The organism is Staphylococcus sp. MSU001 (assembly GCF_052976705.1).
Genome location: NZ_JBRIKK010000013.1, coordinates 1 through 57,671, shown reverse-complemented (window position 1 = coordinate 57,671; position 57,671 = coordinate 1). Strand labels below are relative to the sequence as shown.

Annotated in this window: 54 protein-coding genes, 1 tRNA gene and 1 pseudogene (1 of these 56 running past the window's edge); 44 read left to right on the top strand and 12 right to left on the bottom strand. The window is 33.1% G+C overall.

What is annotated here, in order from left to right; genetic code table 11:
• The 12 genes from pdhA to ACVBFA_RS07500 all read left to right on the top strand — a co-directional run.
• Positions 1–208 carry the 3' end of a pyruvate dehydrogenase (acetyl-transferring) E1 component subunit alpha gene (gene pdhA / locus ACVBFA_RS07555; protein ID WP_001831653.1) on the top strand. Its footprint begins 905 nt before the window's first position, so the window shows 208 of its 1,113 coding nt (coding positions 906–1,113); its start codon lies beyond the left edge, outside the window; it ends in the stop codon at positions 206–208.
• Positions 209–211: 3 nt separating this feature from the next.
• Positions 212–1,189 (top strand): alpha-ketoacid dehydrogenase subunit beta, encoded by a 978-nt coding sequence (locus tag ACVBFA_RS07550; RefSeq protein ID WP_447158802.1) that lies wholly within the window; start codon positions 212–214, stop codon positions 1,187–1,189.
• A 131-nt stretch (positions 1,190–1,320) separates the two neighbouring features.
• Entirely contained in the window at positions 1,321–2,622 is a 1,302-nt protein-coding gene (locus ACVBFA_RS07545) for a dihydrolipoamide acetyltransferase family protein (RefSeq protein ID WP_002446172.1), read from the top strand.
• A gap of 4 nt (positions 2,623–2,626) precedes the next feature.
• Complete coding sequence (lpdA, locus tag ACVBFA_RS07540; RefSeq protein ID WP_126122528.1) at positions 2,627–4,033, top strand: dihydrolipoyl dehydrogenase; 1,407 nt, start codon at positions 2,627–2,629, stop codon at positions 4,031–4,033.
• A gap of 311 nt (positions 4,034–4,344) precedes the next feature.
• Positions 4,345–4,623, top strand: coding sequence for a UPF0223 family protein (locus ACVBFA_RS07535; RefSeq protein ID WP_002475680.1), 279 nt, complete (start codon positions 4,345–4,347; stop codon positions 4,621–4,623).
• A gap of 138 nt (positions 4,624–4,761) precedes the next feature.
• On the top strand, positions 4,762–5,301 hold the full coding sequence (locus ACVBFA_RS07530) for a helix-turn-helix domain-containing protein (RefSeq protein ID WP_002446174.1): 540 nt from the start codon (positions 4,762–4,764) through the stop codon (positions 5,299–5,301).
• 11 nt (positions 5,302–5,312) lie between these two features.
• Complete coding sequence (locus tag ACVBFA_RS07525; RefSeq protein ID WP_002446175.1) at positions 5,313–6,407, top strand: ABC transporter ATP-binding protein; 1,095 nt, start codon at positions 5,313–5,315, stop codon at positions 6,405–6,407.
• Positions 6,400–7,203 (top strand): ABC transporter permease, encoded by an 804-nt coding sequence (locus tag ACVBFA_RS07520; protein ID WP_002446176.1) that lies wholly within the window; start codon positions 6,400–6,402, stop codon positions 7,201–7,203. The genes ACVBFA_RS07525 and ACVBFA_RS07520 overlap by 8 nt, the downstream gene beginning before the upstream one ends.
• A gap of 5 nt (positions 7,204–7,208) precedes the next feature.
• Entirely contained in the window at positions 7,209–8,021 is an 813-nt protein-coding gene (locus ACVBFA_RS07515; RefSeq protein WP_002457443.1) for an ABC transporter permease, read from the top strand.
• Positions 8,018–9,091, top strand: coding sequence for an ABC transporter substrate-binding protein (locus ACVBFA_RS07510; RefSeq protein ID WP_002457442.1), 1,074 nt, complete (start codon positions 8,018–8,020; stop codon positions 9,089–9,091). The genes ACVBFA_RS07515 and ACVBFA_RS07510 overlap by 4 nt, the downstream gene beginning before the upstream one ends.
• Positions 9,092–9,159: 68 nt before the next feature.
• Positions 9,160–10,311 (top strand): lipoteichoic acid stability factor AuxB, encoded by a 1,152-nt coding sequence (gene auxB, locus ACVBFA_RS07505; protein ID WP_447158801.1) that lies wholly within the window; start codon positions 9,160–9,162, stop codon positions 10,309–10,311.
• 306 nt (positions 10,312–10,617) lie between these two features.
• Positions 10,618–11,154, top strand: coding sequence for a DUF4064 domain-containing protein (locus tag ACVBFA_RS07500; RefSeq protein ID WP_002446180.1), 537 nt, complete (start codon positions 10,618–10,620; stop codon positions 11,152–11,154).
• Positions 11,155–11,437: 283 nt separating this feature from the next.
• Here the strand turns inward: ACVBFA_RS07500 and ACVBFA_RS07495 are convergent, their stop codons facing one another.
• Both ACVBFA_RS07495 and ACVBFA_RS07490 read right to left on the bottom strand, forming a co-directional pair.
• On the bottom strand, positions 11,438–12,784 hold the full coding sequence (locus ACVBFA_RS07495) for an Nramp family divalent metal transporter (protein WP_002457441.1): 1,347 nt from the start codon (positions 12,782–12,784) through the stop codon (positions 11,438–11,440).
• A gap of 129 nt (positions 12,785–12,913) precedes the next feature.
• The gene (locus ACVBFA_RS07490) at positions 12,914–13,525 is read right to left on the bottom strand and encodes a YktB family protein (protein WP_002457440.1); all 612 of its coding nucleotides are present in this window, start codon (positions 13,523–13,525) and stop codon (positions 12,914–12,916) included.
• A gap of 176 nt (positions 13,526–13,701) precedes the next feature.
• Here ACVBFA_RS07490 and ACVBFA_RS07485 point away from each other — a divergent pair, with 176 nt between their 5' ends.
• On the top strand, positions 13,702–14,523 hold the full coding sequence (locus ACVBFA_RS07485; protein ID WP_002457439.1) for an inositol monophosphatase family protein: 822 nt from the start codon (positions 13,702–13,704) through the stop codon (positions 14,521–14,523).
• A gap of 574 nt (positions 14,524–15,097) precedes the next feature.
• On the opposite strand, the gene ACVBFA_RS07480 is transcribed toward ACVBFA_RS07485, so the two are convergent.
• A complete protein-coding gene (locus tag ACVBFA_RS07480; RefSeq protein ID WP_002446184.1) occupies positions 15,098–15,289 on the bottom strand; it encodes a DUF5325 family protein in 192 nt (63 codons plus the stop codon).
• Positions 15,290–15,387: 98 nt separating this feature from the next.
• Between ACVBFA_RS07480 and typA the strand changes: the two genes are divergently transcribed.
• The gene (gene typA, locus ACVBFA_RS07475) at positions 15,388–17,235 is read left to right on the top strand and encodes a translational GTPase TypA (RefSeq protein WP_126122527.1); all 1,848 of its coding nucleotides are present in this window, start codon (positions 15,388–15,390) and stop codon (positions 17,233–17,235) included.
• Between the two features lie 102 nt (positions 17,236–17,337).
• Here the strand turns inward: typA and ACVBFA_RS07470 are convergent, their stop codons facing one another.
• On the bottom strand, positions 17,338–17,493 hold the full coding sequence (locus ACVBFA_RS07470) for a DUF2197 domain-containing protein (RefSeq protein ID WP_002446186.1): 156 nt from the start codon (positions 17,491–17,493) through the stop codon (positions 17,338–17,340).
• Position 17,494: 1 nt separating this feature from the next.
• On the bottom strand, positions 17,495–17,977 hold the full coding sequence (locus ACVBFA_RS07465) for a hypothetical protein (RefSeq protein WP_002457438.1): 483 nt from the start codon (positions 17,975–17,977) through the stop codon (positions 17,495–17,497).
• 144 nt (positions 17,978–18,121) lie between these two features.
• On the opposite strand from ACVBFA_RS07465, the gene ACVBFA_RS07460 reads away from it, so the two are divergent.
• The 3 genes from ACVBFA_RS07460 (at position 18,122) to ACVBFA_RS07450 (ending at position 23,871) form a co-directional block, all read left to right on the top strand.
• On the top strand, positions 18,122–18,397 hold the full coding sequence (locus tag ACVBFA_RS07460; protein ID WP_001830079.1) for a YlaN family protein: 276 nt from the start codon (positions 18,122–18,124) through the stop codon (positions 18,395–18,397).
• A 402-nt stretch (positions 18,398–18,799) separates the two neighbouring features.
• The gene (gene ftsW / locus ACVBFA_RS07455; RefSeq protein ID WP_002475923.1) at positions 18,800–20,023 is read left to right on the top strand and encodes a cell division peptidoglycan polymerase FtsW; all 1,224 of its coding nucleotides are present in this window, start codon (positions 18,800–18,802) and stop codon (positions 20,021–20,023) included.
• 398 nt (positions 20,024–20,421) lie between these two features.
• Positions 20,422–23,871, top strand: coding sequence for a pyruvate carboxylase (locus tag ACVBFA_RS07450; protein ID WP_164539692.1), 3,450 nt, complete (start codon positions 20,422–20,424; stop codon positions 23,869–23,871).
• Positions 23,872–24,012: 141 nt separating this feature from the next.
• On the opposite strand, the gene ACVBFA_RS07445 is transcribed toward ACVBFA_RS07450, so the two are convergent.
• Positions 24,013–24,921: a COX15/CtaA family protein gene (locus ACVBFA_RS07445; protein WP_002457435.1), complete on the bottom strand. Its 909-nt coding sequence runs from the start codon at positions 24,919–24,921 to the stop codon at positions 24,013–24,015.
• 303 nt (positions 24,922–25,224) lie between these two features.
• Between ACVBFA_RS07445 and cyoE the strand changes: the two genes are divergently transcribed.
• The 4 genes from cyoE to ACVBFA_RS07425 all read left to right on the top strand — a co-directional run bounded on the left by cyoE (position 25,225) and on the right by ACVBFA_RS07425 (position 28,570).
• Positions 25,225–26,136 carry a heme o synthase gene (gene cyoE / locus ACVBFA_RS07440; RefSeq protein WP_002457434.1) on the top strand — a complete coding sequence of 304 codons (912 nt, stop codon included), beginning with the start codon at positions 25,225–25,227 and terminating at the stop codon, positions 26,134–26,136.
• 25 nt (positions 26,137–26,161) lie between these two features.
• Positions 26,162–26,623 (top strand): DUF420 domain-containing protein, encoded by a 462-nt coding sequence (locus ACVBFA_RS07435; protein ID WP_002457433.1) that lies wholly within the window; start codon positions 26,162–26,164, stop codon positions 26,621–26,623.
• A gap of 439 nt (positions 26,624–27,062) precedes the next feature.
• Positions 27,063–28,115, top strand: coding sequence for a CAP-associated domain-containing protein (locus ACVBFA_RS07430; RefSeq protein WP_002500777.1), 1,053 nt, complete (start codon positions 27,063–27,065; stop codon positions 28,113–28,115).
• A gap of 20 nt (positions 28,116–28,135) precedes the next feature.
• A complete protein-coding gene (locus ACVBFA_RS07425; RefSeq protein ID WP_002475938.1) occupies positions 28,136–28,570 on the top strand; it encodes a YlbF family regulator in 435 nt (144 codons plus the stop codon).
• Between the two features lie 522 nt (positions 28,571–29,092).
• Here the strand turns inward: ACVBFA_RS07425 and ACVBFA_RS07420 are convergent.
• A complete protein-coding gene (locus ACVBFA_RS07420) occupies positions 29,093–30,019 on the bottom strand; it encodes a glycerophosphodiester phosphodiesterase (RefSeq protein ID WP_126122525.1) in 927 nt (308 codons plus the stop codon).
• Between the two features lie 221 nt (positions 30,020–30,240).
• Between ACVBFA_RS07420 and ACVBFA_RS07415 the strand changes: the two genes are divergently transcribed.
• The gene (locus ACVBFA_RS07415) at positions 30,241–30,492 is read left to right on the top strand and encodes a DUF2129 domain-containing protein (RefSeq protein ID WP_002439362.1); all 252 of its coding nucleotides are present in this window, start codon (positions 30,241–30,243) and stop codon (positions 30,490–30,492) included.
• 9 nt (positions 30,493–30,501) lie between these two features.
• Here the strand turns inward: ACVBFA_RS07415 and ACVBFA_RS07410 are convergent, their stop codons facing one another.
• Positions 30,502–30,891, bottom strand: coding sequence for a DUF7147 family protein (locus ACVBFA_RS07410; protein WP_447158800.1), 390 nt, complete (start codon positions 30,889–30,891; stop codon positions 30,502–30,504).
• Between the two features lie 66 nt (positions 30,892–30,957).
• On the opposite strand from ACVBFA_RS07410, the gene rsmD reads away from it, so the two are divergent.
• Together rsmD and coaD are read left to right on the top strand one after the other, a co-directional pair.
• A complete protein-coding gene (gene rsmD / locus ACVBFA_RS07405) occupies positions 30,958–31,500 on the top strand; it encodes a 16S rRNA (guanine(966)-N(2))-methyltransferase RsmD (protein WP_001830140.1) in 543 nt (180 codons plus the stop codon).
• 1 nt (position 31,501) lies between these two features.
• Positions 31,502–31,987 (top strand): pantetheine-phosphate adenylyltransferase, encoded by a 486-nt coding sequence (gene coaD / locus ACVBFA_RS07400; protein ID WP_126122524.1) that lies wholly within the window; start codon positions 31,502–31,504, stop codon positions 31,985–31,987.
• A gap of 404 nt (positions 31,988–32,391) precedes the next feature.
• On the opposite strand, the gene ACVBFA_RS07395 is transcribed toward coaD, so the two are convergent.
• Positions 32,392–33,525 carry a nucleotidyltransferase gene (locus tag ACVBFA_RS07395; protein WP_002475920.1) on the bottom strand — a complete coding sequence of 378 codons (1,134 nt, stop codon included), beginning with the start codon at positions 33,523–33,525 and terminating at the stop codon, positions 32,392–32,394.
• Between the two features lie 126 nt (positions 33,526–33,651).
• Here ACVBFA_RS07395 and ACVBFA_RS07390 point away from each other — a divergent pair, with 126 nt between their 5' ends.
• Together ACVBFA_RS07390 and rpmF are read left to right on the top strand one after the other, a co-directional pair.
• Entirely contained in the window at positions 33,652–34,206 is a 555-nt protein-coding gene (locus tag ACVBFA_RS07390) for a YceD family protein (RefSeq protein ID WP_001830128.1), read from the top strand.
• Positions 34,207–34,283: 77 nt separating this feature from the next.
• Positions 34,284–34,457, top strand: coding sequence for a 50S ribosomal protein L32 (rpmF, locus tag ACVBFA_RS07385; protein WP_001830121.1), 174 nt, complete (start codon positions 34,284–34,286; stop codon positions 34,455–34,457).
• A 482-nt stretch (positions 34,458–34,939) separates the two neighbouring features.
• Here rpmF and ACVBFA_RS07380 read toward each other — a convergent pair whose 3' ends face one another.
• Positions 34,940–37,330 (bottom strand): YSIRK-type signal peptide-containing protein, encoded by a 2,391-nt coding sequence (locus tag ACVBFA_RS07380; protein ID WP_126122790.1) that lies wholly within the window; start codon positions 37,328–37,330, stop codon positions 34,940–34,942.
• 335 nt (positions 37,331–37,665) lie between these two features.
• Between ACVBFA_RS07380 and ACVBFA_RS07375 the strand changes: the two genes are divergently transcribed.
• From ACVBFA_RS07375 to pheT, 3 genes are all read left to right on the top strand, one after another.
• Positions 37,666–38,406, top strand: coding sequence for a TrmH family RNA methyltransferase (locus ACVBFA_RS07375; RefSeq protein WP_002446203.1), 741 nt, complete (start codon positions 37,666–37,668; stop codon positions 38,404–38,406).
• Positions 38,407–38,773: 367 nt separating this feature from the next.
• A complete protein-coding gene (gene pheS / locus ACVBFA_RS07370) occupies positions 38,774–39,832 on the top strand; it encodes a phenylalanine--tRNA ligase subunit alpha (protein WP_002446204.1) in 1,059 nt (352 codons plus the stop codon).
• A complete protein-coding gene (gene pheT / locus ACVBFA_RS07365) occupies positions 39,832–42,234 on the top strand; it encodes a phenylalanine--tRNA ligase subunit beta (protein ID WP_126122403.1) in 2,403 nt (800 codons plus the stop codon). Before pheS ends, pheT begins: the two co-directional genes overlap by 1 nt.
• A gap of 51 nt (positions 42,235–42,285) precedes the next feature.
• Here pheT and rnhC read toward each other — a convergent pair whose 3' ends face one another.
• Positions 42,286–43,212, bottom strand: a complete 927-nt coding sequence (gene rnhC / locus ACVBFA_RS07360; RefSeq protein WP_126122402.1) for a ribonuclease HIII — start codon at positions 43,210–43,212, stop codon at positions 42,286–42,288.
• 258 nt (positions 43,213–43,470) lie between these two features.
• Here rnhC and zapA point away from each other — a divergent pair, with 258 nt between their 5' ends.
• The 13 genes and pseudogenes from zapA to ACVBFA_RS07295 all read left to right on the top strand — a co-directional run bounded on the left by zapA (position 43,471) and on the right by ACVBFA_RS07295 (position 56,667).
• Positions 43,471–43,737, top strand: a complete 267-nt coding sequence (zapA, locus tag ACVBFA_RS07355; RefSeq protein WP_001830081.1) for a cell division protein ZapA — start codon at positions 43,471–43,473, stop codon at positions 43,735–43,737.
• On the top strand, positions 43,738–44,259 hold the full coding sequence (locus ACVBFA_RS07350) for a CvpA family protein (protein ID WP_002446207.1): 522 nt from the start codon (positions 43,738–43,740) through the stop codon (positions 44,257–44,259).
• 74 nt (positions 44,260–44,333) lie between these two features.
• Entirely contained in the window at positions 44,334–46,043 is a 1,710-nt protein-coding gene (polX, locus tag ACVBFA_RS07345) for a DNA polymerase/3'-5' exonuclease PolX (RefSeq protein ID WP_002486626.1), read from the top strand.
• 9 nt (positions 46,044–46,052) lie between these two features.
• On the top strand, positions 46,053–48,401 hold the full coding sequence (locus tag ACVBFA_RS07340; RefSeq protein WP_126122401.1) for an endonuclease MutS2: 2,349 nt from the start codon (positions 46,053–46,055) through the stop codon (positions 48,399–48,401).
• 258 nt (positions 48,402–48,659) lie between these two features.
• Positions 48,660–48,974: a thioredoxin gene (gene trxA / locus ACVBFA_RS07335; RefSeq protein WP_001830148.1), complete on the top strand. Its 315-nt coding sequence runs from the start codon at positions 48,660–48,662 to the stop codon at positions 48,972–48,974.
• Between the two features lie 97 nt (positions 48,975–49,071).
• Positions 49,072–50,856, top strand: a complete 1,785-nt coding sequence (uvrC, locus tag ACVBFA_RS07330; protein WP_002457416.1) for an excinuclease ABC subunit UvrC — start codon at positions 49,072–49,074, stop codon at positions 50,854–50,856.
• A 31-nt stretch (positions 50,857–50,887) separates the two neighbouring features.
• A pseudogene (locus tag ACVBFA_RS07325) lies at positions 50,888–51,081 on the top strand (hypothetical protein).
• Between the two features lie 140 nt (positions 51,082–51,221).
• Positions 51,222–51,836, top strand: coding sequence for a succinate dehydrogenase cytochrome b558 subunit (locus tag ACVBFA_RS07320; protein WP_002457415.1), 615 nt, complete (start codon positions 51,222–51,224; stop codon positions 51,834–51,836).
• A gap of 152 nt (positions 51,837–51,988) precedes the next feature.
• Positions 51,989–53,755: a succinate dehydrogenase flavoprotein subunit gene (gene sdhA, locus ACVBFA_RS07315; protein WP_002475940.1), complete on the top strand. Its 1,767-nt coding sequence runs from the start codon at positions 51,989–51,991 to the stop codon at positions 53,753–53,755.
• Entirely contained in the window at positions 53,755–54,597 is an 843-nt protein-coding gene (sdhB, locus tag ACVBFA_RS07310; protein WP_002446214.1) for a succinate dehydrogenase iron-sulfur subunit, read from the top strand. Before sdhA ends, sdhB begins: the two co-directional genes overlap by 1 nt.
• 162 nt (positions 54,598–54,759) lie before the next feature.
• A complete protein-coding gene (gene racE / locus ACVBFA_RS07305; RefSeq protein ID WP_002446215.1) occupies positions 54,760–55,563 on the top strand; it encodes a glutamate racemase in 804 nt (267 codons plus the stop codon).
• A gap of 14 nt (positions 55,564–55,577) precedes the next feature.
• On the top strand, positions 55,578–56,165 hold the full coding sequence (locus tag ACVBFA_RS07300; protein ID WP_002446216.1) for an XTP/dITP diphosphatase: 588 nt from the start codon (positions 55,578–55,580) through the stop codon (positions 56,163–56,165).
• Positions 56,158–56,667: a YfcE family phosphodiesterase gene (locus ACVBFA_RS07295; protein ID WP_002446217.1), complete on the top strand. Its 510-nt coding sequence runs from the start codon at positions 56,158–56,160 to the stop codon at positions 56,665–56,667. The genes ACVBFA_RS07300 and ACVBFA_RS07295 overlap by 8 nt, the downstream gene beginning before the upstream one ends.
• A gap of 238 nt (positions 56,668–56,905) precedes the next feature.
• Here the strand turns inward: ACVBFA_RS07295 and ACVBFA_RS07290 are convergent.
• Positions 56,906–56,979: transfer RNA gene (locus tag ACVBFA_RS07290), tRNA-Arg, on the bottom strand.
• A gap of 351 nt (positions 56,980–57,330) precedes the next feature.
• Here ACVBFA_RS07290 and ACVBFA_RS07285 point away from each other — a divergent pair.
• Together ACVBFA_RS07285 and ACVBFA_RS07280 are read left to right on the top strand one after the other, a co-directional pair.
• Entirely contained in the window at positions 57,331–57,462 is a 132-nt protein-coding gene (locus ACVBFA_RS07285; RefSeq protein WP_002486614.1) for a beta-class phenol-soluble modulin, read from the top strand.
• A 55-nt stretch (positions 57,463–57,517) separates the two neighbouring features.
• Complete coding sequence (locus tag ACVBFA_RS07280; RefSeq protein WP_002446218.1) at positions 57,518–57,652, top strand: beta-class phenol-soluble modulin; 135 nt, start codon at positions 57,518–57,520, stop codon at positions 57,650–57,652.
• Positions 57,653–57,671 lie beyond the last annotated feature (19 nt).

Sequence of the window (57,671 nt, the reverse complement as noted above, 5' to 3'; positions counted from 1 at the left end):
AAAATATTTAGAAGCTAAAGGTCTTTGGAATGAAGACAAAGAGAATGAAGTGGTTGAACGTGCAAAATCTGAAATAAAAGCAGCTATTAAAGAGGCTGACAATACAGAAAAACAAACTGTTACTTCTCTAATGGATATCATGTATGAAGAAATGCCTCAAAATTTAGCAGAACAATATGAAATTTACAAAGAGAAGGAGTCGAAGTAAGCCATGGCACAAATGACAATGGTTCAAGCGATTAACGATGCGCTTAAAAGTGAACTCAAAAGAGACGAAGACGTTTTAGTTTTCGGTGAAGACGTTGGTGTTAACGGTGGTGTATTCCGTGTTACTGAAGGTTTACAAAAAGAATTTGGCGAAGATCGAGTGTTTGATACACCATTAGCAGAGTCTGGAATTGGTGGGCTTGCACTAGGCTTAGCAGTGACTGGCTTCCGTCCAGTTATGGAAATTCAATTCTTAGGATTCGTTTATGAGGTGTTTGACGAAGTAGCTGGTCAAATTGCTCGTACTCGTTTCCGTTCAGGTGGAACTAAACCAGCGCCAGTTACAATTCGTGCACCTTTTGGTGGTGGCGTTCACACTCCAGAGTTGCATGCTGATAATTTAGAAGGTATCTTAGCTCAATCACCTGGTTTGAAAGTAGTTATTCCATCAGGACCATATGATGCTAAAGGATTATTAATTTCTTCTATTCAAAGTAATGATCCAGTTGTGTATCTAGAACATATGAAATTATATCGTTCTTTCCGTGAAGAGGTTCCTGAAGAAGAATACACACTTGACATCGGAAAAGCCAATGTTAAAAAAGAAGGTAATGATATTACTTTAATATCTTACGGGGCAATGGTACAAGAATCACTAAAAGCTGCTGAAGAGTTAGAAAAAGATGGTTATTCAGTTGAAGTTATTGACTTACGTACTGTACAACCAATTGATATCGATACTCTAGTAGCGTCTGTTGAGAAAACTGGTCGTGCTGTAGTTGTACAAGAAGCTCAACGCCAAGCTGGTGTAGGTGCACAAGTGGCAGCAGAATTAGCAGAGCGAGCAATTCTTTCATTAGAAGCTCCAATAGCTCGAGTAGCCGCATCAGATACTATTTATCCATTTACTCAAGCTGAAAACGTTTGGTTACCAAATAAAAAAGATATTATAGAGCAGGCTAAGGCAACTTTAGAATTTTAATTATTAAAACAAGCAAACGTAAAAATATCAATCAAATAAAGTTTACATTTAGTTGTAAGGTCTTCCTTACCTTACAACTTTTGTATAAATTTTCAATAATTTAAATACGTAAATCTTAGGAGGACAAGAACGTGGCATTTGAATTTAGATTACCCGATATCGGGGAAGGTATCCACGAAGGTGAAATTGTTAAATGGTTTATTAAAGCCGGCGACACAATTGAAGAAGATGATGTATTAGCAGAAGTTCAAAATGATAAGTCTGTAGTAGAAATTCCTTCTCCAGTAAGTGGTACTGTTGAAGAAGTGTTAGTAGATGAAGGAACAGTGGCAGTTGTAGGAGATGTCATCGTTAAAATTGATGCACCTGATGCAGAAGAAATGCAATTTAAAGGTCATGGCGATGATGAGGATTCTAAGAAAGAAGAAAAAGAACAAGAATCAACTGTGCAAGAAGAAGCTTCATCAACTCAATCACAAGAAAAGACAGAAGTAGATGAAAATAAAACTGTTAAAGCGATGCCGTCAGTGCGTAAGTATGCACGTGAGAATGGTGTCAATATTAAAGCTGTAAATGGTTCTGGTAAAAATGGACGAATTACAAAAGAAGACATTGATGCATACTTAAATGGTGGTAGTTCCGAAGAAGGTTCAAACACTAGCGCAGCATCTGAATCAACTTCTAGTGATGTCGATAATGCTTCAGCAACACAAGCTTTACCAGAAGGTGACTTCCCTGAAACTACAGAAAAAATACCTGCAATGCGCAAAGCAATTGCTAAAGCAATGGTTAATTCTAAACACACTGCACCTCATGTTACATTAATGGATGAAATTGATGTGCAAGAACTATGGGATCACCGTAAGAAATTTAAAGAAATTGCTGCTGAACAAGGTACAAAACTTACTTTCTTACCATATGTTGTTAAAGCACTAGTTTCTGCACTTAAAAAATATCCAGCACTTAATACTTCTTTCAATGAAGAAGCTGGAGAGGTTGTGCACAAACATTACTGGAATATTGGTATTGCTGCAGATACGGATAAAGGATTATTAGTACCAGTAGTTAAACATGCTGATCGTAAATCAATATTCGAAATTTCTGATGAAATTAATGAACTAGCTGTAAAAGCACGTGATGGTAAATTAACTTCAGAAGAAATGAAAGGTGCAACATGCACAATTAGTAATATCGGTTCCGCTGGTGGTCAATGGTTCACACCAGTTATCAATCACCCAGAAGTAGCTATCTTAGGAATTGGCCGTATCGCTCAAAAACCTATCGTTAAAGATGGAGAAATTGTAGCTGCACCAGTATTAGCTTTATCATTAAGCTTTGACCATAGACAAATCGATGGTGCTACTGGACAAAATGCTATGAATCACATTAAACGCTTATTAAATAATCCAGAATTATTATTAATGGAGGGGTAAAAACATGGTAGTTGGAGATTTCCCAATTGAAACAGATACTATTGTAATAGGAGCAGGTCCAGGTGGATATGTCGCAGCCATTCGTGCGGCTCAATTAGGACAAAAGGTAACAATCGTTGAGAAAGGTAATTTAGGTGGTGTGTGCTTAAACGTAGGTTGTATACCTTCAAAAGCATTACTTCATGCTTCTCATCGCTTTGTTGAAGCGCAAAATTCAGAAAACTTAGGGGTAATTGCTGAAAGCGTTTCTTTAAACTATCAAAAAGTTCAAGAATTCAAGACTTCTGTAGTTAATAAATTAACTGGCGGTGTTGAAGGACTTTTAAAAGGTAACAAAGTAGAGATTGTTAGAGGTGAAGCTTATTTCGTTGATAACAATAGTTTACGTGTCATGGACGAAAAGAGTGCTCAAACTTACAATTTCAAACATGCGATTATAGCTACAGGTTCAAGACCGATTGAAATTCCAAATTTTGAATTCGGTAAACGTGTTATCGATTCAACAGGAGCTTTAAATCTACAAGAAGTACCTAACAAAATAGTTGTAGTTGGTGGCGGATATATCGGTTCTGAATTAGGTACTGCTTTTGCAAACTTTGGCTCTGAAGTTACAATCCTTGAAGGTGCAAAAGATATTCTAGGCGGATTTGAAAAGCAAATGACGCAACCTGTTAAAAAAGGTATGAAGGAAAAAGGTATCGAAATCGTTACTGAAGCAATGGCAAAATCTGCTGAAGAAACTGAAAATGGTGTCAAAGTAACTTATGAGGCAAAAGGTGAGGAACAAACTATCGAAGCTGATTATGTTTTAGTTACAGTTGGCCGTCGCCCTAATACTGATGAATTAGGATTAGAAGAACTTGGTCTAAAATTTGCTGATCGTGGATTACTAGAAGTGGACAAACAAAGTCGTACTTCTATTGAAAATATCTTTGCGATTGGAGATATTGTACCTGGATTACCATTAGCTCACAAAGCTAGTTACGAAGGTAAAGTTGCTGCTGAAGCGATAGATGGTCAAGCCGCAGAGGTAGATTATATTGGTATGCCAGCAGTTTGCTTTACAGAACCAGAATTAGCACAAGTTGGTTATACTGAAGCTCAAGCAAAAGAAGAAGGTTTATCAATTAAAGCTTCTAAATTCCCTTATGCAGCTAATGGACGAGCTTTATCTTTAGATGATACAAATGGTTTTGTTAAGTTAATCACGCTTAAAGAAGATGATACGCTTATTGGAGCACAAGTTGTAGGTACTGGTGCATCTGATATTATCTCTGAATTAGGTTTAGCTATCGAGTCAGGTATGAATGCTGAAGATATCGCATTAACTGTACATGCACACCCAACTTTAGGTGAAATGACAATGGAAGCTGCTGAAAAAGCAATTGGTTATCCAATTCATACTATGTAATTACAAGTTAATAATGATAAATGTATTCAAATTAATATGATTTATTTATGATTTGTACGTATATTACTTTTTCGTATGTATAGTCACAGACTGGCATAGTCATACGTATCATAAATCATTTCAAAATATTACCCTCAGCATTTAGCTATTCTAAATCATAGCGATCTGTTGGGGGTATTTATTCATGGTGGGATAGAATTCAAAAATGGATTTTATCCCATCTTTTTATGCCAATAAAGGTATACTGTGTTATTTTTAATATATCTAAATTTGAAAAATAAAAGTATAAAGTATATAAAGGAGAGGATACTATGGAATATCAATATCCATTAGATTTAGATTGGACTAATGATGAAATGATGAAAGTGATTCATTTCTTTAATAAAATCGAAAATTATTATGAGTCATCTGTAAAGGGTGACGAAGTTTTAAATGCTTATAAAAATTTTAAACATATTGTGCCCGGAAAAGCTGATGAAAAACAGATTTTTAAAGAATTTGAAAATAAAAGTGGTTATAATAGTTACAAAGTAATTCAAGAAATTAAAAAAAATCCAAATCAAACTATTTTTAATAAAGATATCGACTAACTTTTTCTATTAAATCCGCAATAATAAGTTAATATAAAACTATTGATTACGTAGCTATATTTTGTTATTTTTATTAAGCATTAAACAAAATGTTTGATATAAGTAAACATGATATAGCTTTTTTAGGTGGTCAGAAAGATGGATATTGGATATAAATTACGTAATTTAAGAAGAATAAAAAATTTGACACAAGAGGAATTAGCAGAGCGAACTGATCTATCAAAAGGATATATATCGCAAATTGAAAGTAATCATGCTTCACCTAGTATGGAAACATTTTTAAATTTAATAGAAGTACTTGGTACTTCTGCAAGCGACTTTTTTAAAGAATCGTCAGATGAGAAGGTACTTTATAAGAAGAACGAACAGACTATTTATGATGAGTATGATAAAGGTTATATCTTGAACTGGCTTGTAACGAATTCTAATGAGTTTGACATGGAACCATTGATTCTAACTTTACGACCAAATGCCTCATATAAAAACTTTAAACCATCTGAATCAGATACTTTTATCTATTGTTTAAATGGTGAAGTATCACTTCAACTAGGAAATCAAGTATATAAAGCTTGTAAAGAAGATGTACTTTATTTTAAAGCGAAAGATAAACATCGCTTATATAACGAAACAAATAAAGAAGTTAAGGTTTTAATCGTTGCCACAGCTTCATATTTATAGGAGGAAACTTTATGAATCCATTGCTTTCTTTTAAAGATGTCAGTAAGGGCTTTGAAGATGTACAAATACTAAACGAAATTAATATTGATATTGAACCAGGCTATTTTTATACACTTTTAGGTCCTTCGGGTTGTGGAAAAACAACAATTTTAAAACTCATAGCAGGATTTGAATATCCCGATAGTGGAGATATTATATATAAAGATAAACCTATTGGTAAAATGCCGCCGAATAAGCGTAAGGTAAATACTGTATTCCAAGATTATGCATTATTTCCACATTTAAATGTATTCGACAATATAGCATATGGTTTAAAATTAAAAAAATTAAGTAAGTCAGAAATTAAGCGTAAAGTTACTGAGGCACTTCAGTTGGTGAAATTAAGTGGGTATGAACATAGGCAAATACAAGGTATGAGTGGTGGACAAAAACAACGTGTAGCCATAGCACGAGCAATTGTTAATGAGCCTGAAATATTATTATTAGATGAGTCTTTATCCGCCTTAGATTTAAAATTACGAACAGAAATGCAATATTTATTGAGAGAACTTCAATCCCGTTTAGGTATAACCTTTATATTTGTAACTCATGATCAAGAAGAGGCCTTAGCATTAAGTGATTATATTTTTGTTATGAAAGATGGCAAAATTCAACAATTCGGGACACCAATAGATATATACGATGAACCAGTTAACCGATTTGTTGCTGATTTTATAGGAGAGTCCAATATAGTTGAAGGTACAATGGTTGAAGATTTTGTCGTCAATATTTATGGTCAAAATTTTGATTGTGTAGATATGGGAATAACAGAAAATAAAAAAGTTGAAGTTGTAATTAGACCCGAAGACATTTCACTTGTTTCAAAAAATGATGGGCTATTTAAAGCCAAAGTTGATTCTATGCTATTTAGAGGTGTACATTATGAAATTTGTTGCAAAGACAGAAAAGGGTATGAATGGGTAATACAATCAACAAAAAAAGCTAATGTAGGTAGTGAAGTAGGGCTGTATTTTGAACCAGAAGCAATACACATCATGGTACCAGGTGAAACAGAAGAAGAATTTGATAAGCGAATTGAAAGTTATGAGGACTATCATCATGCGTAATGTCAATAAATGGTTACTGGTTCCTTACTTATTATGGATGGTTATATTTATTATCATTCCAGTCATTTTACTTGTTTACTTTTCTTTTATAGATATTCATGGTCACTTTAGTTTTACAAATTATGAGCAGGTATTTTCAACTAGATATTTAAAAATGTTTATTGATTCAATTTGGTATGCCGCTTTAATTACAATGATTACCTTAGTAATAAGTTACCCAGCTGCGTACTTTATTTCTTATTCAAGATTTCAAAATATACTGCTCATGTTGTTAATTATCCCTACTTGGATTAACTTACTTCTTAAGACCTATGCATTTATTGGTTTGTTAGGGCATGATGGATTTATTAACCAAGCTCTACATGTATTTCAAATACCTAAATTAAACTTGTTGTTTACAAGTGGTGCATTTTTATTGGTGGCGAGTTATATATATATCCCATTTATGATTTTGCCTATATTTAACAGCATGAAAGCAATTCCTAACAATATTTTGCAAGCCTCTAATGATTTAGGTGCTAGTACATTTACTACGTTTCGTAAAGTCATCGTTCCGTTAACAAGAGAAGGTATTAAAACTGGTGTGCAAGTAACATTTATACCAGCTCTTTCACTGTTTATGATTACCAGGTTGATTGCTGGGAACAAAGTAATCAATGTAGGTACAGCAATTGAAGAACAGTTCTTAACTATACAAAATTATGGATTAGGTTCCACTATAGCACTTTTTCTTATTATTTTTATGGCCTTTTTACTCATTATTACAAAATCAAAATCATCTAATGGGAAGGGGTGATTAGTGTGAAATGGTATGGAAAATTATATATAGCTCTATTAATAAGTGTGCTTTATATTCCTATTTTCTTTTTAATGATTTATTCTTTTAATTCTGCGGGGAATATGAGTCACTTCGAACATTTTACTTTAGAACATTACCACTCCCTTTTTCATAATGATCGGTTGATGTCGGTGATTTTTAATACTGTTGCAGTGGCACTTTTATCTGCATCGATTGCTACAGTTATAGGTACATTTGGTGCAATCGCTTTATATTATTTACGCAACAAACGGTTTAAGATTACGCTATTAACGATGAATAATGTATTAATGGTATCTTCAGACGTAGTCATTGGTGCTTCTTTTTTAATTATGTTCACTGCAATAGGACATTTCACAGGTTTAGGTTTAGGGTTTTCAACAGTGCTAGCATCTCATATAGCGTTCTGTATTCCAATTGTTGTTATCATCGTCTTACCCCAATTATATGAAATGAATGATAACATGTTAAATGCAGCAAGAGATTTAGGTGCTAATGAATCACAATTATTAAGTAGCATTATTATACCTAATATTATGCCCTCGATTATAGGAGGATTCTTTATGGCATTAACATATTCTTTAGATGATTTTACAGTAAGCTTCTTTGTTACCGGAAACGGATTTAGTGTATTGTCTGTAGAAGTTTATGCTATGGCTCGCAAAGGTATAAGTATGGAGATTAATGCCATTTCTACAATAATATTTATTGCTATTATGTTTGGAGTATTTGGATATTACTTTATTCAACATATCGTTAATCGTCAGAAAAAGATGAAACGAGGTGTCAATGAATGAAGCGATTTTTTCAACTTATCATTTCTGCTATGGTTATTGGTATTTTATGTTTAATGATTAGTCATTGGTTTAAATCAAAAGATAATACCCACGCAAATGAGAAGTTATATGTTTACAATTGGGGAGAATATATTGATCCTAGCTTAATTAAGAAGTTTGAAAAAGAAACAGGTATACAAGTCGTATATGAAACCTTTGATTCAAATGAAGCAATGGAAGCGAAAATTCGAAATGGAGGCACACACTATGATGTAGCTTTTCCAAGTGAATATACTGTTCAAAAACTAAAAAAAGCTAAATTGCTTGAGACTTTAAATCATGACAAAATTCCAAATATCAGAAATTTAGACAATGATTATATGAACTTGTCATATGACCCAAACAATCGATATTCAATTCCATATTTCTTTGGAACCGTAGGCATTTTATATGATAAAGAGAAATATCCTAATGAAACGTTTGATAGTTGGGGCGATTTGTATCATTCTCAACTCAAAAATGATATTTTATTAGTAGACGGTGCACGTGAAATAATTGGAATGGGATTAAATAAATTAGGGTATAGCCTTAATGACAAAAATCCGACCCATATTCATCAAGCAGAAAAAGATTTGCATAATTTAGCACCACAAGTTAGAGGTATAGTAGGCGACGAAATTACCATGATGCTTCAACAAAACGAAGGACATGTTGCAGTAGTTTGGAGTGGCGTTGCTGCACCACTTGTACAGGAAAATACTCGTTATAATTACGTGATACCTAAAGAAGGCTCCAATCTTTGGTTTGATAATATGGTGATACCTAAAACTGCACAAAATAAAGAAGGTGCGTATAAGTTTATGAATTTCTTACTAGACGCGCAAAATAGTGCCCAGAATACAGAATGGGTAGGATATGCAACACCTAATAAAGCAGCTCGAAGTAAGTTGCCTAAAGAGGTAAGAAACGATCATAGATTCTACCCATCAAAGCAAGAACAGCAACGGTTAGAAGTCTATAAAGATTTAGGTCAATCGTCTCTCAGTGATTATAATGAAAGCTTTTTAAATTTTAAAATGTCTTTAAAATAGCAAATGGTAGTTATTTTTAGAATTTTTTAATATAATAATGTGATAAGTAAGTTAAGGAGTTGTAACGAATGTTAGGAGAGCAATATACACAAATTAAGCGTCCAGCAAATCGGCTAACTGAAAAAATATTAGGTTGGTTTAGTTGGGTATTCTTACTCATATTAACTATTGTTTCAATGTTTATTGCGCTCGTATCTTTTAGTAATGATACGTCAATTGCCAATTTAGAAAACACACTTAATAATAATGAACTCGTACAACAAATTTTAGCCAATAATGATTTAAGTACAACTCAATTTGTGATTTGGTTACAAAATGGAGTTTGGGCAATTATTGTTTATTTTATTGTTTGTTTGCTCATCTCGTTTTTAGCGTTAATTTCTATGAATATAAGAATTTTGTCTGGTTTTCTTTTTTTAATAGCTGCTATAGTCACAATTCCACTTGTATTGTTGATTGTAACTCTAATCATTCCTATCCTATTCTTTATCATTGCAATGATGATGTTTGCAAGAAGAGATAGAATAGAAACAGTGCCATCTTATTATAATGATTATGATCAAACATACTATGATGAGAGAGGTTTTTATGAACCAGAGTCAAGAAATGAACATGGATATAATGATGATGTGTATGAACCTATGCACACTAAAAAGGAAGATAGAAATACAAGACGTCAATTCAATAGAAATGCTCAGCAACAAGATTCCTATAATGGTATAACTGATAATCAACCTGATGAAGATATATCTTCCAATCAACTTTATTCAGACGAATATGTAGACAATGAAGATAAATATTCTCAATTTCCAAAAAGAGCAGTTGAAAGTGAATATGCGTCTCAACAAACTGAAGATGAACCAACAGTCATGTCAAGACAAGCTAAGTACAATAAAAAATTTAAAAATACGGATTTTGAAGATGTACAACAGGAACATATGGAAGGTAATCAACTCGATGACGTAGGAGTTGTTGAACCACAAATTGATCCTAAAGAACTAAAAGCGCAAAGAAAAAGAGAAAAAGCAGAAATACGTGCTAAGAAAAAAGAAAAGAGAAAAGCATATAATAAACGTATGAAAGAACGAAGAAAAAACCAGCCAAGTGCTGTTAACCAACGACGTATGAATTATGAAGAACGTCGACAAATGATTAATAATGAACATGAAGATGCAGATAATAACTTAAACCAAGAGGAAGATTCAAAAAAAGAAAATTAATATTTATGCCTAGGACATTTATTGCTGTCCTAGGCATTTTAAAAAAATTCATCCTCTGTAACTAGATTTTATATAGGATGAATTCAATATTTTTAATTTTAGATTAACCGTATTACTTAATAAAAGTGGGGATACCTATATCGCTATTTCAAAGAAAGTGAGTTGGACTCTGGATAAATCAACTTGACACCTTAGCAACTTATTTACTTCTTAATCAATATGGGAAATGAACTTATTCGCGATAAAGATAAATTTTTAGTATGATTAAATTAACCATAGTTTTAAGAGTTAGGAGGCACATATTAATTGAATAGAAAAGTAGAAAAAAGATTAGCGTGGATTGCTAATATCTTAAGCCTATTATTTTTAATTTTTGGTATTCTATCGATATTTGTTATTAATAATGCATCAAATCAACAACAATATAATGAATTAATGAAGCAGTTTTCAGGTAATAATCAAGATATGTCATCTGAAATGTTTTTAGTTTCTCTTATTGCATCATTAGTCATTTTAGGTTTTTCAACGCTATTAGGTTTTGTTGGTGCAATGGTAATTGAAGGAAGAAAAAACCTTGCTGCCAGTTTACTCATAGCAGCGGCTATCGTAGGTTTATTTACGACTAATTTAATCGCGATGGTTTTATGGATGATTGCTGCGATTAGACTTTTTGCAAAAAAAGATAAAACATATGTAAATGAAAATGATACAGATCAACTTCGTCAAAACCATTCAAAGGACCAAAGTGATCTGAATCATCAACAAAATCAACAACAGAAAGATGTTTGGGATCCTGAACAAGAAATCAACAAACAAAAAAAGGACGATCCATATATATATTAATAGGTTTAGAATTGATATTTGACTAATAAATGTTGAATACAGTCCATAAAAATACGCCCTATCAGTAAAAATAATTGATAGGGCGTATTTTTTAATAAAGTAAGAAAGGGACTATACAACTTGAAGTTAAGTATGTGCATAAATGGCGAAAAATAATGACTTTTTTAATAAAATATAACGTCACTATCTAAATTGAATTTTATTATGTACTTTTTCAACAGTAGCTATATTTCTAATTCATCATTTCAAAATAGAGGATACTTATTCTTTGTTATTCATTTAATCATAATTCTTGAAATGTTTGAATGATAAGATATACGTTAAGTCCACTTAAGATAATTATGAGTAACCAGGAAATGATGTTAATCCATGTTTTATTCTTAAAAGTTCCCATAAGATTTTGATTACTTGTAGCTAATTGAAGCGGTATTAACGAAAATGGCAAAGCAATACTCAAAAACACTTGAGAAAAGACAAGTAATTGTTCAATTTTTTCAGTATTTCCTTTAAATACTATAAGACAAATGATAACAGGTATCACTGCTAAAGACCGAGTGATAAGACGACGTAACCAGTTTGGAATGGATAATTTAAGAAATCCTTCCATCACAATTTGGCCTGCTAACGTTCCCGTTATAGTTGAATTTTGACCAGAAGCTAAAAGGGCAACAGCAAATAAAGTACTCATAATACCGCCAAGCGATGCACCTAAAGCAGGTTCTGTTTTTAGAGCCGAATAAAGATCATAAAAACCACCCAAATCTTCAGTTTTTGTTCCAAAGAATAGCGCAGCGCCAAGTGTAAGTAATAAGCAATTGACTACAAAAGCGATGGATAGCTGTATATTAGAGTCGATGGTAGCATACTTAATCGCTTGTGCTTTTTCATGAATACTGTGTCTATCATATTTTCGCGATTGTACAATAGAAGAATGTAAATATAAGTTATGTGGCATAATAGTAGCACCTATGATACCTAGTGCAATATAAAGTATCCCTTGGTTTGTAACAATTTCTTTATGGGGCACAAAACCATTAAGCATATCCATTACTTGTGGAGAAGAAATATAAACTTCAAATACAAAAATAGCCAATACGGTAAAGATTAACGTTCCCACGATAGCTTCAATCTTTCTGAAGCCAAATTTCATGATGAATAATAATAAGAATACATCAAATACAGTGATTAATGCACCTACAATTAATGGTATACCAAAGATTAAATCTAATGCGATAGCACTTCCTATAACTTCTGCAATATCAGTAGCGATAATTGCTAATTCTGCAATAATCCAGAACATAATTGCTACAGGCTTATTTAAAAAATGACGTGTCATTTGTGCTAAATCCATACCAGTTGCTATTCCTAATCTCACAGTCATACTTTGTAACAACATAGCAGACAAGCTAGAGATTAAGATTACGAATAACAAGGTATAGCCATATTGTGCTCCTCCTTGCATGGATGTAATCCAATTTCCGGGATCCATGTAACCAACAGCGACAAGCAATCCTGGTCCTAAAAAAGCCAGAAATTTTTGACTTGCACTATCATTATGATTGAAGTTGATGGTGTTATTGATTTCATCTAAACTTCGTTGTTGTTCCTGATTGTTACTATTGATATTCAATAAAATCACCCCTATTAATATATGAGAATATATTAACCTAAAGAAAATATTAGGTCAACCTAAAAATATTGGGGCGATAAAAATGCTTGAATGACTTTTCATAATTTAAATCACTCAAGCATTTTAAATTTATTGATAAAATTTTAAAAATTCATCAAAAGTTTCCTCAACAAATTTTAGGAAAGACTTATCAGATTGTAATCTTTTATCGGTAGGTGATAATGTTCTGGCAACAAAAAATTCACCTTTTTTAACATTTTTGACTCTATCGATAGCAGCATGCAACTCTTCATTACTCATATCGTTGATATAGTGCTTTTCAGATTTCATATGATCTAGAGAAACACTATAATCACTAGGTAATGATGTCAGTTTATCAAAATGTTTATCAAATATTTTCACTTTTTCTTCTTTATTTCTACCTTCGTGCATGATACCGAACATAATGAAAAGCTGATTTCTAAACAATCCGATTTGAAAGTGTGGTAACATTTTATAACCACGTTTATTAGGAGCAAAAGCTACCCATGTATCGATAGGTGGATTGACACTTCTACGTGCGTGTTTAGCTACGTGAGCATAAAATGTTTCACCTGTTTGTGTAGTAAAATATTCTTCAAAATAAGATCCTAATTGATGAAGTTGAGGTCTGACATAGTCATTAAGTGCTTCCATTCTTTGATCTAATCCTTCGACTTCAAAAGCTTTAAAATCTTTAGGTGAAAAAGTATATTGAGTCATCATATGCCTCCTTTTAATATGATTAGGAATATTGTAGCATAAACTTTTAAAGTTTATCTAAAATAAGGATGGTCATTCTCTTGATTTACGAAGTCTTTTTAAAGGTAAAATAGTGTGTATTCATATAAATTTACATAGTTATTCATGTATAATATGTAGTAATAGGAGATGATACGATGGCTTTATATGATTTTGCAAAAGGATTGATACTAGAAGCAGGAAATAAGGTAAGATTGATGATGCAAGAAGAATTAGACATTAAGACTAAATCAAATCCTAATGATTTAGTTACAAATGTGGATAAGGCGACAGAGAATTATCTATATGAAACGATTCTTCATAATTATCCAGATCATCAGGTTATTGGCGAAGAGGGGCATGGTCATAATCTCGAGTATTTAAATGGGGTTATTTGGGTTATTGATCCGATTGATGGAACGCTTAATTTTGTTCACCAAAAAGAAAATTTTGCCATCTCTATTGGTATTTATCATGATGGGAAGCCTTATGCAGGTTTTGTTTATGATGTCATGAAAGATGTTTTATATCATGCAAAGGTTGGACAGGGTGCATTTGAAAACACACATAAACTTGAAATGATTCAAAACACCGAACTTAAAAGAAGTATTATAGGTATTAATCCTAATTGGCTTACGAAACCAATACTTAGTGATATTTTTAGTTCAATAGTGAATGAGGCAAGAAGTGCACGAGCATATGGTAGTGCAGCATTAGAAATTATTAGTGTAGCGAAAGGTCAATTGGCGGCTTACGTTACACCTAGATTACAACCGTGGGATTTTGCAGGTGGATTGTTGATTTTGAACGAAGTAGGCGGGATAGGAACCAACTTATTAGGCGATAAATTAGACTTCAATCAACCGAATTCAATATTAATAGCAAATCCTAGCCTTCATCGTGAAATATTAAACCATCATTTAAATCAGCAAAGAGATACGCTTATTACACTCCATGAAAAAAGATTTGGAAAGAGATAGAAAGACGGAATCAATAGAGTTAAAGAATTATCTATTTTCTTTAAATATGAAAATTTCAAATTTCTTTGTTCTTCAAACCTTAATTTGAAGAATGTCTTATAAGGAGTTTAGAACCACTAAAAGTTTGATATAAGTATTGTTGAGTTATCTCTTTATAAAAAATATAAAAGCCTAGGGCATAGTTGTTGGCCTAGGCTTTCATAATGTGTAGACGGTCAATGACTGAATTGAAAATGTACTGATATGAGGGTTATTTCATAATGAATTGTAGGTCACATCAGAGAGAATTTCACTCAGTTCATTCTACGAATCATCTAGGTGAAGAATCTTTACCCGAGTGAAACGACGAATTCAAGTTAAATTCCGTCTACTCTACCTCGATTGATTATGTTCATCATAAATAACTCACTGTTATGAAAAGTGTTAGATTTAAAATTTAGTAAATCAAAAATTGATAGTGTCCAAGACTTATAATATTTGATTTAAAGATGCAAGTTCATATCAGTATTATAATTACGTTCAATAACTGTCTTTGCGTGCTTTTAATGAAATCAATATAATGATAAATAAATTTTTAAAGCCAATTGTTTTTGCGATATTTCTTTTTCACACTGAACCCAACACCAAATGTTGCAATGAGAAGTATAAATGTTAAAATCATCATTGGAACATTAGCAGCACCTAATGCGAAACTAAATAATGTTAAAAAAACGACAGCCAATATTGAGAAGATCCAGAAAATGCCTTTAGATTTTTTTTGTTGCATCCCATACCCCACCTTTTACTTATCTTTTCAATAATATATGATATAATAAAACAGTTGCAATTAAAAGTGGGAGTATACAAAAGAAAGGAATTTATAAAATGACTAATTTAAGAGAAGATGTTCGTAATATAGCGATTATTGCGCATGTCGACCATGGTAAAACAACATTAGTAGACCAGTTGCTTAAACAATCAGGTATATTTCGTGAAAACGAACATGTCGACGAGCGTGCAATGGACTCTAATGATTTAGAAAGAGAACGTGGTATTACGATTCTTGCTAAAAATACAGCGATAGATTATAAAGGTACGCGTATCAATATATTAGACACACCTGGACACGCCGATTTTGGTGGTGAAGTTGAACGTATCATGAAAATGGTTGACGGTGTAGTACTAGTGGTTGACGCATATGAAGGTACAATGCCTCAAACTCGTTTTGTTCTTAAAAAAGCTTTAGAACAAAACCTAAAACCGGTTGTAGTTGTGAATAAAATTGATAAACCAGCAGCTAGACCTGAGGGAGTTGTAGATGAAGTATTAGACTTATTCATTGAATTGGAAGCGAATGATGAGCAATTAGACTTCCCAGTTGTTTATGCTTCAGCTGTGAATGGAACAGCAAGTCTAGACTCTGAAAACCAGGACGAAAATATGCAATCCCTATATGAGACGATTATTGACTATGTACCGGCACCAGTAGATAATTCAGATGAACCATTACAATTCCAAATTGCTTTACTAGATTATAATGATTATGTAGGTCGTATAGGCGTTGGACGTGTGTTCAGAGGTAAAATGCGTGTAGGTGATAATGTATCACTAATTAAATTAGATGGTACAGTTAAGAACTTTCGTGTGACGAAGATATTTGGTTACTTTGGTCTTAAACGTGAAGAAATTGAAGAAGCACAAGCAGGAGACTTAATAGCTGTTTCAGGTATGGAAGATATTAACGTTGGTGAAACAGTTACACCACATGATCATCGTGACCCATTACCTGTGTTACGTATTGATGAACCAACCCTAGAAATGACTTTTAAAGTAAATAACTCTCCATTTGCTGGACGTGAAGGTGATTATGTAACAGCTCGACAAATTCAAGAAAGATTAGATCAACAACTTGAAACAGATGTTTCTTTAAAAGTTACACCGACTGATCAACCAGATTCATGGGTTGTTGCTGGTCGTGGTGAACTACACTTGTCTATTCTTATTGAAAACATGAGACGAGAAGGCTTTGAATTACAGGTTTCTAAACCTCAAGTTATTTTAAGAGAAATCGATGGTGTGTTAAGTGAACCATTTGAGCGTGTACAATGTGAAGTGCCTTCTGAAAATGCCGGGGCAGTGATTGAATCATTAGGTGCACGAAAAGGTGAAATGTTAGATATGATGACAACCGACAATGGTTTGACGCGTTTAATCTTTATGGTACCTGCACGCGGTATGATTGGTTATACTACTGAATTTATGTCTATGACACGTGGTTATGGAATTATTAACCATACATTTGAAGAATTTAGACCACGAGTTAAAGCTCAAATCGGTGGTAGACGTAATGGTGCGTTGATTTCTATGGACCAAGGTCAAGCAACTTCCTATGCGGTTATTAACTTAGAAGATCGTGGTGTTAACTTTATGGAACCAGGTACTGAAGTATATGAAGGTATGATTGTTGGTGAACATAACCGTGAGAACGATTTAACAGTAAATATTACTAAAGCAAAGCATCAAACAAACGTACGTTCAGCTACTAAAGATCAAACACAAACGATGAATCGTCCTAGAATTTTAACATTAGAAGAAGCGTTACAATTTATTAATGATGATGAATTGGTGGAAGTAACTCCTGAAAGTATTCGCTTAAGAAAGAAAATACTTAATAAATCTGCCCGTGAAAAAGAAGCGAAAAGAGTTAAACAATTAATGCAGGACGAACAATAATTTAGTTATATAACAAATGGTGCAACCACAGTAATAATTTTCATTATTAAGGTTGCACCATTTATTTATGTTAGATACTTTGAAATTTTCAAATATATCATTTTAATCTCGTTTGCTTTGTTTAGGTGTATCGAGTCTACTTTTACAATCATCACACATGAAAGTGCGTATAGGATTATTTCTTAAGCGTTTAGCCTCGACTGTATGTTCATCAATAAAAACCTTAGTATCGCAAATAATACATTGAACCTTTCTCATATTAAAGCACCTCTATATGTGTGACATACTTAAATTGATGAGAGTATCCTTCCTCAGGTATATATATAAAACTATCAACGGCATTATCACTATATAAACGTTTGCCATTCCTAGAAAATTGAAAGAACAAATAAGGTAATAAGTCCATGGGTACATTGATAGAGTAATCTTTATTAGAAAGTTTTATTGTGCTAGCATTCTCCATGGGTTCGGCATTTTTGAAAAATGGTGTCATATTTATCACAAATGTCTCATCTAAAACCGAACGTTTTTTATATTTAATTTCAGAATCAAGCGTTGGTGGATTTGTTTGTCCTTCTAAAATAGCACGGTTCCATTCCTTGTTATCATCAAAGTTGATGGGTCTACTACCATCAAATACCCCACGTTCTAAATCATCAATAGTAACTTTTCTATCGTCAAATATCCAAGTCGTACTATCCAATGAAATAGGGAAATTGACTGCTCCTTTTATTTGAATCATAAATGCCCACTCCCTAAATTTTTATCTTTTATTATTTTAACACAAAATCGCTTTCACTTAATTTAAATTCGCTTGCTTTTTAACTTTCAGTAGGATAAACTTCTATTGTGAAGATATTAATTGAAACGATAGGGGGAATATGTCATGTCTAACCAATCGAAGTTAAATAGTGCGGCATATGACCAATTGAATAAAGATGCAGACAGAATATTACATCTAATTAAAGTTCAAATGGATAACTTAACTTTACCTTCTTGTCCACTTTATGAAGAGGTTTTAGATACTCAAATGTTTGGATTACAAAAGGAAGTTGATTTCGCAGTTCAACTTGGATTAGTTGATAAAGAAGATGGTAAGCAATTAATGCTAAGACTTGAAAAAGAACTTTCTAAATTGCACGAAGCATTTACGAATGTTTAAACTTTTTATTTGTAATTAATTGTAAAAATAATGTATTCGCTAAATTGAGAGTATGCATAATGTCTTATGTTTAAAGAAAATATTGATAGATGATTAATTGTGCGAGTCAATCATCGCATAAATGACTGAGTTGATATTAATTCTGATATCTTTCTCGGTCTTTTTTGTTGTAAGCTTTAAAAGTGAAATTGATTTGAAAGCAGACTAAAAAAAGCTCATTTCTCTCAAATATTGTTAAAGTAAATTTAAATCATGGATTTTAATGGTAGATGTATTTGTTTATATTTGTTTAATAGATACGTTGAAGTATATAATAGATAAGAACGCTTTTTAGTAGCGATGTGTTTTACTAAGTCAACAAAGAGATAAATTTTAATCATTTAGTATTGGAAGATCTAGTATATGAAAAATTTTAAAAATATAATGCGATATATTGGAAAGACTTCTAAATTTATCGATTATCCATTGTTAATAACTTATGTTGTCCTCTGTTTGATTGGATTAGTAATGGTTTATAGTGCAAGCATGGTTGCAGCTACAAAAGGTACTTTAACCGGGGGAGTACCAGTTTCAGGTACATACTTTTACAATCGACAACTTTTATACGTTATCATGAGCTTTATTATCGTATTTTTTATGGCTTTTATTATGAATGTTAAAATATTAAAAAAGCCTAATGTTCAAAAAGGTATGATGATTGGAATTTTTATACTTTTACTACTAACTTTAGTAATAGGAAAAAATATCAATGGTTCTAAAAGTTGGATTAACTTAGGATTCATGAACTTACAAGCTTCGGAGTTATTGAAGATTGCAATAATTCTATACATACCATTTATGATTGAAAAGAAGATGCCTGCGGTGAGACATAATATTAAATTAATATTAGGACCAATTTTGTTTGTTGTAACATGTTTGATACTTGTTCTTTTTCAAAAAGATGTTGGTCAAACAATGCTAATTGTGATCATATTCTTCTCAATTATTTTTTACTCAGGTATCGGTGTGCAGAATATGCTAAAATGGGGTACTTTGGTAGCTATTGGTTTTATCATCGTAGCTACATTTATGTTCATGTTAGACATGGTTCCAAGTTATTTGCAGGCACGTTTTAGTACGTTAACCAATCCCTTTAGTCAAGAATCAGGTACAGGATATCATATTTCTAATTCTCTTTTGGCAATTGGCAATGGTGGGTTGTTCGGACGTGGTCTAGGAAATAGTATTATGAAGCTTGGTTATTTGCCAGAGCCACATACAGACTTCATATTTGCTATTATTTGTGAAGAGATGGGATTAATCGGTGGCTTAATCGTTTTAATTTTAGAGTACTTTATTGTATATCGTGCTTTCCAACTTGCTAATAAAACGCAATCGTATTTTTATAAATTAGTTTGCGTTGGGATAGCTAGTTATATCGGAAGCCAAACATTTGTAAATATCGGTGGTATTTCTGCCACAATTCCACTTACTGGTGTACCGTTACCATTTATCAGTTTTGGTGGTTCATCGATGATTAGTTTAAGTATAGCCATGGGATTACTGCTTATTACAGCAAAACAGATAAAACAAGATGATAAACGACTGAAACAACGTAAGGTAGATATTAAACGTCGATATAATTAAATAGTATATAAAATTTATAATATCAAGTTAAGACTATAGCCCAAGATGAATGTAAATTATTCCTCTTGGGTTTTTCATATCATAATATTTGGTATAGTTAGTCACTACTCATGATCATAATTTAAGATTCTGTAAATCTGCATACTTTAACTAGCGTCATTCTTATATAGATGATAATATTAAGTTATTAACATTTATAAGTTTTCTAGTAATTGACTGACAACTTAACTTACACATAGTGCAGTCAGTTTGAACTAATTTATTTAATTAAATGTTACAAATTGATAAATGATATGATTCTTTCATGAATTACTATAGAATTATTCAATCATTTGAGATAAAATTTTATTATCTAATTATTTAGAAAATTCGTAACATTCTAAGGGGTGTCTTGGCTTTTGAAACAAATAAAGAAATTACTTGTTGCTAACCGTGGTGAAATCGCTATTAGAATTTTTAGAGCGGCAGCAGAATTAAATATTAGTACAGTAGCAATTTATTCTAATGAAGATAAAAGTTCGTTACATAGATATAAAGCAGATGAATCCTATTTAGTGGGAAGTGACTTAGGACCTGCTGAAAGTTATTTGAATATCGAACGTATCATCGAAGTAGCTCTTCGCGCGGGTGTCGATGCAATTCATCCTGGGTATGGTTTTTTAAGTGAAAATGAGCAATTTGCACGCCGATGTGCTGACGAAGGCATTAAATTTATAGGTCCGCATCTAGAACATCTAGACATGTTCGGAGATAAGGTTAAGGCAAGAACAACTGCTATTAACGCTAACTTACCTGTAATCCCAGGTACAGATGGTCCTATTGAAAGTTTTGAAGCTGCAGAACAGTTTGCTAATGAAGCAGGTTACCCACTTATGATTAAGGCCACTAGCGGTGGCGGCGGTAAAGGTATGCGAATCGTTCGTGAATCAAGCGAGTTAGAAGACGCTTTCCATCGTGCGAAATCAGAAGCCGAAAAGTCATTTGGTAATAGTGAAGTTTATATTGAAAGATATATTGATAATCCAAAACATATAGAAGTTCAAGTTATTGGTGACGAATTCGGGAATATCATTCATTTGTATGAAAGAGATTGCTCCGTGCAAAGACGTCATCAAAAGGTCGTTGAAGTTGCACCTTCAGTAGGTCTTTCTAACAAATTAAGAGAGCGAATTTGTGATGCCGCAATTCAACTGATGAAAAATATTAAATATGTCAACGCTGGAACAGTGGAATTTTTAGTTTCTGGAGATGAATTTTTCTTCATTGAGGTTAATCCACGTGTTCAAGTTGAGCATACAATTACTGAAATGATTACTGGTATAGACATTGTAAAAACGCAAATTTTAGTTGCTGATGGAGAATCGTTATTTGGAGATAAAATCTCTATGCCACACCAAAATGAAATACAAACTTTAGGGTATGCGATACAATGTCGTATAACAACTGAAGATCCTACTAATGATTTTATGCCAGATTCTGGCACAATTATTGCATATCGATCAAGTGGCGGTTTTGGAGTGAGACTTGATGCAGGTGATGGATTCCAAGGTGCAGAAATTTCACCTTACTATGATTCACTATTAGTTAAGCTTTCTACACATGCTGTTTCATTTAAACAAGCTGAAGAGAAAATGGAACGTTCATTACGCGAAATGCGAATTCGTGGTGTAAAAACGAATATTCCATTTCTCATCAATGTTATGCGTAATGATAAATTTAGAAGTGGTGATTATACTACTAAATTTATTGAAGAAACACCTGAACTTTTCGATATTGCACCGACATTGGATAGAGGTACCAAGACTTTAGAGTATATTGGTAATGTGACGATAAACGGATTTCCTAATGTAGAAAAGCGTCCAAAACCAGAATATGAATCTACCAAAATCCCAAAAATTTCTCAAAAGAAAATCAATCAGTTATCTGGAACAAAACAAATCCTTGAGCAACATGGACCAACAGGTGTTGCAAATTGGGTGAGAGAACAAGAAGATGTTTTAATTACCGATACTACATTTAGAGATGCACACCAATCTTTACTTGCAACACGAGTAAGAACAAAAGATATGATGAACATTGCATCTAAAACTGCTGAAGTGTTTAAAGATAGTTTTTCATTAGAAATGTGGGGTGGTGCAACATTTGATGTCGCTTATAATTTTTTGAAAGAGAATCCATGGGAACGTTTAGAAAGATTGCGCAAAGCCATTCCGAATGTGTTATTCCAAATGTTATTACGCGCTTCGAACGCAGTAGGTTATAAAAACTATCCTGATAACGTAATTAAGAAATTCGTTCATGAAAGTGCAAAAGCTGGTGTAGATGTTTTCCGTATTTTCGACTCATTGAACTGGGTTGATCAAATGAAAGTAGCAAATGAAGCTGTTCAAGAAGCGGGAATGGTATCTGAGGGTACAATTTGCTATACAGGTGATATTTTAAATGCTGAACGTTCTAATATTTATACTTTAGATTATTACGTTAAAATGGCTAAAGAGCTGGAAAGAGAAGGATTCCATATTTTAGCAATTAAAGATATGGCTGGTTTGTTGAAACCGAAGGCAGCTTACGAATTAATTGGTGAATTACGTGAGGCAACACATCTTCCAATTCATTTACATACACATGATACAAGTGGAAATGGGTTGTTGATATATAAACAAGCCATTGATGCTGGCGTAGATATTATTGATACTGCTGTTGCATCTATGAGTGGTTTAACGAGTCAACCAAGTGCAAACTCATTATATTATGCACTAAATGGATTCCCACGTAATTTAAGAACTGATATTGATGGTTTAGAAGAATTAAGTCATTACTGGTCTGTAGTCAGACCTTACTATGCAGACTTTGAGAGTGATATCAAATCACCAAATACAGAAATTTATCAACATGAAATGCCGGGTGGCCAATATTCAAACTTAAGTCAACAAGCTAAAAGTTTAGGATTGGGTGAACGTTTTGATGAAGTCAAAGAGATGTATCGTCGTGTCAACTTCCTGTTTGGAGATCTTGTAAAAGTAACACCATCTTCAAAGGTAGTTGGAGATATGGCACTATATATGGTGCAAAATGATCTTGATGAAGATACTGTCATCAATGATGGTTATAAATTAGATTTCCCAGAATCTGTTGTGTCTTTCTTTAAAGGTGATATTGGACAACCTGTCAATGGATTCAACAAGAAATTGCAAGATGTTATTTTAAAAGGACAGCAACCAATTACTGAAAGACCAGGGGAATACTTGGAGCCAGTCGATTTTGAAGCAATCCGTCAAGAATTAAGCGACATACAACAAGACGAGGTAACAGAACAAGATATAATTAGTTATGTACTTTATCCGAAGGTATATAAACAATATATTCAAACTAAAGAGCAATTTGGTAATGTATCTTTACTGGATACACCGACATTCTTATTCGGCATGCGTAATGGTGAAACAGTTGAAATCGAAATTGATACTGGTAAACGTCTAATTATTAAATTAGAAACAATCAGTGAACCAGATGAGAATGGTAAACGTACAATTTATTACGCTATGAATGGTCAAGCAAGACGTATTTATATTCAAGATGAAAATGTAAAAACGAATGCTAATGTTAAACCTAAGGCGGATAAATCGAATCCAAATCATATTGGTGCTCAAATGCCTGGTTCTGTAACTGAAGTTAAAGTGTCAGTAGGTGATGAAGTTCAAGCTAATCAACCATTATTAATCACTGAAGCAATGAAGATGGAAACGACGATTCAGGCGCCATTTGATGGAATTATTAAGCAAATAAATGTTGCTAATGGAGATGCCATTGCCACAGGAGATTTATTAGTGGAAATTGAAAAACAATCATAGTTAATATGACCATCTAGATTAGTAAGATATTTAGATGGTCTATTTTTACTTAAATATATTAAAACACGCCACTTATCTTACCGTTATGGTATTTTGAGTGGCGTGTCTTTTTAATTGTTATAAATTTATGAAAAAAATAAATTATTTTAGACTTCTCGTCGTTCTTAACATTAGTAAAATAAAGTAAGCAATCATTCCGAATAAGTATGTGATAAACAAAGCATGGAATAACGCAATAATTAAATTGACATTAGTTATGACTGATAAAGCACCTGTAATAACTTGAAGGATAACAAGTATAAATGATGCAGTATAACCATAGCGTACAGTTCGATTATCTGAATAATTCTTAATAGCGTGTATAAATGTAATCATAATCCAGATAAAAGTGATGAGCGCCATACCTCTGTGCGAGAATTGTACCCAATCATGCGCATTATGAGGAACGATATCATCAAATGGAATAGGCCAAGCACCATAAGCAAGACTTGATTTAGTATGCCTAACTAAAGCACCAGTATAAATAGTTAAGTATACTATGATAGCCATCAACCAAGTTAAGATACGTAAAGGTTTGTGAATAAATAAAATGTCAGCTTCATATTTTTTGTCAATTGAGAAAATAATTAATGTCATTAAGAAAACAGAAGAGAAACTGATAAGTGATATACCAAAATGTAGTGCTAATACATAAGGATTTTGTTGCCATATCACAGCAGCAGCACCTACAAGTGCTTGAACTAATAAAAAACCAACACTAATAATAGAGAGTGGTTTGATTTCTTTAATATATCCAATATTTTTCCAAGCTGTAATTACAAGCCATAATACAACTATAAGTGAAATGGCTGATACTGCGCGATGACTCAGTTCTATAATTGTTTGTATTGGTAAATTTTCTGGAAGTAGAGCGCCGTTACATAAAGGCCAAGACGAGCCACAACCATCTTCTGATCCTGTTTTAGTTACGAGGGCGCCACCTAATTGTACAAAGGTCATAATAATCGTAGCTAAAACACCTAACCATTTAAGGTTTTGCTTTCTAAACAATGATAAACACCCCATCATTAATTTAAAGTATTAAATTGTAATATTACATAATAGAATAAAGTCATTGAAAGACTCGTTAATTGATACTTCATTTAAGTACGACACTTGAAGAAAAATGACTTTAAATTAATGTACATATTTTTACTTTTAACTTATTATATCAAGAATAACATTTTTAAGTGTGTCACAAAATTGACGATTTATAATGTCGTAAAAGTGTCACAATTTAATTTTATAAAACCTAGTCTTTTTATGTGATTTACTATATCATTATACTATATGAGAAATTTAAGGAGGGGAATTATGAACAAAGATCAAACTTTGTCACATACTACGGGCCGTGTATCCTTCAAAGAATTACAACAAATTATTAAAATGGGCCTTGTTCAAGGTAATTTAATACCTGCTTTTGCAGGCGCATGGCTTGCAATAGTAATGACAAACCATTCCTTCCTATCTTCCATTCCACAAATACTATTGATGCTAGTTGGCTCTACGCTTATTATGGGGGGCGCTTGTGCTTTAAATAATTATTATGATCAAGATATTGATCGCATTATGCCAAGTAAGCAAAGTAGACCAACAGTAAATGATAGAATATCTGATAGAAACTTATTAATGTTAAGTTTTGGGATGATGTTAATAGGTGAAGCATGTTTATTCTTATTAAATATACCTTCTGGTGTTTTAGGATTAATTGGTATTGTTGGATATGTATCTTACTATTCAATTTGGTCTAAGCGTCACACAACTTGGAATACTGTTGTTGGAAGTTTTCCTGGAGCTGTACCGCCATTAATTGGTTGGGTAGCTATCGATGGATCATTAAGTTTACCAGCAGTAGCACTCTTCTTAGTTGTCTTTTGTTGGCAACCCATCCATTTCTACGCTCTTGCAATTAAACGTAGTGATGAGTATGCGCTTGCAAATATTCCTATGTTACCATCAGTGAAAGGTTTCAAACGGACAAGAGTAAGCATGTTTATTTGGTTAGTGTTATTATTACCATTACCATTCTTATTATCTAATTTAGGTGTAACTTTTGTTGTTATTGCTACACTACTTAATTTAGGATGGTTAGCTTTAGGTTTTACAACGTTCAGAAAAGAATCTAATCAAACTAAATGGGCAACGCAAATGTTCATTTATTCATTGAACTACTTAGTAGTATTCTTTGCGCTCGTTGTAGTTGTTTCATTAATCAAGATGATATAAATTAACTTAAGTAAGGATGAAACTTATGAACGTACCCATTTTACCAACGATAAGTACATCGTGTATTGTTATTAGTGCGATTTTAGTCGCTATTGGTTGGACATTGATTTGGAAACGTCAAGTTCATAAGCATAAAAACATTATGCTATGGGCTGCCTTTTTCGCTTTAACATTCTTTATTATTTATGCAGCAAGAACTATTTTTATCGGTAATACAGCTTTCGGTGGACCAAGTTCTATTAAAGTTTATTACACTATTTTCTTAGTTTTCCATATCATTCTTGCAACAGTTGGTGGCGTTTTAGGCTTAATTCAAATCATTTTAGCCTTCAAAGATAAACTTCATATTCACAGAAAGATTGGGCCTTGGGCTTCAATAATTTGGTTCTTTACCGCAATTACTGGTGTTGCAGTTTATGTATTGTTATATATATTGTATCCAGGTGGAGAAACAACATCATTGCTTAAAGCTACATTAGGTCTATAAATTTTCTTTATAAGAGCCTGAGACACAAATGGTTGTCTCAGGTATTTTTATGTACTGAACGAAGATAACTTAGTTGTCAGGTTGTCATAAATTATACAATAAACAAATTTTTTATTCCTAATCATTATCTACTATTTCTACAGTTACATACATATCACATATGACTCAAATCCTATCTAAATATTTTAAATAAATTGAAGCGAGATCTGTAATCATACTGAAGTCGTTTTTTACTGATACGATATATATCTATTCAATATTTACCTTTTAATATGTTCGAAAATTTATTCATGTTTACTTTGGTATAAATAAAGAATACAAAAGCATTTAAAATTTTTTATAAGAATAATGATGGGGATTGTTTACACGTTTCACTTATGTTGAAAAAGGTTAGGACATTTTTGTACAATATATATAATTATTAAGAGGTGGGTGAAAGATGAAGAAGTTAATAATTAAAGTTATTGGTGTTATATTATTAGTGACATTTTTAATTTATCTCTTTTACTCACCACGTTTAAAGTTTGATGTTCTAGAGAATCCTAATAAAAATAGCAAGACGACTAAGACAGAGCAATTTAAACAGGCGAATAAGGATGCTGAGAACCCTAAACCTAAAGAAGGGATAGGGACTTGGATTGGAAAAGATATTAAAACTCTAACGCATCATTATGGACAAGCTGACCGGTCTTATCCATATAAAAATGGTTTAAAAAATTATGTCTTTAAACACAAAGATGAATATTATATTGTCAGTACTAATAAAGGAACAATCACATCAGTTTATGCCACAGGTAAAGGTGTAAAAGTGAGCCCACTTAAAATAGGCGAAAATTCATCTCATATTTTTGAAGATACTAGTATTAATCCAGAACCAACTGTCAAGACGAAAGGTAAAACTTATAAATTTGAAATGTCTGATGAAGATTTAAAGACACAGACGTTAATTAAATATGGAGATGTTTATGCTCAAATATATTCTGATCAACAGACTAATAAAATTTTGGCAGTGAGATTTTTAGATGCAAATACATTGGCAACACTACAACCATATAAGTTAAATAGAGTAGAAGATGAGGGACGAATTAGTGAAAGTTCCGACGATAAAATCCCTCATGAACAAAATCCTAATCAATTGATTACACTCTATGAAGTAACGAATAAAATGAGAGAAATGAAAAATTTAAAATCACTTAAAGTTAATAACGATATTGCTCGTATTGCTGCTATCAATTTGTATGAAGCAACGGATAAAGGATCTGACAGTGTGGAGTTTACTGAGAATGCTTTAACACAGCAACTGGATGAGCGCCATGTAAGTTATAAGTCGGCAAGTCAAAATGTAGGTTATGATTTTGACGATGTACCTACACTTATCCATAGTTGGATTAATTCTGATATTCATCGCTCGCGCTTGTTAAGTAATAAGTATGATGAAATGGGTGGAGAAGTGATGAGTGATTACTACTCATTAATATTTGTAGAAAAGTAAAGTAAATAAAGGATGATTCTGTGATTACTGAAGAAATATTAGACATTTTAGATGATATTGAGGATATCTCGGATATGATTGTACAATCTGATATTTATGTATCATACCGACGAGCTAAAATACAATTAGATGCTGATGATGAGGCAAGTCTATTTTATCAAGCTTTTCTAAAAGTGAAAGATAAGTATGATGATGTGATGAGATTTGGAAAATATCATCCCGACTACAAAGATATTATGTTAGAAACACGACAACGAAAACGTGCTTATGAAATGCTTCCAGTAGTAATGGAGTATAAAGCAAAGGAAGTGGCATTACAAAATTTAATTGACGAAGTGATGTCCAAAATCGCATTTGCTGTTTCTGAGCATGTAAAAATTGAAACAGGTAATCCTTTCTTCCAAACTGGACATGATGGATGTGCATCTGGTGGCACATGTAACTGTTCATTGTAATTAAAAGGCATGATCAAAGCATTAATTAATCAGTAATATCAAAGAATAATGTTTGTGTAATTAATGTTATACAGAAGATAAATCTTTGTAATTAAGAATTTGTTACTTTGAAGGAAGCGGTTTGTATCATTTTTAAGAGACGTGAAATGGATTAATAAACTATTTCACACCTCTTTTTGTCCATTATAGTTTTATGAAAGGTAAGTCTACTGTATATATATTTTATAAAGCAAAATTTTAGATTCGCACTTTATCAAAGTCATTTCTATTTTTAACGATGCTCATTTATGAAAAATACTTGTACCGCTCAAACTATATACAAAGTAAAATAGATTAAATAATGACATCGTAAATATTGCATTATTTAGCTAAAGATAAATTAATGTTAAAAGACTAAAAGTAAATACACTTTCATTTCAGAAACGCGTGGTAGATATGTTAAATACCTAGGACAATTCGGATGTCCTAGGTATTTTGAGTTAAATTAATAATGAGCAATCATTAAAAAACTTATATTTCAATTTATTTTAATGTTTCTTTAAATTGTTGACCTAAATCTGGGCGATCTGTCACTAAGGTATGAACACCTTTATGATATAAGTCTGTCATTAAATCTATACTATTCACACCATAGTAACCGGGTACAATATTATTTAAGTTAAGCCATTGAATGAAACGCTTAGAAGTTAATGAAATTCCTTTATATGCAACTGGCATTTGGAATGTGTCCGCTTGAGGTTTAAATGTATGACCTAACATGCCATTAAATTTAAGAAAACCTTCAGCAACTTCGGCTTCACTAGCACCGATAGCAATGTCAGCTTGGTTATACTCAGTGAAACGTTGAATTTGTTTTTTATGGAAACTTGTAACGAGCACTCGATGTTGTGCCCCATGTTTGATGATATTATCGAAAATCACTTTTGGTGCGATACGACCTTCATAGGTGTCTGGCGCATCTTTTAAATCCACATTGATATACATATTAGGGTACAATTCAAGCAGTTCCTCGAATGATAAAATCTTAGCTTTATCATGCCCGCGATAAGGTGTTTGATTATTGATATCAGTAAAATGATATCCCGCATCTAAGCGTTTAAGTTCAGCTAGAGTATGTTCACTCACTTTACCTGAACCATTAGTTGTACGGTCGACAAGTGCATCGTGAAAAACAATGAGTTGTTCATCTTTAGTTAGTCGTACATCTGTTTCAAAGCCATCCAGTCCATATTCAACAGCATTATCAAATGCCAACTGTGTTTGCTCTGGACGCATTGCCATACCACCTCTATGTGCAAATATGTAAGGTGCTTGACCTGAGAAGAAAGGTGGAATTGATTTTAATTGTTGCGTTGATTTATTTTTATTTTTTAAAAAGTAAAATAGACTGCTTAAAATACCGGCTGTTGCTAAAGTCCCATTAATAAACCATTTTTTTGAATGAGCCATAATCGAATCCTCCTAGTGATAGTTAAAGTGAGTGTACCCCAATACTATTGTTGGGTACGATGGTTATGATTACTTTATCTCATCATTATTTTAAGATAGATAAAGTTTAAAGTCATAGAATTTCAATATTACTTTTATCGTTTAGGTTAATCCTTAGTTATTTCATTACTTATAAAGTCATGATATGATAACAAATGTATAAATAATGGAGTGAGTAAGAAATGAATATAATTCCTAGAACGAGTTTAATTATTTATTTAAAACATATGAAACATGAGCGACAAATTAGAAAATATGGTCACATCGTGCACTCAAACCGTCAACGAAAATATGTTGTGATGTATATAAATGAAGCAGATGCTGACAATATTGTTCATAAACTTATGCAACTCAAGTACGTTCACGACATTCAAGGTTCTCCATATAAATATTTGAAAAAAACATATGAAAAAGAAAAACATGAAATACAATAGAGTATCAATTTATTGCAAAGGTGGTATCCATCTTTGAAGACGCAAAACACTGATAAGGTAGTTAAAATATAATTCTAAGTCTGGGTACACATCAGGAGGTTGTACGTCGATACCTACAACTGGAATGTCATAATTTTCTGCAGCTGAATTAATCATCTTGAATTTTTTGTTGCCCTCTAGATAGGGATATTTTAATGCATTTGTCATGATGTACATGGCCTGGAAATGTTTTTCAGCAGTAGGGTTCATTATTATTGCGACGGATGATAATTGTTTCTCAGAATGAGGTGTATGGAAATATACAATACGATTGATTCGCGTATGATTATATTCTATAAGAGTAGTAAATTCGAATAAATCGGTTAAACCTTCACCAATTTTAATAAATGATTGTTTCATAAATAAATCAAACTCCTTTATCTTCAAATTATATTAAATAAATGAATGAAATGGAAGTGTGAGTCAATGCGTGTAATTGCGGGTAAGCATAAAAGTAAAGCACTAGAAAGTTTAGAGGGTCGAAATACTCGCCCAACTATGGATAAAGTTAAGGAAGGTATTTTTAATAGTTTATATGATGTTTCTGGTTTAGGATTAGACTTATTTGCCGGTAGTGGTGCACTAGGCATTGAAGCATTATCACGTGGTATGGATAAAATGATTTTTGTAGATCAAAATTTTAAAGCGGTTAAAGTTATAAAAGCTAATCTTAATCAATTAGATTTAATGTCACAAGCAGAAGTCTATAAAAATAATGCTGACAGAGCACTTAAAGCACTTGCTAAACGAGAAATACAATTCGATGTTATCTTTTTAGATCCACCTTATAATAAAGGGCTTATAAATGAGGCGATTTCTCGTATAGCAGAGTTTAACTTATTAAAAGAAAATGGTATTATCGTTTGTGAGTTTAGTCATAATGAAGAAATAACAATTGCGCCATTTCAAATGATTAAGCGTTATCATTATGGTTTGACAGATACTTTGTTACTTGAAAAAGGAGAATAATATGAGTAAGACAAGAGCAGTTATTCCCGGTAGTTTTGATCCAATAACATATGGTCATTTAGATATCATTGAAAGAAGCGCCGATCGCTTTGATGAAATCCATGTTTGTGTACTAAAAAATAGTAGTAAAGGTGGAACGTTTGACTCAAAAGAACGCATGACGTTGATTGAAGAGTCAGTTAAACATTTGCCTAATATTCAAGTGCATCATTTTAATGGATTGCTTGTTGATTTTTGTGATCAAGTAGGTGCAAAGACAATTATTCGAGGTTTAAGAGCTGTAAGTGACTTTGAATATGAACTACGACTTACTTCTATGAATAAAAAGTTAAATAGTAATATTGAAACAATGTACATGATGACAAGTGCAAACTATTCATTTATAAGTTCAAGTATTGTTAAAGAAGTAGCTGCCTATCAAGCGGATATTTCACCTTTTGTACCGCCTCATGTTGAAAGAGCATTAAAAAAGAAATTTAATGTATAGGGCGACTGTACATATAGGGGTGTCTAATAGTCATTTAGTTCTATATATGAAATGGCTGTCACATCTTAACTATCCAGTCAAAAATCCCTCAATAGGGTGTCTAATTACAAGATACTCTATTGAGGGATTTTAGTCATAATGAACTACAAAACTACAAAAAGATGTAACAGTTTCTGTTCATAATGATTACAGCAAGATATATAATATGAAGTGATACATCCAATAGAGCAGATTCTTTTATTATAAAGTTAATAGAAAGATGAAAGGTAACTCTATATACGAAATTTGACAAAAAAGCTCAGGTCAGTGAAAGAATAACGTTGACTACAATGGTATTAAACTACAATTATTATTTGTATCTAACACTATGCTTGAGTTGTAAGACTTCGGGTCTTTTATAACATTTAAATGCGTACTAAGGGTGTGTTAAAGTCTGTCAGTGATTGATTACTTAATAGATTATATACATGAGTCGCTTTAATTTCATTTTTAAAATAATGTGCAGTCTTTTGATTTACATTAGTAATGTAGTGACGATTTGGATAAGTCGCTTTTAAATATTTTAAATACGAACGTCCTTTCTCACTCATTCCTAAAACTCTAACAGCGTTAATTTCCTTGTTAACATCATCTTTCGTTATATTTAATAACACATTCATTAATACACGTTGAATATATGTCTGCGTATAACGTTTTGTTTTAAGGTTTGATATTAGAGACTCAAAGGAATCACTTCGATGAATCATTGTTTGCAAGCGGTTTTCAAAGCCCTCATTTATTGTGTATATAGAATGAAGGCTCTCTTTTGGCTGTGTAATTAATTGGTGTTTGATAAAAGGAAATGTATCCTCAACCGTAGTATGAGGTGTACAATATAGAGATTGTATTTGGTTTGGGACCACATTTTTCCAATCTTCATTATCATTCATTAGAGAACGCCTAATAGATGTTCCACTTGCAAAATGATGGTGATCAATTACTGTTTGATGATGAAGTGAACCTTCTCTTTTAATAGTCAATGCTGACATGCGAGGTGCAAATTGCTGCATTGCTTTAAGGTAGCTTATTCCTAAAATATTGTTTGGGGATTGCAAAAGTGTGTCGTTATGTGTTAACTCACTTAAGATTCGTGGATAGCTTTTACCTTGTTTTAATTTCTCTTTAAAAACTGGATGTGTTTCATAGGCAATCATTTGTGTTGCAAGATATTGTAAATCTTTTAAGGACGCACTTTCACTGCCAAAAGATATAATATCTATATCGAGATACTGAGCCGTTTTAATAGCAATTTCCGCAAAGGTATCACTTGAAGATAGGCTACCTATCAATGGTAGCTCAACGACCAAATCTACAGCAGATAAAGCCATTTCAGTACGTTTAAATTTATGATAGATTGCTGGTTCTCCACGCATCACAAAATTACCACTCATAATGGCAATAGTTACATTAGTTTCAGAGCGTTGTTTTGACAATGAAGCGTGAAATAAGTGCCCGTTATGAAAAGGATTATATTCAGTTATCAGTCCAACACTTTTCATTTGCATTTCTCCTTTTCAGTATTCATCATAAGTATTGTAACAGAACGAGGTATGTTAAGAAAAAATCTTGACAACTTTTGTTTAGAAAGTTAAAATAAATTTTGTGCTTGTTAGAGGTGAAGCCATATGAAATGGTCAATAACACAATTGAGAAAATATCAAGGTAAGCCATTTGAATTTAATCAAACGGTTAATTTTGAGCATTTAAGAGAATCATTAGATTTAATTGATCTTTCAGATATCAATGTTGAAGGACAGTTGACAGTCAAATCAAATGAAGTGATTGCAGATATGCATGTTACTGGAACTTACACAATGCCTTGTGCTCGTACTTTAGTACCAGTTGATGTGCCTCTTGATGTATCTACTTCAGAAGTATTTGATTTGGAAGGCTATGATGGTTATACCGATAGTGACGATCAAGAAGATGAACATTATCATCTTGTAACTGACGGTATGATTAATATTAAAGACATTGCTGAAGAGCTTGTAATTATTGAAAAACCTATGCGTGCCTATTCTGAACATAGTGATCAAATGTTAACTGAAGGCAATGGTTGGGAAGTCATTGATGAAGATCAATTGACTGAAGTTCAAAAAGAGCAAGATAGTGATTCTGAACAAAGAAAAGTTGATCCAAGGCTTCAAAAATTACAACAATTATACGATAAAGATCAATAGCAGTTGAATTAATGATATAATAATTATTAATTGAGCTGACATTTTGAATTAAGTGTCTATTCTAAGGAGGATTAATCATGGCAGTACCAAAAAGAAGAACGTCTAAAACAAGAAAAAATAAACGCCGTACGCATTTTAAAATTTCAGTACCTGGTATGACTGAATGCCCTAACTGTGGCGAATACAAATTATCTCACCGCGTATGTAAAAACTGTGGTTCATACAATGGTGAAGAAGTAGTTTCTAAATAATAGAACACAAGAAATAAATCCAACAATCTCGTGTGAGATTGTTGGATTTTTTGTTTTGAATTAGAGTAGCTAGAATAATTTATTTATAGGAATTTAGTACAATAATAAAGTATTTATCTTGTCTTACCAATACACTTCATATCTATATTTAAGGAATCTCTTTTTTAAGGATATATAAATAATAAAATCAAACTAATTTAAATATGCCTCTTATATTTATAGAAATTTAGTTGATTTTAAAACAGAGTATTGATTTATGTGTGACCGAATGTAAAAAATACTTAACAATTGAATAGAGCAATTTAATACTCTATATCGTGAATCATCAACGTTGTCACCGAGTGTGTTCTCTTTTTATCTTATTCAGTTTCTTCGTCTTTTGTAGTTATTCAATATTTAATATTGTGATAAATTATTTTTTAAGAAATTAAAATAACGAGTAAATCGATATTGCGATTTACTCGTTATAAAGATGTTAAGTATTATTTAGATTCTTTTCTTTGTCGTCTTAATAATAGAAGTGAAGATATTAAAGCGATAGAACCAAATACTGTAGTTGTATAATCATATTCATTACTTAGTCCTGTTTCAGGTAATTCAGTACCATTTTTAACATCTGTTTTTGTTTCATCATCATTAGTATTTACTTTAGCATCTTTATCTGTATTGCCTTTATTACCTGTATTGCCTTTATTACCTGCATTGCCTTTATTACCTGCATTGCCTTTATTACCTGCATTGCCTGTATTGCCTTTATTACCTGCATTACCTTGTTGCGTATTTTGATCACCATTGGCACCCTGTGTACCAGTTGGTGTTTGACCGTTATTAGGTTTTACATGAGTACCTTGACCTGTTTGATCAGCGTCTTGCCCAGTAGGTGAGTTATTATTTTGATCTGGATTTGGTTTTACTTCAGTATCTTGATTTGGAGCAGAGCCAGGTTTAACCGTAGCACCTAACTGAGCACTTTGATTAGGGTTAGCATCCTCTTGTCCAGTATTACCTTGTTCAGCATTTTGGTTGTTTTGTTCAGCATTACCTTGTTGCGTATTTTGATCACCAGTGGGACCTTGTGTACCAGTTGCCGTTTGATCGTTATTAGGTTTTACTTGAGCACCTTGACCTGTTTGATCAGCGTCTTGACCAGTAGTTGGTTTATTATTTTGATCTGGATTTGGTTTTACTTCAGTATCTTGATTTGGAGCAGAGCCAGGTTTAACCGTAGCACCTAACTGAGCACTTTGATTAGGGTTAGAACCCTCTTGCCCAGTATTACCTTGTTCAGCATTTTGGTTGTTTTGTTCAGTATTACCTTGTTGCGTATTTTGATCACCAGTGGCACCTTGTGTACCAGTTGCCGTTTGATCGTTATTAGGTTTTACTTGAGTACCTTGACCTGTTTGATCAGCGTCTTGCCCAGTAGGTGAGTTATTATTTTGATCTGGATTTGGTTTTACTTCAGTGTCTTGATTTGGAGCAGAGCCAGGTTTAACCGTAGCACCAGCTTGATCAGTTGTTCCAGGTGCTGATGGTTCAGCATTTTGGTTGTTTTGTTCAGTATTACCTTGTTGCGTATTTTGATCACCAGTGGCACCTTGTGTACCAGTTGCTGTTTGATCGTTATTAGGTTTTACTTGAGTGCCTTGACCTGTTTGATCAGCGTCTTGCCCAGTAGTTGGGTTATTATTTTGATCTGGATTTGGTTTTACTTGAGTGCCTTGATTAGTATTCCCAGGTGCAGTTGTACCAGGTTCAGTCACAGCTGGATTGTTTTCTTCAGGTTTCGGAGAAACTTCTCCAGGTTTAGTAACTCCGTTAATCTCGTCATTACCTTGTCCTGGTGTTACTGTTGCATTAGGTTGACCAGTTTGTTCTTCATTAGCATTTGGCGTACCAGTCGCAGCTGGGTCATTATTAGGTTTTACTTGCGTACCATCATTAGGTGTGTTTTCAGTATTACCTGTTTGACCACTTGGTTTTTGATTTCCAGTTTCACCAGTTGTTGCTGTAGTACCTTGGTTACTTGTAGGTTTAATTTGTGTACCTTGATCGTCTGCTGTGTTTGGCTTACCGGTAGGCGTAGAATCTCCAGACGGTTTTACTTGTCCAGCTTGTGTTGCTGTAGTACCTCCTGATTGTGGTGAAGGTTGAGCGTGATTTTCATCAGCAGTATTAGGCACTGGCGCAGTTTCTGTATCGGCACCTTCAGGTTTCGTTGCAGCAGGTTTACCACTAGCTTGTTCACCAGTAGTTACAGCAGGTTGGCCTTCTGTATTATGAGTACCAGCATCAGCTTGAGGTGCATCATGACCTTGGCTAGAAGCATCATTACCAGGTTGAGCTACTGAAGTACCTTGAGGTCCATTGGGTTGCGCGGCATCTTGACCAGTCGTTGACGTAGCTGGTTTACCACTATTTTGTTCCCCATTAGTACCAGCTGCAGTTACTGCATTATCTTGACTATGATTTTCACCACCAGCTTGTGGTGTATTCTCAGCACCAGGAGTACCAGCACCAGCTTGAGGTGCATTATTTTCTTGATCAGCCGGATGTGTAACTGCAGCATTTTGGTCACCAGCATGATTTTCATTTGGTGCATCTTGACCTGTAGCACCAGGTTGACTTGCTGTATTGTGCGTATCCGCGCCTGCTTGTGGTCCTTCTTGTCCTTGATCTGCTCTAGCAGGCTGTCCACCTGTGTCAACTGTACCAGTAGTTACTCTTTCGAATTCTTCAGCATGAGCTTGTGTTTGTCCGAAAAATAAGAATGATCCTACGATAATCGAAGCAGTGCCCACTGTGAATTTTCTAATTGCGTAATGATTTTTTCTAGTAGGGAAATCTTTTGAAAATTTACTAGATTTTTTCATAATGTAATCTCTCCTTTGAATGTAGTTGTCTCAGTTGCGTTTGAGATTTTTTAAACTAGATTGAAATAAATCTATCTAAGTTTGTATTAGATGTCAATATATTAACATATTTTTCTAACTTCAAACAACTATATAAAATAATTATTGAATATTTTTTCTGTTTTCAAAACAATCATACGTGTTAAAATTAAAATCGCTTAAATGAAAGAACTACAAAATTGATTGATTTTCAAGGGACATATCAATTTTAAAGAATACATTATTATTGACTTTGAAAATGATACATATTCACTTACAATAGAATTATAAACTTTTGAAGATGGAGACATATTTTAATGGAACAAATTACTTCTGCTCAAAATAGTAAAATAAAAAATGCGAATAAATTAAAAAAGAAACGTGAAAGAGATAAAACAGGTCTTGCTTTAATAGAGGGGATTCATCTCATAGAAGAAGCTTATCAAAGTCAAATTGAAGTAATACAATTGTTTATCGTTGATCCCGATAGAATGTCATCTTCAATAGTTGATTATGCGAAAGAAGTGTATCAAATTAATCTAAAAGTTGCTGAAGCACTTTCCGGAACTGTTACACCGCAAGGTTTCTTTGCCATTATAAAAAAACCAACTTATGATAAGACACAAGCCAAACAAGTGTTATTAATTGACCGTATTCAAGATCCTGGTAATCTAGGAACTTTAATTAGGACAGCTGATGCTGCTGGATTAGATTTGATAGTTATGGAGAAGGGGACGGCTGACCCTTTTCAAGATAAGGTGATACGTGCTAGTCAAGGAAGTATTTTTCATATACCAGTCATTTTTGATGACATCTATAATTATATTCATCAATTTAATGGTCCAGTGTATGGTACGGCACTTGAAAACGCAGTGAGCTTCAATGATGTTGAAGCACAAGCCAATTTTGCGCTTGTATTAGGTAATGAAGGAGAGGGTGTCAACCCAGATTTATTAAAAGAAACAACGCAAAATCTTACTATTCCTATTTATGGCAAAGCTGAGAGTTTAAATGTAGCTATTGCTGGAAGTATCTTAATGTATCAGCTGAAAGGTTGACCTTTGATGTTATCATCGACTATAATAATGAATGAAATTTCAAAATTACTATCGCTTTAACATATTAATAATAACCTATAAAAAGACATAAATTATTTAGAAAGTTGAAAAGGGAGAATGATCGAGACTGAAAGTCATTCCAACTTGTAATAATTTTTTCATCTTTTTGGTAACTTAAAGAAATTTAAGTCGGAATAGTCATTCCGTTATCAATAGATTTACAAGTGTATGCGCATGCATAAATTTGGGTGGTACCACGGAAAGCTTTCGTCCCTTTTGAACAGGGGATGAAAGCTTTTTTGTTATTAACAAGTGGCGGTATTGATTTGTAAATAATTGAAGGGACTATATAAGGAGGAATTCAGTCATGACTCAAAATGATCTAATGTCTGAGTTGAAGCAACAAGCTTTAGTTGATATTAATGAAGCAAATGATGCGCAAGCGTTACAAGAAGTAAAGGTGAAATATTTAGGTAAAAAAGGTTCTGTTAGCGCCTTAATGAAAAATATGAAAGATTTACCTAATGAAGAAAAACCTGCGTATGGTCAAAAGGTAAATGAATTAAGACAAACTATTCAGAGTGAATTAGATGAAAGACAAAAGCTAATCAAAGAAGAGAAATTAAATCAACAGCTTTCTGAAGAAACAATTGATGTCACATTGCCAAGTCGTCATATTGAAATAGGATCAAAGCATCCTTTAACACGTACAGTTGAAGAGATTGAAGACTTGTTCTTAGGGTTAGGTTATGAAATTGTTGATGGTTATGAAGTTGAACAGGATTACTATAATTTTGAAGCTTTAAATTTACCTAAATCGCATCCAGCACGTGATATGCAAGATAGCTTTTATATCACAGAAGAAATTTTAATGCGTACACATACTTCACCAGTACAAGCACGTACTATGGAAAAACGTAAAGGACAAGGACCAGTCAAAATTATTTGTCCTGGTAAAGTTTATCGACGTGACTCAGATGATGCAACGCATAGCCACCAATTTACACAAATTGAAGGTTTAGTAGTTGATAAAAATATTAAAATGAGCGATTTAAAAGGGACTTTAGAGTTAGTTGCCAAAAAATTATTCGGTGCAGATCGTGAGATTCGTTTACGCCCAAGTTATTTCCCGTTTACTGAACCATCAGTTGAAGTAGATGTATCATGTTTCAAATGTAAAGGACAGGGTTGTAATGTTTGTAAACACACAGGTTGGATTGAAATTTTAGGAGCAGGGATGGTTCACCCAAATGTATTAGAAATGGCCGGATTCGATTCTAAGGAATATTCTGGCTTCGCATTTGGTATGGGACCAGATCGAATTGCAATGTTAAAGTATGGTATTGAAGATATTCGTCACTTTTATACCAATGATGTCCGTTTCTTAGATCAATTTAAAGCTGTAGAAGATAGAGGTGAACAATAATGTTAATTTCAAACGAATGGCTAAAAGATTATGTGAATGTTGACCAGTCAGTTCAAGCGTTAGCAGAGAGAATTACAAGAACTGGAATTGAAGTCGATGATATTATTGACTATACAAAAGATATAAAAAAATTAGTAGTTGGACATGTCTTGTCGAAGACACCACATCCCAATGCCGATAAATTAAATATTTGTCAAGTAGACTTAGGTGAAGAAGAACCAGTTCAAATTGTTTGTGGTGCACCAAATGTAGATGAAGGGCAACATGTGATTGTTGCTAAAGTTGGTGGTCGTTTACCTGGTGGAATTAAAATTAAACGTGCCAAATTACGTGGCGAACGCTCTGAAGGTATGATTTGCTCATTACAAGAAATAGGTATTTCAAGTCATGTAACTCCTAAAAATTATGAGTCAGGTATATATGTATTTCCAGAAGCAGTTAAACCTGGAACAGATGCGCTAGAAGCACTATATCTTAATGACCAAGTGATGGAATTTGATTTAACACCTAATCGTGCTGATGCATTAAGTATGATAGGTACTGCGTATGAAGTCGCAGCTTTATATCAAACTAAAATGAATAAACCTAAGTTAATAAGCAATGAAAGTCAAGAGTCTGCTAAAGATGAACTAACAATAGAAGTTAAAAACGAAGATAAAGTACCTTACTATAGTGCACGTGTTGTTCATGACGTGACTATTGGTCCTTCTCCAATATGGATGCAGTTCCGATTAATTAAAGCGGGAATACGTCCAATTAATAATGTGGTAGATATTTCCAATTATGTACTTTTAGAATATGGCCAACCTTTACACATGTTTGATCAAGAGCAAATTGGTTCGCAATCTATTGAAGTTAGACAAGCTAAAAAAGATGAGACAATGAGAACTTTAGATGGTGAAGAACGTCGATTGTTAGATACTGACATTGTCATTACAAATGGTAAAGATCCTATAGCATTAGGAGGTGTTATGGGAGGAGATTTCTCTGAAGTCTCTGAACAAACACGACATGTTGTAGTAGAAGGGGCTATCTTTGATCCTGTATCTATTCGACATACATCACGCCGTTTAAATCTAAGAAGCGAATCATCGAGTCGATTTGAAAAGGGGATTGCAACTGAATTCGTCGATGAAGCTGTAGACAGAGCTTGTTATTTACTTGAAACATATGCTTCAGCAACAGTTTTAAAAGATCGAATTTCATATGGAGATTTAGGATCATTTGTGACTCCAATAAAAATCACTGCTGACAAAGTTAACCGTACAATTGGTTTTAATTTAACTGATGAAGAAATCATTGATATTTTTGAGCAATTAGGATTTAAAACTGAAAATAAAAATGGTGACATTATCGTGAATGTTCCATCAAGACGTAAAGATATTTCTATTAAAGAAGATTTAATAGAAGAAGTAGCGCGTATATATGGATACGATGACATACCATCAACGCTACCTGTATTTAAAGATGTTACAAGTGGAGAACTAACAGATCGACAGTTTAAAACGCGTACTGTTAAAGAAACACTTGAGGGCGCTGGGCTAGACCAAGCTATTACTTATTCATTGGTATCAAAAAATCATGCTACAGATTTTGCATTACAAAATCGTTCTACAATTGAATTACTTATGCCTATGAGTGAAGCACATTCCACATTACGTCAAAGTTTATTGCCGCATTTAATTGATGCAGTATCATACAATGTTGCTCGTAAAAATACAAATGTTAAGTTATATGAAATCGGACGTGTCTTCTTTGGTAACGGTGAAGGTGAGTTACCAGATGAAGTAGAATACTTGAGCGGTATATTAACTGGAGACTTTGTTAATAACAAATGGCAAGGCAAGAAAGAGCCCGTTGATTTCTATTTAACTAAGGGTATTGTTGAACGTGTTGCTGAAAAGCTTAATCTTCAATTCGATTTTAGAGCTGGTCAAATAGATGGGTTACATCCAGGAAGAACGGCAATTGTGTCACTTAATGGTAAAGATATTGGCTTCATAGGTGAGCTACATCCTACGTTGGCTGCTAACAATGATTTAAAGCGCACTTATGTATTTGAACTTAATTATGATGCAATGATGGAAGTTTCTGTAGGATATATTAATTATGAGCCTATACCTAGATTTCCAGGTGTAACACGTGATATTGCATTAGAAGTTAATCATGAAGTTACTTCATCTGAATTGTTATCCATTATTCATGAGAATGGTGAAGATATTTTAAATGATACACTCGTATTTGATGTATACGAGGGTGAACATTTAGAAAAAGGGAAAAAATCTATTGCAATTAGACTTAGTTATCTAGATACAGAAAACACACTTACCGATGAACGTGTAAATGCTGTGCATGATAAAATTTTAGAAGCACTTAAAAAGCATGGTGCTATTATTAGATAATTATCATAAAGGACTTACGCATTAGTAATAAATACTAGTGCGTAAGTCCTTTTATTTATTGTATTTTTGATTTATTAGATGAATTGCTTTATCTCTGTTTTTAAAATGTTTTTTTGAAATAGTATCAAGTTGTTGAATATCATATTTTTGAATGACTTTAGCGGCAATTAAATCTACTTTATTACTTGCGCCTTTTGGGATTTCCATATGTAGTTTTTTAGAGATGTGGTCCATGTGTTTAACAAATGCATAGCGAGAAATAATGCTTGCTGTCGCGATTGCTAGTGATTTAGACTCACCTTTTGTTTCAAATTTTGTTTTGTCAGGAAAAGGTAATGCTGATAATGCGTAATGTTGATAAACTTCTCGTTTTGCAAATTGATCAATAACAATATAATCCAGTTGATCTTGCTCAATTTTTTGAATCACATTTTTGATAGCCTCATTATGTAAGACAGCTTTCATTTTAACTTGAGACCATCCTAGACTTTGTCGTTCGTTATACTTAACATTATCTAATGTTAATAAAGAATGCGGGATAAAGGTAATGAGCTGTTCTGCAAGATCGACGATTTTAGTATTGTTTAGTTTTTTTGAATCATCTACACCAAGTTCTTTTAAGATTTTGATATGTGATTGGCTCACATAAGCTGCACACACAGTCAATGGACCAAAATAGTCGCCACTGCCTGCTTCATCGCTACCAATACAATGAAAATGATTATATTGAATACTAGTTGTATTTGATGATGTATGTTTGCCAGTTGTTGATTGCTTATCTGGTAGCAATTGACTCGCTACTTGCTCAGCATTCTTACCTTGAAACATTACTTTGCCAGAACTATAGATATTGATAACAGTATTTTGATATCTCGTACGAGCTTTCATACCTTGAGGCAACTTCGTCGTCTCAAAAGTAGTTTGAGCCATCAATGATTGAATTTCTTTTGACGTGAGTTTGTATACTACATTTCCCATTAATTGAATCCTCTCTTTTTTGTACTCTTTTATATTTTATCAAATTTTAATATTGAAGATAGTCTTAAATGATATTGTTGAATATGTCATCTGTATTATCTTTTAATAACAGACGTTTACATTGGTATTTACACTCATGTATAATATTTGATGATAAGTAAAATTATGTAAAATACTACAATTTACAATTTAATAAATTGGAATTTGAATAATTGTTTAAGTTAAAATCATTTTAATCCAAGGTCAGGAGAAATTAGTATGGGTGAATTTAAAAATAGAATAAATGTTACGATTAATGATCAACATTTCACAATCATTGGCGAAGATAGCCCTGAACATATTCGTTATGTAGCACATCTTGTTGATGAAAAAATGCAAGAATTAGGTCAAAAATCAGCAGGTTTAGATACAACTCGAAAAGCGATTTTAACATCTGTGAATATTATGCATGAGAAAGTTATTTTAGAAGAAGAGAACAGACGATTACAGCAAGAAATAAATCAATTAAAACAAAGAGATGAATAAATGCTCATTGATATAGTTGTTCTTATTATTATTTGTTACTTTATAGTGATAGGGTTTCGTAGAGGTATTTGGTTATCGATATTGCACTTTGCTTCTTCAATTGTATCTTTATTTATTGCGTCACAATATTATCAATCTATTGCGCAACGTTTAGTTGTTTTTGTGCCATTTCCTAAAACAGTGGCGTTTGATATGGTCTATACTATACCTTATGATCATTTGCAATACAGATTTGAAAAAGTGATAGCATTTATTATAATATTTGGTATGTGTAAGCTTATTTTGTATCTAGTTGTTGTTACATTTGATAATATAATAACGTATAAAAAGATACACTTAGTAAGTCGGATATCGAGTGTCGTTTTGAGTATCATAGCGGTTTTTATATATTTACAAATTGGACTTTATTTATTATCGCTATATCCGCATTCATTTATACAGTACCAATTATCTCAATCGCTATTAAGTCGAGTTGTGATTGAACAAATTCCTTATTTATCACAATTTATTTTAAATTTATAAAGTAATGACATGAGGTCAGGACAAGTTCGAACGTTAATGTTATGTCCTGGTCTTCTTTTTATGGAGTGATATTGATGACAAAAAAAGATGTAATTCAATTATTAGAAAAAATAGCTATATATATGGAGCTAAAAGGAGAAAATACATTTAAAGTTTCAGCGTATAGAAAAGCTGCACAAAGTTTAGAGGTTGATGAGCGTACATTAGAAGAGATTGATGATGTAACAGAACTTAAAGGCATTGGAAAAGGCGTAGGAGAAGTTATTAATGAATTTAAAACAAAAGGTCAATCATCGACTCTTCAAGCACTTCAAGATGAAGTACCTGAAGGGTTAGTGCCACTGTTGAAAATACAGGGATTAGGCAGTAAAAAAATAGCAAAACTATATCAAGAACTTCAAATTACTGATAAAGAAACACTTCAAAAAGCCTGTGAAGAAGGTAAAGTCAGTGCTTTAAACGGTTTTGCAAAAAAGACAGAGCAAAACATTTTAGAAGCAGTGAAGGCGATAGGTGCTAAAAAGGATCGTTATCCTATAGAGCTAATGAGAGGTCTCAACCAAGAAATTGTAAAATTTATTGAACAGCTAGAAGGAGTTAAACAATATTCAACTGCTGGTAGTTTTAGAAGATATAAGGAAATGAGTAAAGATTTAGATTTCATAATTAGTACATCAGAGCCTAAAAAAGTTCAACAACAATTACTCCGTATTCCGAATAAAGTCAAAGATGTTGCTGTTGGGGATACTAAAATTTCTCTGGAATTAGCTTATGATGATGAGACGATTGGTGTTGATTTTAGATTGATAGAACCTGCTGCTTTTTACCATACTTTACAACACTTCACCGGTTCGAAGGATCATAATATTAGAATAAGACAATTAGCAAAAGCACGTGACGAAAAGGTTAGTGAGTATGGTATCGAACAACAAGATGGTAAGCTATTACAATTACAAAGTGAAGAAGCGATTTATCATCATTTTGGTGTAGATTGGATTGCGCCTGCCATGCGTGAAGACGGTAGTGAGTTTGATAAAGATCTGAGTCAAATCATTCAATTAGGTGACATCAATGGAGATTTGCATATGCACACAACATATAGTGATGGTGCCTTTTCGATTAAAGAAATGATTGAGGCAAATATTGCAAAAGGTTATGAATTTATGGTCATTACAGATCACTCACAAAGTTTAAAAGTAGCTCATGGATTACAAGTCGACCGTCTGCTAAGACAAAATGAAGAAATAAAGCAATTAAATGAAGAGTATAAGGAAATAGATATATATTCAGGAACAGAAATGGACATTCTACCTGATGGAACATTAGATTACGATGACGAAGTATTGGCACAGCTTGATTATGTTATCGCAGCTATTCATCAAAGCTTTAATCAATCTGAAGACGAAATCATGAAACGTTTGGAAACAGCATGTAGAAATCCATATGTGCGTCACATTGCTCATCCAACCGGCCGTATTATTGGACGTAGAAAAGGTTATAAAGCTAATATTGAAAAGTTAATGAATTTAGCCGAAGAAACAAATACAATTTTAGAGATTAACGCAAATCCACATCGTTTAGATTTAAATGCAGAAATCGTTCGTAAATATCCAAAGGTTAAGTTAACAATTAATACGGATGCTCATCATACAAATCATCTTGATTTCATGAAATATGGTGTTGCTACTGCACAAAAAGGATTTGTCAATAAAGAGAGGGTCATTAATACAATGACGAAGGAAGCCTTTCGCTCATTTGTTGAAACGAATAAATATAAGAAATAGAGGGATTGCATGAGACAAAAAACATTAGATGTCTTGGAATTTGAAAAGATTAAATCATTTGTGGCAGATGAAACTATAAGTGATCTAGGTCGTGAAAAAGTACAAGAGATGGCTCCCGCTAGTAATTTTGATACAGTAGAATTTCAAATGAATGAAACAGACGAAATTTCACAAATCTATAACAAGCATCGATTACCAAGTTTAAGTGGTCTAGCAAAAGTGTCTCCACTTGTTCATAGGGCCAGCATAGGAGGCGTTTTAAATGTGGCAGAATTAAACAGAATTAAACGCCTAGTTCAAGTGCAAAATCAATTTAAAACATTTTACAATCAAATGCTAGAAGAAGATGAAGAGGTTAAGTATCCTATACTGCATGATAAAATGAATCATCTACCGATACTTACAGATTTATTTAAAGAAATTAATGAAAAATGTGATGCACACGATTTATTTGACCATGCAAGTTATACTTTACAAAGTATTAGAAGTAAAATTTCAAGAACAAACCAACGAATTCGTCAAAATTTAGATAGAATAGTGAAAAATCAAGGGAATCAAAAAAAACTATCTGATGCAATTGTAACAGTAAGAAATGATCGCAATGTTATTCCTGTGAAAGCTGAATATAGACAAGATTTCAATGGTATTGTTCATGATCAATCGGCATCAGGACAAACACTATATATTGAACCGAATTCTGTTGTAGAGATGAATAATCAAATCAGTCGTTTGCGTAATGATGAAGCAGTTGAACGTGAACGTATATTGACTGAATTGACGGGATTTGTTTCGGCGGAAGCTGACGCATTACTCATTGCTGAATCGGTTATGGGTCAAATTGATTTTTTAATTGCTAAAGCTCGTTATGCGCGCACTATAAAAGGGACAAAACCTACATTTAAAGAGGATCGAACGATATATTTACCTAATGCATTTCACCCTTTATTAGACAAAGATACTGTTGTAGCAAATACAATTGAATTTATTGACGATGTAGAAACAGTCATAATTACTGGACCAAACACGGGTGGTAAGACGGTTACTTTAAAAACACTAGGATTGATAATTGTCATGGCACAATCAGGATTGTTAATTCCTACACTGGATGGAAGTCAATTAAGTATCTTTGAAAATGTATATTGTGATATTGGAGATGAACAATCTATAGAACAATCATTATCAACATTTTCATCTCACATGAAAAATATAGTAGAAATATTACAAGATGCAGATCAAAATAGTCTCATTTTATTTGATGAACTAGGCGCAGGTACAGATCCAAGTGAAGGTGCGGCACTCGCAATGAGTATCTTAGATTATGTACGCCGTTTAGGGTCTTTAGTTATGGCAACAACACATTACCCTGAATTAAAAGCTTATAGTTATAATCGTGAAGGTGTCATGAATGCAAGCGTTGAATTTGACGTTGAAACACTGAGCCCGACTTATAAATTATTAATGGGTGTTCCAGGGAGATCTAATGCCTTTGATATATCGAAAAAACTTGGTCTAAGTCTCAACATCATTAATAAAGCTAAGACAATGATAGGGACAGACGAGCAAGAGATCAATGCCATGATTGAATCATTAGAACAAAATTCAAAACGTGTTGATCAACAACGTATAGAATTAGATCGACTTGTGAGGGAAGCACAGCAAACCCACGATGCTTTGTCTAAACAATACCAACAGTATCAAAATTATGAGAAATCATTGATGGATGAAGCTAAAGAAAAAGCTAATCAGCGTGTGAAATCTGCGACTAAAGAAGCGGACGAAATTCTTAAAGAACTTAGAAATCTAAGAGATCATAAGGGCGCTGAGGTAAAAGAACATGAATTAATTGATAAAAAGAAACAACTTGATGATCAATATGAGGTAAAATCAATTAAGCAACATGTTCAAAAGAAAAAGTATGATACGATTCATACTGGAGATGAAGTGAAAGTTCTATCTTACGGTCAAAAAGGTGAAGTGCTTGAACTTGTAGGTGAAGAAGAAGCAGTTGTACAAATGGGAATCATTAAAATGAAATTACCTATTGAAGATTTAGAAAAAACGAAAAAGAAAAAAGAAAAACCTACAAAAATGGTAACAAGACAAAATAGACAAACTATTAAAACAGAACTAGATTTAAGAGGATATCGTTACGAAGAAGCTTTAAATGAATTAGATCAATATCTTGATCAGGCGGTTTTAAGCAATTACGAACAAGTTTATATTATTCATGGTAAAGGTACGGGGGCACTTCAAAAAGGTGTTCAACAACATTTGAAAAAACATAAAAGCGTTAGACAATTTAGGGGAGGTATGCCTAGTGAAGGTGGATTTGGTGTCACTGTGGCAGAACTCAAGTAACCTTTAGATATGAGTAATGTGACTATATCTGAATAATTAAATGAACGATTTTATAGAACTCAGTATTAAAAATATTTAATAACAGTGCTTAACTTAAAGTATAAAGTTTAACGAAAGGACAAGGGCGCACATTACCATAATAACTAATGTGTTAAGTCGCTCTAAACTCGCTATGTTTGTTAAGAGCATCTATAATGCAAAGGTGATTAATCTCTGTTATAATTTGTTCATCATTGAAAATTAAGGAGGATTGGCATTATGGCAATCGTAAAAGTAACTGATTCTGATTTTGATAGCAAAATTGAATCTGGTGTTAAATTAGTTGATTTCTGGGCGACTTGGTGTGGACCTTGTAAAATGATTGCACCAGTTTTAGAAGAACTAGCAGGAGACTATGATGGTAAAGCTGACATCTTAAAATTAGATGTTGATGAAAACCCATCAACTGCAGCGAAATATGAAGTAATGAGTATCCCAACTTTAATTGTATTTAAAGATGGCGAACCAGTTGATAAAGTTGTAGGTTTCCAACCTAAAGAAAACTTAGCAGAAGTATTAGATAAACATCTATAAGATTAACATAAATAAAGACTGGGGCATTACATTGAGTAATTGCTCCAGCTTTATTTTGTTTTCATTAATTAATTTGATAATGGAAAGGAGGAGCCCTTTGGAGGAATATCAAAAGAAAATAAAAGAAAAATTAAACGTAGTCCCTTTAGAGCCGGGTTGTTACTTAATGAAAGATAGAAATGATCAGGTTATATATGTGGGGAAGGCAAAACGTTTAAGAAATCGTCTACGTTCTTATTTTACGGGCGCACATGATGCTAAAACAACCCGTTTAGTTGGAGAAATACGTAACTTTGAATTTATCGTGACATCAAGTGAGACAGAATCGCTACTGCTAGAGCTTAATCTTATAAAACAGTATCAACCCCGATATAATATTTTATTAAAAGATGATAAAAGTTATCCTTTTATTAAAATTACCAAAGAAAAGCACCCACGATTACTTGTTACTCGTACTGTAAAAAAGAATTCAGGTAAATACTTTGGTCCATATCCTAATGCGTATTCTGCACAAGAAACAAAGAAATTACTTGATCGTATCTATCCATTTAGAAAATGCGATAATATGCCAGATAAGCTGTGTCTTTATTACCATATTGGACAATGCATGGGACCGTGTGTCTATGATGTTGATTTAGAGAAGTATGCTCAAATGACAAAAGAAATTACGGACTTTCTAAATGGGGAAGATAAAACAATTTTGAATCATTTAGAAGACCGCATGAATAAAGCGAGTGAACAGTTAGATTTTGAACAAGCAAAAGAATATAGGGATATGATTCAACACATTCACAATTTAACTAAAAAACAAAAGATTATGTCTTCGGATAATACAATTAGAGATGTTTTTGGTTATAGTGTTTCTAAAGGCTGGATGTGTGTTCAAGTCTTCTTCGTTAGACAAGGTAATATGATTAAACGTGATGCTACAATGATACCAATACAACAAACAGAGGAAGAAGAATTTTATACTTTTATAGGTCAATTTTATAGTTTAAATCAGCATCTAATACCTAAAGAAGTTCATGTACCTAAAAATCTTGATAAGGATATCATTCAGTCGGTGGTAGATACTAAGATTGTTCAACCAGTACGAGGAGCTAAAAAAGACATGATTAATTTAGCGAATCACAATGCTGAAGTGCAACTCGATAATAAATTTGAATTAATTGCTAGAGATGAGTCAAGAACCATCAAAGCAATTGAAGAACTAGGAGAGCGTATGGGTATCCAAACACCAATAAGAATTGAAGCTTTTGATAATTCAAATATTCAAGGTGTTGATCCAGTTTCAGCAATGGTTACATTTGTAGATGGCAAACCTCATAAAAAAGATTATCGAAAATATAAGATTAAAACAGTGGAAGGACCTGATGATTATAAATCTATGAGAGAGGTCGTTCGTAGACGCTATACTCGTGTACTTAACGAAGGGCTACCTCTACCAGATTTAATAATAGTTGATGGTGGGAAAGGTCATATGAATGGTGTGATGGATGTACTCGAAAATGAGCTTGGGCTAGATATACCAGTTGCTGGTTTACAAAAAAATGATAAACACCAAACATCTGAACTACTTTATGGAGCAAGTGCTGAAATAGTACCTTTAAAAAAGAATAGTCAAGCATTTTATCTATTACACCGCATACAAGATGAGGTTCATCGATTTGCAATTACATTCCACCGACAAACACGTCAAAAAACAGGTTTGAAATCTGTTCTTGATGACATTGATGGTATTGGAACTAAGAGAAAAACTTCATTATTACGTACGTTTGGATCGATTAAGAAAATGAAAGAAGCGTCTTTTGATGAATTAAGACAAGCAGGATTGCCTGAAAAGGTTGCTAAAAACCTTCAAAACGCGTTACAAAACAAATAATTATTAAAAAGTGGGCATGAGAATCATTCTCATGCCCAAAAATTGTGAAATTAATGTTACAATGTACGTATCAAAAGCTAATTTTTTTAAAGTTGTATGGAAGCGTTTTCTAAATGAGAAAAGTTATCACTTCATGTTAATTGTCACAACTAATAGATTTCCAAAACTTTAAACTTTCTGCTCAATGACTGGCTTTTTACTTTTTTAAGTCCTACTTGTGTATAGGTCGATATTAATTATAAAGACAAGTACTAAATAAAAAAGTAAATCAACGCTGGTCTTTTATGTAAAACTTTAGGGCATTTTGCATACAAGTTTCTAAGAATTAGCAATTTAAATTATAAGTTTCGCAGGGGGGACTCTTTTTGGCTCAATCAAAGAATGAATTTTACCTTAGAAGATTACATTCGTTATTAGGGGTTATTCCGATAGGTGCATTTTTAATTGTACACTTAATGGTAAACCATCAAGCAACGCAAGGTGCTGAAGCTTTTAATAGAGCGTCAGGATTTATGGAATCTTTACCATTCCTTATTGTGATGGAATTTATACTTATTTATATACCATTGTTATACCATGGTTTGTTCGGTTTACACATCGCTTTCACTGCTAAGGAGAACATCGGGCATTACTCATTATTTAGAAACTGGATGTTTTTCTTCCAACGTGTAAGTGGTATTTTAGCATTTATTTTTATTGCAATGCACTTATGGCAAACACGTTTGCAAAAAGCTTTTTATGGTAAATCTGTGGACTATAATCTAATGCATGAAACATTACAACATCCGTTATGGGCAATCTTTTACATTATTTGTGTCATTGCTGTTGTTTTCCATTTTGCTAATGGTTTATGGTCATTTTGTGTAACATGGGGCTTTTTACAATCTAAAAAATCACAACGTGTTTTCACTTGGATTTCACTCATAGTATTTTTAGTGATTTCTTATATTGGTGTTGCAGCCGTTATTGCGTTTATATAAATATATGAATTTTCGTTTTGAAATAAGTGAGTATAGATAATTTACTACTAAGAAATTATGAAACGTTAAAGATTAACTGTTTCGTAGTTAGTTTATATCTGAAAATTAAAAGTAGGGCTTGAGATTTAAATATTCAGGGGAGTGACATTTCTATGGCAGAGAAAAAAATTATTGTTGTCGGTGGAGGACTAGCCGGTCTGATGTCAACAATTAAAGCGGCAGAACAAGGTGCACATGTAGATTTATTTTCCATTGTACCGGTAAAGCGTTCGCACTCTGTTTGTGCACAAGGTGGCATAAATGGTGCTGTTAATACTAAAGGTGAGGGAGATTCACCGTGGATTCACTTTGATGATACTGTTTATGGCGGAGACTTCCTGGCTAATCAACCACCAGTCAAAGCAATGGCTGATGCTGCACCTAAAATCATCCATCTGTTAGATCGTATGGGGGTTATGTTTAACAGAACGAAAGAAGGCTTATTAGACTTTAGACGTTTTGGCGGTACACTACATCATAGAACAGCATTTGCTGGCGCAACGACAGGTCAACAGTTACTTTATGCATTAGACGAGCAGGTTCGTTCATTTGAAGTGGATGGTTTAGTAACTAAATACGAAGGATGGGAATTTCTAGGTATTGTTAAAGACGAAGAAGATGCTGCAAGAGGTATTGTCGCTCAAAATATGACAACATCAGAAATTCAATCATTCGGTTCAGACGCTGTTATCATGGCAACAGGTGGTCCTGGTATTATCTTTGGTAAAACGACGAACTCAATGATTAATACAGGTTCAGCGGCGTCCATCGTTTATCAGCAAGGTGCGATTTATGCAAATGGTGAATTCATTCAAATACATCCGACTGCGATTCCAGGTGATGACAAATTACGTCTTATGAGTGAATCAGCTCGTGGTGAAGGTGGCCGTATTTGGACGTATAAAGATGGTAAACCTTGGTACTTCTTAGAAGAAAAATATCCAGACTATGGTAACTTGGTTCCACGTGATATAGCGACACGTGAAATTTTCGACGTTTGTATTAACCAAAAGTTAGGCATCAACGGAGAAAACATGGTATACCTTGATTTATCTCATAAAGATCCACACGAATTAGATGTTAAATTAGGTGGTATTATTGAAATTTATGAAAAATTCACAGGTGATGATCCACGTAAAGTTCCAATGAAAATCTTCCCAGCAGTACATTATTCAATGGGTGGTTTATACGTAGATTATGATCAAATGACTAATATCAAAGGGTTATTTGCAGCTGGAGAATGTGATTTCTCACAACATGGTGGTAACCGTTTAGGTGCCAATTCTTTACTTTCAGCTATTTATGGGGGTACAGTAGCGGGTCCTAACGCTATCAAATATGTTGAAAATATTGAAAAATCGTATACCGATCTAGATGACAGTATTTTCGAAGCTCGTGTTAAAGAAGAGAAAGAAAAATTTGATCATTTATTGAATATGCGTGGTACTGAAAATGCTTATAAACTTCACCGTGAATTAGGTGAAATTATGACAGCTAACGTAACTGTGGTTCGTGAAAATGAAAAGTTACTTGAAACAGATAAAAAAATTCAAGAACTTATGAAACGTTATGAAGATATTGATATGGAAGATACGCAAACATGGAGCAACCAAGCAGTATTCTTCACACGACAATTATGGAATATGTTGGTTCTTGCTCGTGTGATTACGATTGGTGCGTATAATCGTAACGAATCTAGAGGTGCACATTACAAACCTGAATTCCCAGAACGTAATGATGAAGAATGGTTAAAAACAACCATGGCTCGTTATAAAGGTAGAAGTGAAAAGCCAGAATTTACTTATGAGCCAGTAGATGTAAGTTTAATTCCACCTCGTAAGCGTGACTACACAAGTAAGTCTAAAGGAGGTAATAAATAATGGCTGATCAATCATTAAAAGAAACTCCAAAAACTCAAAGTAATCCACAAACTCAAGTACAAGGTCAAAATCAACAACCAAAACAAAAAACAGTAAAATTGATAATTAAACGTCAAGATAATAGCGAATCAAAACCTTATGAAGAATCATTTGAAATTCCTTATAAGGAAAATTTAAACGTAATCGCATGTTTGATGGAAATCAGACGAAATCCAGTCAACTCTAAAGGTGAAAAAACGACACCAGTCACATGGGATATGAATTGCCTCGAAGAAGTATGTGGCGCTTGTTCAATGGTAATCAACGGCCGTGCACGACAATCATGTTCAGCTATTGTTGATCAATTAGAACAACCTATTCGTCTTGAACCTATGAGTACTTTCCCTGTCATTCGAGATTTACAAGTTGATCGCTCAAGAATGTTCGATAACTTAAAACGAATGAAAGCATGGATTCCTATTGATGGAACATATGACTTAGGACCTGGACCACGTATGCCAGAGAAAAAACGTCAAACTGCATATGAGTTGTCTAAATGTATGACTTGTGGTGTATGTTTAGAAGTATGTCCAAATGTCACAAAAAACAATAAATTTGTTGGTGCACAAGCTATTTCTCAAGTACGTTTGTTCGATTTACATCCAACAGGTTCCATGACTAAAGATGAGCGTTTAGATGCATTGATGAGTGCAGGTGGACTGCAAGAATGTGGTAATTCTCAAAACTGTGTGAATGCATGTCCTAAAGGTATACCATTGACAACGTCAATTGCCGCAATGAATAGAGAAACCTCTTTCCATATGTTTAAATCATTCTTTGGTTCAGATCATCAAGTAGATTAATATAGCTTATAGTGACCAAGGCAACTTCGCCTTGGTCATTTTTTGCTGATTGTAGAATAAAGATAGGAATTTCACTTTACAAGAACTATAAACGTAAATATCTACAGTTATATGATACTGTGATACAATGTAAGGTAATTGTAAAAATAAGGGTGAAGAAGTATGAATAAACCTATTGGAGTCATTGATTCAGGTGTTGGTGGTCTTACTGTTGCTAAAGAAATTATGAGACAGTTACCAAATGAAACTATTTATTATTTAGGTGATATAGCACGTTGTCCATATGGTCCAAGACCAGGAGAAGAAGTTAAAAAATTCACAACGGAACTAGCTCAAAAATTGATGGAATTTGATATAAAAATGCTGGTTATTGCTTGCAATACTGCTACGGCAGTTGCGTTAGATTATTTACAAAACATATTACCTATTCCTGTCATTGGTGTTATCGAACCTGGAGCAAGAACTGCGATAATGACTACAAAAAATCAAAATGTATTAGTTTTAGGAACCGAAGGAACAATTAAATCAGAAGCGTATCGCACACATATAAAAAAGATAAATCCAAATGTGAATGTCTATAGTGTTGCATGCCCGGGCTTTGTTCCTCTAGTTGAACAAATGCGCTATAAAGACCCTACAATCACTAATATTGTGATTCATCAAACGTTGAAGCAATGGAGAAACAGTGATGCGGACACGGTTATTTTAGGATGTACACACTATCCGTTGTTATATCAGCCTATTTATGAATATTTTAGTGGTACTAAAACAGTTATCTCATCTGGCTTAGAAACAGCAAGAGAAGTAAGTGCATTACTCACGTTTAGCAATGAGCATGCCAGTTACACAGAACATCCCCAACATCGATTTTTTGCGACTGGTGACACCACACATATTAAAAATATTATTGATGAATGGTTAAATATGAAAGTTGAAGTCAAAAGAATAACTGTAAATGATTCATAGAAGGAGAGAATGATATGGAAGATATTGTTATTGCAACTAATAATCAAGGTAAGATAAACGATTTTAAAGCTATTTTTAAAAATCAAAATGTTATTGGAATTTCTGAGTTGATTGAAGATTTTGATGTAGAAGAAACAGGTGCCACATTTGAAGAAAACGCTAAGTTAAAATCCGAAGCGGCAGCACATGCATTAAATAAGCGTGTCATTGCAGATGATAGTGGACTTGAAGTGTTCGCATTAAATGGGGAACCAGGCGTGTATTCAGCGCGCTATGCAGGATTAGGTAAGAATGATGAAGATAATATTGAAAAGTTGTTAACGAACTTAGAAGATGTTCAAGACCGTCGTGCTCAATTTGTTTGTGTGATTAGTATGAGTGCGCCTAATGAAAAAACAAAAACATTTAAAGGAACAGTTTCCGGAGTGATAACAACTGAACGACATGGAAAAAATGGTTTTGGTTATGATCCAATATTTTTCGTTCCAGAATTAAATAAAACGATGGCGGAAATTACAAATGATGAAAAGGGTAAAATCAGTCATCGTGGAAATGCTATTCTATTGTTAAAAGAATATTTAGAGGGTGAACAACATGTCTAAGTGGATTATTCTTAGTGATAATCACAAAGAAACAGGTATCTTATATCATATTTATGATCTACATAAAGACGCAGATAAATTTTTACATTTAGGGGATTCTGAATTTAGTTATAATGACACAGAACTTAGTTTGTATCAGCGTGTGAAAGGTAATTGTGATTTTTATCCAGAGTTTTTAGAAGAAGCAATCACTGAAGAAAACGGAGTTCGTGCCTTTTATACTCATGGTCATCTTTATCAAGTAAACCAAACACGAATGAAACTTGCTGAAAAGGCAAAAGAATTAGGATGTTTGTTTGCTTTCTATGGACATACACATGTGGCAAAATATGAGCAAATAGGTGGCATCCATGTAATTAATCCTGGTAGTATTTCTCAATCACGTAGTCAAATCGAAGAAACTTTTGCTGAGCTCGTATACAAGGATCATGAAAATACCATCATTTTGAATTTTAGAAATAGAGAAAATCAGGTCATCGAAACAGTTAAGATTGAATATTAGACAGTTAGGAATAATAAGAGCAAAACTTTTATATAAAGAATAAACCTGGGACATTAAAATGTTTCAGGTTTATTAATGATGTGGTCATCGATGGCTAAGTTAAACTTACGTGATGTTTACGCCTTATTAAGTTTGCTCTTTTGTAATATATAGCGGGTTTTAATCTCTGTTGAATTATATTATTGTATTTTACATAATAAAAAAGGAGCCTCATTCAATGAGACTCCTTTTTTTATAGCGTCCTGGGAGGGATTCGAACCCCCGACCGATGGCTTAGAAGGCCATTGCTCTATCCAGCTGAGCTACCAGGACATTTTCAACACAAGAATTATTATATCTAAATATATGTCTTTTAGCAATAGGTACCTAATAAAAATTATTTATATTTTTCACTATAATAGAGGTTTTTATACATAAATGTTAATTTGATATAAAACCCTATATGTTTATATCAATAAAATAGAGTGCAATACAGTTGTGCATGCCTAACTGTTGTAAAACCTAAGGAAAGTAACAGTTAGGAACTCTTAATTATTTAGTATGAAAAATGCAACAAATTGAGTCAAATTAACTTTATAGTATAGGTAACAAAACGATAGAGATAACGAATCGCAAACGTATCCAATCGTTTTGGAGTTATTAACTCATTTAGGAGTGTTAATAATGAAATTATTTAACGCTTTTAAAGACATCTTAGAAGCAGCCATCACTAACGATGGCACTCAATTAGGGGCAAGTATTGTTAACATCATAGAAAGTAGCGTTGATATGATGAATCGATTTTTGGGAAATTAGTTCATCATCAACGATCTCGCATAATAATAAAATTTATTTAAAGGAGTTTTGAATAATGGAACAATTATTTGACGCAATTAGAAGTGTAGTAGATGCAGGAATCAACCAAGATTGGTCTCAATTAGCTTCAGGTATCGCTGGTATTGTTGAAAATGGTATTAGTGTTATTTCTAAATTATTAGGTCAATAATTTAAAAATTAAAACTTTA

What these genes read in the sequence shown, in the direction of transcription:
- ACVBFA_RS07490 (WP_002457440.1), bottom strand. Translation starts at nt 13,525, where the DNA reads ATGACTCAATATACTTTTTCACCTAAAGATTTTAAAGCTTTTGAAGTC.
- rsmD (WP_001830140.1), top strand. Translation starts at nt 30,958, where the DNA reads ATGCGTGTAATTGCGGGTAAGCATAAAAGTAAAGCACTAGAAAGTTTA.
- polX (WP_002486626.1), top strand. Translation starts at nt 44,334, where the DNA reads ATGACAAAAAAAGATGTAATTCAATTATTAGAAAAAATAGCTATATAT.
- pheS (WP_002446204.1), top strand. Translation starts at nt 38,774, where the DNA reads ATGACTCAAAATGATCTAATGTCTGAGTTGAAGCAACAAGCTTTAGTT.
- ACVBFA_RS07410 (WP_447158800.1), bottom strand. Translation starts at nt 30,891, where the DNA reads ATGAAACAATCATTTATTAAAATTGGTGAAGGTTTAACCGATTTATTC.
- ACVBFA_RS07510 (WP_002457442.1), top strand. Translation starts at nt 8,018, where the DNA reads ATGAAGCGATTTTTTCAACTTATCATTTCTGCTATGGTTATTGGTATT.
- ACVBFA_RS07530 (WP_002446174.1), top strand. Translation starts at nt 4,762, where the DNA reads ATGGATATTGGATATAAATTACGTAATTTAAGAAGAATAAAAAATTTG.
- auxB (WP_447158801.1), top strand. Translation starts at nt 9,160, where the DNA reads ATGTTAGGAGAGCAATATACACAAATTAAGCGTCCAGCAAATCGGCTA.
- ACVBFA_RS07485 (WP_002457439.1), top strand. Translation starts at nt 13,702, where the DNA reads ATGGCTTTATATGATTTTGCAAAAGGATTGATACTAGAAGCAGGAAAT.
- ACVBFA_RS07300 (WP_002446216.1), top strand. Translation starts at nt 55,578, where the DNA reads ATGGAAGATATTGTTATTGCAACTAATAATCAAGGTAAGATAAACGAT.
- ACVBFA_RS07395 (WP_002475920.1), bottom strand. Translation starts at nt 33,525, where the DNA reads ATGAAAAGTGTTGGACTGATAACTGAATATAATCCTTTTCATAACGGG.
- pheT (WP_126122403.1), top strand. Translation starts at nt 39,832, where the DNA reads ATGTTAATTTCAAACGAATGGCTAAAAGATTATGTGAATGTTGACCAG.
- ACVBFA_RS07340 (WP_126122401.1), top strand. Translation starts at nt 46,053, where the DNA reads ATGAGACAAAAAACATTAGATGTCTTGGAATTTGAAAAGATTAAATCA.
- ACVBFA_RS07285 (WP_002486614.1), top strand. Translation starts at nt 57,331, where the DNA reads ATGAAATTATTTAACGCTTTTAAAGACATCTTAGAAGCAGCCATCACT.
- ACVBFA_RS07470 (WP_002446186.1), bottom strand. Translation starts at nt 17,493, where the DNA reads ATGAGAAAGGTTCAATGTATTATTTGCGATACTAAGGTTTTTATTGAT.
- ACVBFA_RS07415 (WP_002439362.1), top strand. Translation starts at nt 30,241, where the DNA reads ATGAATATAATTCCTAGAACGAGTTTAATTATTTATTTAAAACATATG.
- ACVBFA_RS07430 (WP_002500777.1), top strand. Translation starts at nt 27,063, where the DNA reads ATGAAGAAGTTAATAATTAAAGTTATTGGTGTTATATTATTAGTGACA.
- rpmF (WP_001830121.1), top strand. Translation starts at nt 34,284, where the DNA reads ATGGCAGTACCAAAAAGAAGAACGTCTAAAACAAGAAAAAATAAACGC.
- ACVBFA_RS07295 (WP_002446217.1), top strand. Translation starts at nt 56,158, where the DNA reads ATGTCTAAGTGGATTATTCTTAGTGATAATCACAAAGAAACAGGTATC.
- cyoE (WP_002457434.1), top strand. Translation starts at nt 25,225, where the DNA reads ATGAACAAAGATCAAACTTTGTCACATACTACGGGCCGTGTATCCTTC.
- ACVBFA_RS07420 (WP_126122525.1), bottom strand. Translation starts at nt 30,019, where the DNA reads ATGGCTCATTCAAAAAAATGGTTTATTAATGGGACTTTAGCAACAGCC.
- sdhB (WP_002446214.1), top strand. Translation starts at nt 53,755, where the DNA reads ATGGCTGATCAATCATTAAAAGAAACTCCAAAAACTCAAAGTAATCCA.
- lpdA (WP_126122528.1), top strand. Translation starts at nt 2,627, where the DNA reads ATGGTAGTTGGAGATTTCCCAATTGAAACAGATACTATTGTAATAGGA.
- ACVBFA_RS07435 (WP_002457433.1), top strand. Translation starts at nt 26,162, where the DNA reads ATGAACGTACCCATTTTACCAACGATAAGTACATCGTGTATTGTTATT.
- ftsW (WP_002475923.1), top strand. Translation starts at nt 18,800, where the DNA reads ATGAAAAATTTTAAAAATATAATGCGATATATTGGAAAGACTTCTAAA.
- sdhA (WP_002475940.1), top strand. Translation starts at nt 51,989, where the DNA reads ATGGCAGAGAAAAAAATTATTGTTGTCGGTGGAGGACTAGCCGGTCTG.
- coaD (WP_126122524.1), top strand. Translation starts at nt 31,502, where the DNA reads ATGAGTAAGACAAGAGCAGTTATTCCCGGTAGTTTTGATCCAATAACA.
- ACVBFA_RS07465 (WP_002457438.1), bottom strand. Translation starts at nt 17,977, where the DNA reads ATGATTCAAATAAAAGGAGCAGTCAATTTCCCTATTTCATTGGATAGT.
- typA (WP_126122527.1), top strand. Translation starts at nt 15,388, where the DNA reads ATGACTAATTTAAGAGAAGATGTTCGTAATATAGCGATTATTGCGCAT.
- trxA (WP_001830148.1), top strand. Translation starts at nt 48,660, where the DNA reads ATGGCAATCGTAAAAGTAACTGATTCTGATTTTGATAGCAAAATTGAA.
- zapA (WP_001830081.1), top strand. Translation starts at nt 43,471, where the DNA reads ATGGGTGAATTTAAAAATAGAATAAATGTTACGATTAATGATCAACAT.
- ACVBFA_RS07550 (WP_447158802.1), top strand. Translation starts at nt 212, where the DNA reads ATGGCACAAATGACAATGGTTCAAGCGATTAACGATGCGCTTAAAAGT.
- ACVBFA_RS07535 (WP_002475680.1), top strand. Translation starts at nt 4,345, where the DNA reads ATGGAATATCAATATCCATTAGATTTAGATTGGACTAATGATGAAATG.
- rnhC (WP_126122402.1), bottom strand. Translation starts at nt 43,212, where the DNA reads ATGGGAAATGTAGTATACAAACTCACGTCAAAAGAAATTCAATCATTG.
- ACVBFA_RS07460 (WP_001830079.1), top strand. Translation starts at nt 18,122, where the DNA reads ATGTCTAACCAATCGAAGTTAAATAGTGCGGCATATGACCAATTGAAT.
- ACVBFA_RS07520 (WP_002446176.1), top strand. Translation starts at nt 6,400, where the DNA reads ATGCGTAATGTCAATAAATGGTTACTGGTTCCTTACTTATTATGGATG.
- ACVBFA_RS07380 (WP_126122790.1), bottom strand. Translation starts at nt 37,330, where the DNA reads ATGAAAAAATCTAGTAAATTTTCAAAAGATTTCCCTACTAGAAAAAAT.
- ACVBFA_RS07350 (WP_002446207.1), top strand. Translation starts at nt 43,738, where the DNA reads ATGCTCATTGATATAGTTGTTCTTATTATTATTTGTTACTTTATAGTG.
- ACVBFA_RS07390 (WP_001830128.1), top strand. Translation starts at nt 33,652, where the DNA reads ATGAAATGGTCAATAACACAATTGAGAAAATATCAAGGTAAGCCATTT.
- ACVBFA_RS07480 (WP_002446184.1), bottom strand. Translation starts at nt 15,289, where the DNA reads ATGCAACAAAAAAAATCTAAAGGCATTTTCTGGATCTTCTCAATATTG.
- racE (WP_002446215.1), top strand. Translation starts at nt 54,760, where the DNA reads ATGAATAAACCTATTGGAGTCATTGATTCAGGTGTTGGTGGTCTTACT.
- ACVBFA_RS07375 (WP_002446203.1), top strand. Translation starts at nt 37,666, where the DNA reads ATGGAACAAATTACTTCTGCTCAAAATAGTAAAATAAAAAATGCGAAT.
- ACVBFA_RS07525 (WP_002446175.1), top strand. Translation starts at nt 5,313, where the DNA reads ATGAATCCATTGCTTTCTTTTAAAGATGTCAGTAAGGGCTTTGAAGAT.
- ACVBFA_RS07280 (WP_002446218.1), top strand. Translation starts at nt 57,518, where the DNA reads ATGGAACAATTATTTGACGCAATTAGAAGTGTAGTAGATGCAGGAATC.